The 57,671-nt window shown below is 45.5% G+C and carries 48 protein-coding genes (1 of these 48 running past the window's edge); 25 read left to right on the top strand and 23 right to left on the bottom strand.

Going from position 1 to position 57,671, the window contains the following annotated elements; translation table 11 throughout:
• From rfbB to LN893_RS00220, 5 genes are all read left to right on the top strand, one after another.
• Positions 1-422: the 3' end of a dTDP-glucose 4,6-dehydratase gene (rfbB, locus tag LN893_RS00240; protein WP_229967092.1), read on the top strand. It extends 628 nt beyond the left edge of the window; only the last 422 of its 1,050 coding nucleotides appear in the window; its start codon lies beyond the left edge, outside the window; it ends in the stop codon at positions 420-422.
• A gap of 103 nt (positions 423-525) precedes the next feature.
• The gene (rfbA, locus tag LN893_RS00235) at positions 526-1,386 is read left to right on the top strand and encodes a glucose-1-phosphate thymidylyltransferase RfbA (RefSeq protein ID WP_229967090.1); all 861 of its coding nucleotides are present in this window, start codon (positions 526-528) and stop codon (positions 1,384-1,386) included.
• Between the two features lie 124 nt (positions 1,387-1,510).
• The gene (locus tag LN893_RS00230) at positions 1,511-2,491 is read left to right on the top strand and encodes an alpha/beta hydrolase (RefSeq protein ID WP_229967087.1); all 981 of its coding nucleotides are present in this window, start codon (positions 1,511-1,513) and stop codon (positions 2,489-2,491) included.
• Positions 2,492-2,565: 74 nt separating this feature from the next.
• On the top strand, positions 2,566-3,249 hold the full coding sequence (locus tag LN893_RS00225) for a CPBP family intramembrane glutamic endopeptidase (protein WP_229967085.1): 684 nt from the start codon (positions 2,566-2,568) through the stop codon (positions 3,247-3,249).
• Between the two features lie 63 nt (positions 3,250-3,312).
• The gene (locus LN893_RS00220) at positions 3,313-4,134 is read left to right on the top strand and encodes a hypothetical protein (protein WP_229967082.1); all 822 of its coding nucleotides are present in this window, start codon (positions 3,313-3,315) and stop codon (positions 4,132-4,134) included.
• Positions 4,135-4,209: 75 nt separating this feature from the next.
• On the opposite strand, the gene chrA is transcribed toward LN893_RS00220, so the two are convergent.
• Together chrA and LN893_RS00210 are read right to left on the bottom strand one after the other, a co-directional pair.
• A complete protein-coding gene (chrA, locus tag LN893_RS00215) occupies positions 4,210-5,382 on the bottom strand; it encodes a chromate efflux transporter (RefSeq protein WP_229967080.1) in 1,173 nt (390 codons plus the stop codon).
• Positions 5,383-5,455: 73 nt separating this feature from the next.
• A complete protein-coding gene (locus tag LN893_RS00210; protein ID WP_229967078.1) occupies positions 5,456-6,439 on the bottom strand; it encodes an isopenicillin N synthase family dioxygenase in 984 nt (327 codons plus the stop codon).
• A 103-nt stretch (positions 6,440-6,542) separates the two neighbouring features.
• Between LN893_RS00210 and LN893_RS00205 the strand changes: the two genes are divergently transcribed.
• Positions 6,543-7,376, top strand: a complete 834-nt coding sequence (locus LN893_RS00205) for a hypothetical protein (RefSeq protein WP_229967076.1) — start codon at positions 6,543-6,545, stop codon at positions 7,374-7,376.
• Positions 7,377-7,819: 443 nt separating this feature from the next.
• Here the strand turns inward: LN893_RS00205 and floA are convergent, their stop codons facing one another.
• The 3 genes from floA to proS all read right to left on the bottom strand — a co-directional run bounded on the left by floA (position 7,820) and on the right by proS (position 11,059).
• On the bottom strand, positions 7,820-8,806 hold the full coding sequence (gene floA / locus LN893_RS00200; RefSeq protein ID WP_229967074.1) for a flotillin-like protein FloA: 987 nt from the start codon (positions 8,804-8,806) through the stop codon (positions 7,820-7,822).
• A gap of 15 nt (positions 8,807-8,821) precedes the next feature.
• A complete protein-coding gene (locus tag LN893_RS00195) occupies positions 8,822-9,295 on the bottom strand; it encodes an NfeD family protein (protein ID WP_229967073.1) in 474 nt (157 codons plus the stop codon).
• 285 nt (positions 9,296-9,580) lie between these two features.
• On the bottom strand, positions 9,581-11,059 hold the full coding sequence (gene proS / locus LN893_RS00190; RefSeq protein ID WP_229967072.1) for a proline--tRNA ligase: 1,479 nt from the start codon (positions 11,057-11,059) through the stop codon (positions 9,581-9,583).
• Between the two features lie 186 nt (positions 11,060-11,245).
• Here proS and LN893_RS00185 point away from each other — a divergent pair, with 186 nt between their 5' ends.
• From LN893_RS00185 to LN893_RS00175, 3 genes are all read left to right on the top strand, one after another.
• A complete protein-coding gene (locus LN893_RS00185) occupies positions 11,246-12,337 on the top strand; it encodes a hypothetical protein (protein ID WP_229967071.1) in 1,092 nt (363 codons plus the stop codon).
• Between the two features lie 24 nt (positions 12,338-12,361).
• The gene (locus LN893_RS00180; protein WP_229967070.1) at positions 12,362-13,939 is read left to right on the top strand and encodes an OmpP1/FadL family transporter; all 1,578 of its coding nucleotides are present in this window, start codon (positions 12,362-12,364) and stop codon (positions 13,937-13,939) included.
• Between the two features lie 169 nt (positions 13,940-14,108).
• Complete coding sequence (locus LN893_RS00175; RefSeq protein WP_229967069.1) at positions 14,109-16,343, top strand: S9 family peptidase; 2,235 nt, start codon at positions 14,109-14,111, stop codon at positions 16,341-16,343.
• 163 nt (positions 16,344-16,506) lie between these two features.
• Here the strand turns inward: LN893_RS00175 and LN893_RS00170 are convergent, their stop codons facing one another.
• Together LN893_RS00170 and LN893_RS00165 are read right to left on the bottom strand one after the other, a co-directional pair.
• On the bottom strand, positions 16,507-17,778 hold the full coding sequence (locus LN893_RS00170) for a chloride channel protein (RefSeq protein ID WP_229967522.1): 1,272 nt from the start codon (positions 17,776-17,778) through the stop codon (positions 16,507-16,509).
• Between the two features lie 149 nt (positions 17,779-17,927).
• A complete protein-coding gene (locus LN893_RS00165) occupies positions 17,928-18,716 on the bottom strand; it encodes an SDR family oxidoreductase (protein ID WP_229967068.1) in 789 nt (262 codons plus the stop codon).
• 113 nt (positions 18,717-18,829) lie between these two features.
• Between LN893_RS00165 and LN893_RS00160 the strand changes: the two genes are divergently transcribed.
• The 5 genes from LN893_RS00160 (at position 18,830) to LN893_RS00140 (ending at position 23,452) form a co-directional block, all read left to right on the top strand.
• Positions 18,830-19,354 carry a 3-hydroxyanthranilate 3,4-dioxygenase gene (locus tag LN893_RS00160; RefSeq protein WP_229967067.1) on the top strand — a complete coding sequence of 175 codons (525 nt, stop codon included), beginning with the start codon at positions 18,830-18,832 and terminating at the stop codon, positions 19,352-19,354.
• A gap of 186 nt (positions 19,355-19,540) precedes the next feature.
• On the top strand, positions 19,541-20,815 hold the full coding sequence (gene kynU / locus LN893_RS00155) for a kynureninase (protein WP_229967066.1): 1,275 nt from the start codon (positions 19,541-19,543) through the stop codon (positions 20,813-20,815).
• A 214-nt stretch (positions 20,816-21,029) separates the two neighbouring features.
• Complete coding sequence (locus tag LN893_RS00150) at positions 21,030-22,490, top strand: potassium/proton antiporter (RefSeq protein ID WP_229967064.1); 1,461 nt, start codon at positions 21,030-21,032, stop codon at positions 22,488-22,490.
• A 144-nt stretch (positions 22,491-22,634) separates the two neighbouring features.
• Positions 22,635-23,231, top strand: a complete 597-nt coding sequence (locus LN893_RS00145; protein WP_229967061.1) for a DUF2975 domain-containing protein — start codon at positions 22,635-22,637, stop codon at positions 23,229-23,231.
• Positions 23,231-23,452, top strand: coding sequence for a helix-turn-helix domain-containing protein (locus LN893_RS00140; protein WP_229967060.1), 222 nt, complete (start codon positions 23,231-23,233; stop codon positions 23,450-23,452). Before LN893_RS00145 ends, LN893_RS00140 begins: the two co-directional genes overlap by 1 nt.
• Before the next feature lie 26 nt (positions 23,453-23,478).
• Here LN893_RS00140 and LN893_RS00135 read toward each other — a convergent pair whose 3' ends face one another.
• Entirely contained in the window at positions 23,479-23,976 is a 498-nt protein-coding gene (locus LN893_RS00135) for a M23 family metallopeptidase (protein ID WP_229967059.1), read from the bottom strand.
• Positions 23,977-24,396: 420 nt separating this feature from the next.
• On the bottom strand, positions 24,397-25,782 hold the full coding sequence (locus LN893_RS00130; RefSeq protein ID WP_229967521.1) for an alanine/glycine:cation symporter family protein: 1,386 nt from the start codon (positions 25,780-25,782) through the stop codon (positions 24,397-24,399).
• 144 nt (positions 25,783-25,926) lie between these two features.
• Between LN893_RS00130 and LN893_RS00125 the strand changes: the two genes are divergently transcribed.
• From LN893_RS00125 to LN893_RS00115, 3 genes are all read left to right on the top strand, one after another.
• A complete protein-coding gene (locus LN893_RS00125; RefSeq protein ID WP_229967057.1) occupies positions 25,927-27,204 on the top strand; it encodes a cation:proton antiporter in 1,278 nt (425 codons plus the stop codon).
• A 10-nt stretch (positions 27,205-27,214) separates the two neighbouring features.
• A complete protein-coding gene (locus LN893_RS00120; RefSeq protein WP_229967055.1) occupies positions 27,215-27,805 on the top strand; it encodes an alpha-ketoglutarate-dependent dioxygenase AlkB family protein in 591 nt (196 codons plus the stop codon).
• Between the two features lie 88 nt (positions 27,806-27,893).
• Positions 27,894-29,270, top strand: coding sequence for an FAD-dependent oxidoreductase (locus tag LN893_RS00115; RefSeq protein WP_229967053.1), 1,377 nt, complete (start codon positions 27,894-27,896; stop codon positions 29,268-29,270).
• A gap of 71 nt (positions 29,271-29,341) precedes the next feature.
• Here the strand turns inward: LN893_RS00115 and LN893_RS00110 are convergent, their stop codons facing one another.
• The 5 genes from LN893_RS00110 to LN893_RS00090 form a co-directional block, all read right to left on the bottom strand.
• Positions 29,342-29,593, bottom strand: a complete 252-nt coding sequence (locus LN893_RS00110) for an endonuclease domain-containing protein (protein ID WP_439651153.1) — start codon at positions 29,591-29,593, stop codon at positions 29,342-29,344.
• A 307-nt stretch (positions 29,594-29,900) separates the two neighbouring features.
• The gene (locus tag LN893_RS00105; protein WP_229967051.1) at positions 29,901-30,668 is read right to left on the bottom strand and encodes a LytR/AlgR family response regulator transcription factor; all 768 of its coding nucleotides are present in this window, start codon (positions 30,666-30,668) and stop codon (positions 29,901-29,903) included.
• On the bottom strand, positions 30,668-31,768 hold the full coding sequence (locus tag LN893_RS00100) for a sensor histidine kinase (protein WP_229967049.1): 1,101 nt from the start codon (positions 31,766-31,768) through the stop codon (positions 30,668-30,670). Before LN893_RS00100 ends, LN893_RS00105 begins: the two co-directional genes overlap by 1 nt.
• Before the next feature lie 185 nt (positions 31,769-31,953).
• Complete coding sequence (locus LN893_RS00095) at positions 31,954-32,646, bottom strand: hypothetical protein (RefSeq protein ID WP_229967047.1); 693 nt, start codon at positions 32,644-32,646, stop codon at positions 31,954-31,956.
• Between the two features lie 131 nt (positions 32,647-32,777).
• Positions 32,778-33,875 carry a hypothetical protein gene (locus LN893_RS00090; RefSeq protein ID WP_229967045.1) on the bottom strand — a complete coding sequence of 366 codons (1,098 nt, stop codon included), beginning with the start codon at positions 33,873-33,875 and terminating at the stop codon, positions 32,778-32,780.
• A gap of 244 nt (positions 33,876-34,119) precedes the next feature.
• On the opposite strand from LN893_RS00090, the gene LN893_RS00085 reads away from it, so the two are divergent.
• Entirely contained in the window at positions 34,120-34,620 is a 501-nt protein-coding gene (locus LN893_RS00085; protein ID WP_229967043.1) for a DUF4168 domain-containing protein, read from the top strand.
• Between the two features lie 74 nt (positions 34,621-34,694).
• On the opposite strand, the gene LN893_RS00080 is transcribed toward LN893_RS00085, so the two are convergent.
• Positions 34,695-36,218, bottom strand: a complete 1,524-nt coding sequence (locus LN893_RS00080) for a hypothetical protein (protein ID WP_229967041.1) — start codon at positions 36,216-36,218, stop codon at positions 34,695-34,697.
• Positions 36,219-37,407: 1,189 nt separating this feature from the next.
• On the opposite strand from LN893_RS00080, the gene LN893_RS00075 reads away from it, so the two are divergent.
• Positions 37,408-40,638 carry a SusC/RagA family TonB-linked outer membrane protein gene (locus LN893_RS00075; RefSeq protein WP_229967039.1) on the top strand — a complete coding sequence of 1,077 codons (3,231 nt, stop codon included), beginning with the start codon at positions 37,408-37,410 and terminating at the stop codon, positions 40,636-40,638.
• A 21-nt stretch (positions 40,639-40,659) separates the two neighbouring features.
• Positions 40,660-42,093, top strand: coding sequence for a SusD/RagB family nutrient-binding outer membrane lipoprotein (locus LN893_RS00070; protein WP_229967036.1), 1,434 nt, complete (start codon positions 40,660-40,662; stop codon positions 42,091-42,093).
• Between the two features lie 261 nt (positions 42,094-42,354).
• On the opposite strand, the gene asnS is transcribed toward LN893_RS00070, so the two are convergent.
• Positions 42,355-43,794, bottom strand: a complete 1,440-nt coding sequence (asnS, locus tag LN893_RS00065) for an asparagine--tRNA ligase (protein ID WP_229967034.1) — start codon at positions 43,792-43,794, stop codon at positions 42,355-42,357.
• 280 nt (positions 43,795-44,074) lie between these two features.
• On the opposite strand from asnS, the gene rpoN reads away from it, so the two are divergent.
• The 3 genes from rpoN to LN893_RS00050 all read left to right on the top strand — a co-directional run bounded on the left by rpoN (position 44,075) and on the right by LN893_RS00050 (position 47,546).
• Positions 44,075-45,526: an RNA polymerase factor sigma-54 gene (rpoN, locus tag LN893_RS00060; RefSeq protein WP_229967032.1), complete on the top strand. Its 1,452-nt coding sequence runs from the start codon at positions 44,075-44,077 to the stop codon at positions 45,524-45,526.
• Positions 45,527-45,798: 272 nt separating this feature from the next.
• Positions 45,799-46,782: a 3-dehydro-L-gulonate 2-dehydrogenase gene (gene yiaK, locus LN893_RS00055; RefSeq protein ID WP_229967030.1), complete on the top strand. Its 984-nt coding sequence runs from the start codon at positions 45,799-45,801 to the stop codon at positions 46,780-46,782.
• Between the two features lie 146 nt (positions 46,783-46,928).
• Positions 46,929-47,546 (top strand): hypothetical protein, encoded by a 618-nt coding sequence (locus LN893_RS00050; RefSeq protein WP_229967028.1) that lies wholly within the window; start codon positions 46,929-46,931, stop codon positions 47,544-47,546.
• A 36-nt stretch (positions 47,547-47,582) separates the two neighbouring features.
• Here LN893_RS00050 and LN893_RS00045 read toward each other — a convergent pair whose 3' ends face one another.
• Positions 47,583-48,299, bottom strand: coding sequence for an ABC transporter ATP-binding protein (locus LN893_RS00045; protein ID WP_229967026.1), 717 nt, complete (start codon positions 48,297-48,299; stop codon positions 47,583-47,585).
• Between the two features lie 202 nt (positions 48,300-48,501).
• On the opposite strand from LN893_RS00045, the gene LN893_RS00040 reads away from it, so the two are divergent.
• Both LN893_RS00040 and LN893_RS00035 read left to right on the top strand, forming a co-directional pair.
• Positions 48,502-49,092, top strand: a complete 591-nt coding sequence (locus tag LN893_RS00040) for a DUF4142 domain-containing protein (protein ID WP_229967024.1) — start codon at positions 48,502-48,504, stop codon at positions 49,090-49,092.
• 76 nt (positions 49,093-49,168) lie between these two features.
• A complete protein-coding gene (locus tag LN893_RS00035) occupies positions 49,169-49,741 on the top strand; it encodes a DUF4142 domain-containing protein (RefSeq protein ID WP_229967022.1) in 573 nt (190 codons plus the stop codon).
• Between the two features lie 260 nt (positions 49,742-50,001).
• Here LN893_RS00035 and uvrA read toward each other — a convergent pair whose 3' ends face one another.
• The 6 genes from uvrA to LN893_RS00005 all read right to left on the bottom strand — a co-directional run bounded on the left by uvrA (position 50,002) and on the right by LN893_RS00005 (position 57,644).
• The gene (gene uvrA, locus LN893_RS00030) at positions 50,002-52,908 is read right to left on the bottom strand and encodes an excinuclease ABC subunit UvrA (RefSeq protein ID WP_229967020.1); all 2,907 of its coding nucleotides are present in this window, start codon (positions 52,906-52,908) and stop codon (positions 50,002-50,004) included.
• A gap of 129 nt (positions 52,909-53,037) precedes the next feature.
• On the bottom strand, positions 53,038-53,514 hold the full coding sequence (locus LN893_RS00025; protein ID WP_229967018.1) for a DUF202 domain-containing protein: 477 nt from the start codon (positions 53,512-53,514) through the stop codon (positions 53,038-53,040).
• 437 nt (positions 53,515-53,951) lie between these two features.
• Positions 53,952-54,815 (bottom strand): LOG family protein, encoded by an 864-nt coding sequence (locus tag LN893_RS00020; RefSeq protein WP_229967520.1) that lies wholly within the window; start codon positions 54,813-54,815, stop codon positions 53,952-53,954.
• Between the two features lie 132 nt (positions 54,816-54,947).
• Complete coding sequence (locus LN893_RS00015) at positions 54,948-56,195, bottom strand: ABC transporter permease (protein ID WP_229967016.1); 1,248 nt, start codon at positions 56,193-56,195, stop codon at positions 54,948-54,950.
• A gap of 330 nt (positions 56,196-56,525) precedes the next feature.
• The gene (locus tag LN893_RS00010) at positions 56,526-56,777 is read right to left on the bottom strand and encodes a hypothetical protein (protein ID WP_229967014.1); all 252 of its coding nucleotides are present in this window, start codon (positions 56,775-56,777) and stop codon (positions 56,526-56,528) included.
• Positions 56,778-57,353: 576 nt separating this feature from the next.
• Positions 57,354-57,644, bottom strand: coding sequence for a putative quinol monooxygenase (locus LN893_RS00005; RefSeq protein ID WP_369427645.1), 291 nt, complete (start codon positions 57,642-57,644; stop codon positions 57,354-57,356).
• Between the last annotated feature and the right edge of the window lie 27 nt (positions 57,645-57,671).

Genomic DNA, 57,671 nt, shown 5'->3' with positions numbered 1-57,671 from the left:
CAGTTTATGGCAAAGGCGAGAACATCCGCGACTGGCTATACGTGCTAGATCACGCCCGTGCCATTGATGATATCTTCCATCGGGGACAAGTTGGTGAAACCTACAACATCGGGGGCATTAACGAGTGGAAGAATATTGACCTGATCGAGTTGCTTTGCGATGTGATGGACGAAAAGCTTGGTCGTCCCGCTGGGCAATCGCGCAAGCTTATCACGTTTGTCAAAGACCGCGCTGGCCACGACATGCGCTACGCCATCGACTCATCTAAACTGATGGAGGAGCTGGGCTGGAAGCCGTCGGTAACCTTTGAGCAAGGCCTGAGCAAAACCGTAGATTGGTACCTCGAGAATGAGGAGTGGTTGGAGAACGTAACCTCTGGCAACTATAAATCCTACTACGAGCAGCAGTACGAGAACCGCTAGGCCGCAAAAGCGGCAGTTAAGAATTAGAAATCAAAATTAGGAATTGTTGTGCAGGGAAGGTAGCAGGGGCGGAAACGAGCAACAGGTAACGAACAACGAATAGATGAAAGGAATAATACTAGCTGGAGGATCTGGCACAAGGCTTCACCCACTCACATTGGCTGTAAGTAAGCAGCTAATGCCCGTGTACGATAAGCCGATGATTTACTACCCGCTGTCCACACTTATGCTGGCAGGTATCCGCGACATCCTGATCATCTCCACGCCGCACGATTTGCCCATGTTTGAGCGCCTGCTGGGCGACGGCAGCCGCATCGGTTGCAACTTCAGCTATGTAGTGCAGGAGGAGCCAAATGGTTTGGCGCAGGCTTTTGTGCTAGGGGCAGACTTTATAGGCGATGATAAAGTAGCACTCGTGCTGGGCGACAACATCTTTTATGGCTCAGGTATGAGCAAGCTGCTGCAGGCCAACAACGACCCTGACGGCGGCGTGGTGTACGCCTACCATGTGCACGACCCAGAGCGCTACGGCGTGGTGGAGTTCGATGAGAACAACGTGGCCATATCAATAGAAGAGAAGCCGAAGCAGCCGAAATCTAACTTTGCTGTGCCAGGCCTGTACTTCTACGACAATGACGTGGTGGAGATAGCCAAGAACCTGGAGCCAAGCGCCAGGGGCGAGTACGAGATCACGGATGTAAATAAGGAGTACCTACGCCAGGGCAAGCTGAAGGTGGGTATACTAGACCGCGGCACCGCCTGGCTCGACACGGGCACGATACAGTCGCTGATGCAGGCTGCCACCTTTGTGCAGGTAGTAGAAGAGCGCCAGGGGCTAAAGATAGGTGCCATAGAGGAAGTAGCCTACCGCATGGGCTTTATCAACGCAGAGCAACTGCAACGCATAGCAGAGCCCCTGCGCAAAAGCGGCTACGGCGATTATCTGCTAAGTGTGTTGAAGTAAGAATTTCGAAATTATAATGAAGAGGCTGCTCAATTTGAGTGGCCTTTTTTGTTGCTATATTTGGTATGCTATACGTGATAGTGACGTTTAGCTGGAAGTTAGCGGTTATTAATACAGATAAAAAATGAAAAAAGTATTACTGTTTTTGTTACTCCTTCCATATCTATTGCATGGGCAGAAACTTAATCAACAAGGGCTTAAAGAATATTTCATTATTGACAAAGGGGATACTGCCAACTTTTATATTTATAATCCAGAGAACATAGAAAAAACAAAGGTATTCCTGTTTCTTCAAGGTTCTAAGCCAGCCCCCATGATTAGCAGTACAGACAATGTGGAATGCTGTTTTAATAATTTCCCTAAGTCAGAAATGAAACGTATGCCAAAGGAGTATGCTTTTGTCTATATCCAGAAAGTAGGGGTTCCTTATTATGCAAACACAGACCATTTTACGACCAGTGCTAAATTCATAGAAAGAAACAATGTGCTTGACAGGGCTGATGTAGCTAACAAAGTATTGAACTATGTCACGAACAAAATTTATCCAAAAGCTACAGTCGTTGCTGTGATGGGACATTCGGAAGGTAGCGATGTGGCTGCACGACTGGCATTCATAAATAAAAAAGTAACCCATCTGTGCTTTGCATCAGGAAACGGAGCTCCACAAATGTTCAACGATGTTTTATTCATAAGGCGGAAAATGCATAAAGGGGAAATAAGCGCTGCAGAGGCGCAAGCCCAAATTGACAGTTACTTTACAGGAATGGATCGCGTTTTTAAAAAGCCTAATTCAGTTACCGATATTTTTCGTGGAAATACCTACCAATGGCACTATGCAATCAATAAACCACCAATAGAAAATCTTTTAAAATTAAAGATTCCGATATTCCTAACAATAGGGAGTGATGATGAAGCCGTACCTATCGAAGCCTCTGATTATATCAAATCTGAGTTTGTTCGACTACAAAAGAACAACCTCACTTACAAGGTATATCCTAATAGCAACCATAGCTATGTCGAAACCTTGCCTAATGGAGAATCAAAAGACCATTGGTCGGAATTATTCGATGACTTCGCAGAATTTATCAAAAATAACAACCGCTAACCAAAGCTATAGTGCATAAACGCACCATAGCAAAACCGTTTGGTGCGGTGATATTGAAAATATAGAATGGTAAAATGAATACAAGTTGGCAAGGTGTAAGATCATTAACCACATTAAGAAGAAAACCAATTCTTTGGGCAATCATCTCATTTGTAGTCTATTTTGCTTCAATTGTAGCAGGTTCAGTCATTCAGAAAGCATTAGGACTAGAGCTTGAAATGGGATGGGGACAACAGATAACAAGTATTATAGTTGCCTTAATTTTTGCAAGCTTTTTCAAAAAGCCTAAAGAGCTAATAGGATTGTCAATTCCAAAAAAAGGTAAATGGCTCATGATGTCTATGCTCACAGCATTATTCGTCATAACTGTTTCTGTTATTGCGAGAATGATTGGAAATGCACCTGCCGAACTGGGAAGCTTGGAATATTATGTGTATGAAGCGACCATGCCTGGATTAGGTGAAGAAATAGGGTTAAGAGGATTGGTCTTCGGGTTTATGTTATATTATGCAAAACAGCATAAACTATCAAGCAAAAGGATTTGGGTATTAATATTTTTACAAGCCTTGCCTTTTGGCATTCTGCATATTCTTCAAGCATCTGGAATAGAGGCAGTTTTAATCTTCGCATCTACCTCAATTGCAGCAATAGCCTTGGCATGGTTAAGGGCAAAAGCAGGCTCTATAGTTCCTTGTATTATTGCTCATAATATTGTTAATGCTTTTGGCAGTTTTATCTACTACATACTTGTGAAATAAAAAATCTACACCCAAAAAATATTAAAAAGCTTCTTCGATCAGCTATTGGGGGAGGTTATAACAATGACGAAACCAATCTACATATTAACGCTACTACTCTTATTAGTTGCTTGCCAAGGTCGGGAGAGAAAGCAAGAGGAAAGCTTTGACTCTAAATTTGTAGTGAGAAGCTATCACAGCAATTCCGATAATCCTGAAAACTTAAAATCAGTAAAATACTATGACTCATCCGACAGACTCCTTCGTGAGATTGGTAGGGAGGGCGATTGCATCAGGTACATCTATGATGAGAGGGGTAAGCTGCTAGAGAAGGTTTGGGGAAGAGGTTGCCAGCAAGTCATGGGGGTAAGGAACATTCTTATCTACGACTATTTAGGTAACCATGTAGGCGCTTATACAACAAGTGACACTCTGGTTAACATAGATACAGTTAGCTTTGAGCAGATTTACTTTTACGACAGTGAGAACAGGCTGGTAAAGGAGAAAATAGCTGAAAGGATTGAACCCCAAGGCGACACTATTAAGACGTGGAACTACTATACCTATGTCGGGAATAAAAAGGACTCTCTGCTTGTAAAAGAGAACAATGGCTTACTCTGGAAAGGAGTTTATAACTACGACACGACAGGTAGATTATTAGAACTTAGAAAGACCCGCAGGGATACTTATGAGAACGAGTATTTCCTCTATGATGACTTCGGCAAACTGGTTGAAAAACAAACGAAAACTAATTACAAAATTGCCACTCCCTTAGGTGTAGCCAAAGCGCCAAATTCAAGAACTACCTCTACCTATGACTCTGCTGGCTTTCAAACCAAGGAGATATTGTATCATAATGGGAAAGCTGTAGTACAAGTAGTTCACACCAAAGAATATAAAAATTAAGCCTCTTAACCCAGTGCAACCGCTACGCACCAGACCTCGGCTGCGCGACACAACTCAAAAGAAATTTGACTTTCCTTATAACACAAACCCCAACATCAAACCCGTAAGTATAATAACAGGTGCAGGAATGCGGGTGAACAGGAGCAGGCAAATAGTGGCTACGATGATGCCGAAGTTTAAGGGTGTGTTTTCGATGGGGCGGTAAAGCAAGATGGCTGCTGCTGCCACCATGCCTGCACTTACAGCGCTTATACCTTCCAAAGAGGCACGCACTACTCTATACTTTTTCAGTTCATCCCAAAACCTGATCACGAAGAAGATGAGGAAGGTGCCTGGCAAAAATATACCTACCGTAGCCACCAAAGAACCTATCAGCTGACCACCTATGCCGTAGTTGCGCATAGAAAGCGTGCCGATGTAGGAGCAAAAGGAGAATACGGGACCAGGCAGTGCCTGCACGACAGCGTAACCTGAGAGAAACTCTTCTCCTGATAAATATCCTTTAAAATCGACGAACTCGGTATACATGAGCGGGATAAGCACCTGCCCTCCGCCAAACACCAAGCTGCCGTTGCGGTAAAAGTTCTCGAAAAGCCTGACGGGTAAGCTATGGGTAGCCCTACCTATAACGGCAGCCGTCAGAAGCACCCCAACAAAGAGCAGAAAGTTCGCCCACTCAATCGTTAACTTCTTGTTTTCATAAAGTGGGTGCTGCTTAAACCGAAGTGCCGTAACAGCGCCTCCCGCTAGCAAGAGACCAGGAAATACCCACGGCGAATTAAAGAAGTAAGAAACTATTGCCGATACCACCATCAGAAAGGTGGCCGTTTTGGTATAGATTACTTTTAGGCCGATCATGTAAGCTGCAAAGGCGACAAAACCAACGGCTATAGGTTGTAAAAACTTCAGAAAATCGAGTGAGATGTTCTGGTCCTGCAGGTAAGAGATAAGCAATGCTGCCGTCGTCATAATAATAGCAGCAGGTAAAAGCCACACGATTAGCGTGAGGTAAGCCAGATTAGGGCCTCCAATCTTGAAGCCAATGGCAGTAATAGTTTGGGTAGAAGTGGGGCCTGGCAGAATCTGGCAAAGCGCATTCAGCTCAATTAGCTCCTGTTCGGTTACATAGCGTCGCTTTTGCACCAGTAGCTTAAACATCATGGCAATGTGCGCCTGCGGGCCACCAAAAGCAGTAAGAGCTAATAGCAGCACGTCTTTCAGAAAGATATAGTAGCGCAACGCCTTCATGATGGCATAAAAATAAAAAAAGAGAGACAGCTTTTTGCTATCTCTCTTTTTTATTCGCTTATACTGTTGATAATTAAGCCTTTTTCAAGCCTAATTCGATTAGTCGTTCATTCAGATACTCCCCAGCAGTAGCATTTGGGTAAGCCTTCGGGTCCTGCTCGCTTATGCAGCTCTCCAGGCAAGTCAGGTCCATTTCGGAGCGTGGGTGCATAAAGAACGGAATAGAGTAACGCGAAGTGTGCATCAGCTCACGCGGTGGGTTCACCACACGGTGAATCGTAGACTTCAGCTTGTTGTTTGTTAAACGCGCCAGCATATCGCCTACGTTTACTATCACTTGCTCTGGCAAGGCTGTAATCGGAATCCATTTGCCATCGCGGCGAAGCACTTGCAGGCCGTCGGCACTGGCTCCCATGAGTAGCGTAATCAGGTTAATGTCGCCATGCTCTGCGGCACGTACAGCATCGGCAGGCACGCTATCCGGATCCTCGATCGGGAAGTAGTGGATAGGGCGCAGAATGCTGTTGCCATATTTTACTTTCTCGTCGAAATAGTCCTCAGGCAACTCCAGGTGTATGGCAATGGCTTTTAATACCTGCTTGCCTGCTGCCTCTAGTTTACGGTAAGCTTCCAGCGTAACCTCTTCCAGCTCTGGTGCTTCTGCTGGCCAAATGTTGGCTGGGTATTCTGCTTTAATCGGATCTGAGTCTGGTATGTCGCTCAGTTCCTGGCCCACATGGTAAAACTCTTTTAAGTCGCCTGTGTTAAAGCCTTTTGCTTTTTCTCTTCCTTTGCCAACATAGCCGCGCTGGCCTGCCAGTTCAGGCACTTCGTACTTCTGCTTTACCTCGTCTGGCAAGGCAAAAAACTTTTTTGTAGCAGCATATAGTCTTTCGGTCAGGTCATCGCTTAGGCCGTGGTTGCGCAAAGCTATAAAACCGATGTTCTGGTAGGCATCACCTAATTTCTTTACAAATTGTGCTCTCTTTTCAGCATCTCCCGACGTAAAATCAGCTAGATCTAGAGAAGGCACTTCATCAAACAAAATTTCGCTCATATAGTAAATCCTGTATACTTTTTCGTTTTTGTAACGTAGTCCGCAATATACAAAAAATTAAAATCGCTAAATTAGCTACTTCGCATAACCAAACCACAGAAAGATGAAAAAAACATATTTGTTATTCGCATCGGCATTAACGCTCGGCTTTACTGCCTGCGATACTGCCCGCCAAACTCAAGATCCCGAATCTCAGGTTTCTTCCGGATCGACGGTGGCAGGGCCTACTCCTGTAGGTGCTGTTATGTCTAAAGATGGTCTACGCCTTTTTGCCTTCGATGATTCTCAGAAATATCCAGAGTCGCAGCTGCGCCTAAATACACCAGCTGCGGGTGGCGTGGTGGAGCCAGGGCCTGTTCAGTTTGACTATGACTTATCGAATTACCAGCTTACCCGCATGACGCCGCACTCTAATGCAGAGCACATGGCCAATTCACATCAAGGGCAGCATATCCATAATATAGTGGACAATGAGCCATACACGGCGCATTACGAAACTGAATTTACAAAGGAGTTAGAGGAAGGTGACCACGTGATACTTTCTTTCCTTTCAAGATCTTACCACGAAAGCCTGAAGCACCAAGGCGCTTACGATTTACGTGTTGTAACTGTGGGACGTCCGCAGGAGCGTATGGGTTTTGATACGAATGCGCCACATATGTTCTATAGCCGCCCGAAAGGAGAGTATACCGGACCAGACACAGAGCAGGTGATGCTGGACTTTTACTTGGTAAACACTGACTTGGCACCAGACGGAAATAAAGTGCGTGCCACTATAAACGGAACCGAGTTTATGCTAGACCGCTGGTTGCCTTACGTAATGGAGGGCCTACCAATGGGCGAGAACACAATAAAGCTGGAGCTGGTAGACAACAATGGCACCCTGATTCCAGGGCCATATAACAGCGTTACCCGTACCTTCACGCTTAGCCAGTAGAAAGACTACCCCTCAATTATAAAGCACACAGGCCAGCTACCCATAAAGTAGCTGGCCTGTGTGCTTTTAGTGCTTTGTATTAAGGACTGATGTGACACCAGATTGCTTTTACCTGCTTCCGTTTGGCTGAAGCTTGGGATTTCGTTATCATGCCTGAAGGATCATCTTGTTACACCATTTATGCAGTAAGAATGATACATTTTGTGGATAGCCAAGGCCTTTGTATCAAACCACTCCTACCCCTCCTTGTCTAAGGAGGGAAGCTTTCAGTGGCTACTCTTCACCATTGTTGTTGTAACATATCATTCTAATAATTCTTAGCAAAATAGAGAGGCTAAGCGACTGCTACAGGCATAGTATGTTGTTGTCTTACTTGGTGCCAAAACGCAAAACGGCCACACCTGTTTGGGTATGGCCGTTGCTTATGAAAGTATTTGTTTGCGTTACTCTTTAGGTGAGTTTGCGCCACCGCCTCCTGGTTTAGCAATAGAGCTGCGCATGTCGGTATCGGACTGGATGTTCTGCATTTTATAATAATCCATAATACCGAGGTTGCCGCTACGGAAAGCCGCGGCTATAGCTTGTGGTACTTCTACCTCTGCCTGAATAACATTGGCACGAGCCTCTTGTGCCTTGGCTTTCATCTCCTGCTCTACGGCTACGGCCATGGCCCGGCGTTCTTCTGCTTTTGCTTCTGCTACTTTTAAGTCGGCACCTGCCTGGTCTATTTGCAGCTTTGCACCAATGTTCTCGCCAACATCTATGTCGGCAATATCAATAGAGAGGATTTCGTAAGCTGTACCAGCATCAAGCCCTTTCTGTAATACCAGTTTAGAAATGATATCAGGGTTTTCCAACACGCTTTTATGCGAGGCAGAAGAACCGATTGAAGTTACAATGCCTTCTCCTACACGAGCCAGGATGGTTTCTTCGCCAGCACCACCCACTAACTGGTTGATGTTTGCCCTAACCGTTACCCGTGCTTTAGCAATGAGCTGAATGCCGTCTTGGGCAACAGCGGCCACGTTAGGTGTGTTAATCACTTTAGGGTTAACGGAAGTGGTTACCGCCTCAAAAACGTTACGGCCTGCCAGATCTATGGCAGTGGCTTGCTTAAAGGATAACGGTATGTTGGCTTTGTCGGCAGATATTAGTGCTTTGATAACGGTAGGCACGTTGCCACCAGCCAGGTAGTGCGTTTCCAGTTCTGTTGTGGTTAGGTCTATACCTGCTTTGGTAGCGTTAATCATAGAGTTCACAATCAGGCTTGGCGGCACTTTTCGGATACGCATAAAGATTAGCTCTGCCAAGCCCACGCGTACACCCGAGAAAAGGGCTGTGATCCAGAGGCTGACGGGCACAAAGTATAAAAAGATAAGCAGCAGGATAATGCCGCCTACAATTAAAAATATCAAGGATAAATTTTCCATCTTATTGGTAAAGGGTTAACTAACTTCTTCTACTAAAATCTTATTCTGGCTGAGTCTGACAATGCGTATGGTTGCGTTGGGAGAAACAAATTCTCCCTGGGTATGTACCTCGTGGTGCCGATCTCTGAAAACGGCAGTACCTGAAGGGCGCAGGGCCGATACGGTTTTACCTACTTCACCTTCTTCCAGGGTATGCGGGTTTTCTTCGTTTACGTGGCCACGGTTGCTGTTCTTAAGCGCATACTTAGACCAGGCGTCTGAGCGGAAACTATAAAACATAGCTACAGCGCCCACCAGCACCGATACGGCGAGTATAATGTGCCCTACCAAATCCCCTAAAGCCGCATACCCGATCCAAATGCCGATAACGGCTAAAACGAATCCTAAAATACCAACGATGGTTGTGCCTGGCACAAAGATTAACTCCACAATGATCAGGAGCAACCCTATACCTATTAGCAATATAACTGTTATCCAATCTAATAGCATATCTCTAGTGATTATTTAAACAAATATAGAAATATTTTTATAAATATGTGTGGAATGTTTATATTTTGCCTTTATATTATAACGTTGCCTTGTATAGATGGAGTATAAACTTTAACTCTTGTGTTGCTAAGTTATTATAAACTGAGGCATAAGCACAGGCTTCATAAACAGCAGAAGCCACTCTCTAAATTAGAAAGTGGCTTCTGCTGTTTATGAAGTACTATAAAAGAAGCTTAAATAATGTGCGCCTTTTACTGGTAAATGACCTGCAGCGAACAACAATAATTAATAAGCCTTGGCAAAATATACGCGTCGGCTGCTAGGCTTGCCCGTCAGCATATCAGTGCCTTCTTCTTCTGGCGAATCGATGGCTATGCAGCGTATGGTTGCTTTAGTTTCTTCTTTTATGCGCTCTTCTGTTTCTGGAGTGCCATCCCAGTGTGCCAATACAAAACCTCCTTTGCTTTCAAGCACCTGCTTAAACTCTTCGTAAGAATCTACTTTGGTTGTATGCTCTTCGCGGTAATTCAGGGCTTTGTTGTAAATGTTCTCCTGAATCTCGTCCAGCAAGGCAGGAATATAGTTTGCCAGGTTATCAAACTGCTGCGTGCTCTTTTCCTTGGTGTCGCGGCGTGCTACTTCGGCAGTGCCGTTTTCCAAATCACGGCCACCGATAGCGATGCGTACTGGCACTCCTTTCAGTTCCCACTCGGCAAACTTGAAGCCAGGGCGTTCTGTGTCGCGGTCATCGAATTTTACGCTGATGCCTTTTGCCTCTAGCTCTTTTTTCAGTTGCAGCACTTTCTCGCTGATCTGCGCTAACTGCTCTTCGCCTTTGTAGATTGGCACAATTACTACTTGAATAGGGGCTAATTTTGGAGGAAGTACTAAGCCTTCGTCATCGGAGTGCGCCATTACAAGTGCTCCCATCAGGCGCGTGCTTACGCCCCAAGATGTTCCCCATACGTGCTCCAGCCCACCATCTTTGGTGGCAAACTTTACATCAAAAGCCTTTGCAAAGTTCTGGCCCAAAAAGTGCGATGTACCAGCCTGCAAAGCTTTGCCATCCTGCATTAAGCCTTCGATGCAATAAGTATCCAGGGCACCGGCAAAACGCTCGCTCGGTGTTTTAACACCACGAACTACAGGCAGGGCAATGTACTGCTCCGCAAAGGTAGCGTACACTTCCATCATCTGCTTTGTTTCGGCAATGGCCTCCTCTGCGGTAGCGTGGGCGGTGTGCCCTTCCTGCCACAGGAATTCTGCTGTACGCAGGAATAGGCGTGTGCGCATTTCCCAACGCACCACGTTAGCCCACTGGTTTATAAGCAAAGGCAGATCGCGGTAGCTTTGAATCCAGTTTTTATAGGTGTTCCAGATAACAGCTTCTGAAGTTGGCCTTACAATCAACTCTTCTTCCAGTTTGGCGTTGGGGTCTACGCGCAGTTTGCCTTTGTTGTCGGGGTCGGTCTGCAAGCGGTAGTGCGTAACTACGGCACACTCTTTTGCAAAGCCCTCGGCGTTTTGCTCTTCAGCTTCAAACAAACTTTTCGGCACGAAAAGAGGGAAGTAGGCGTTGGAATGGCCTGTCGCTTTAAACATATCATCCAAAACACGCTGCATTTTCTCCCAGATGGCGTACCCGTACGGTTTGATGACCATACAACCACGCACAGCAGAGTTTTCAGCCAGCCCAGCTTTCTTTACCAGTTCGTTGTACCACAGGGAATAATCTTCGCTTCTTTTCGGTAAGCCTTTGCTCATTTTATTTGCTATACTTATGTTATCTTACTAATTTATAATGGTTTTGGAATGGATTTTGCTCTTTAATAATTATTATTAGCATATCATTCTACCCCAAAATTACGTTAATATATTATACATATCGATAAGGTTAAGCGCGAATGTGTTGTTACCTTTGATATAGATGAAGTTTAAACCGAGATGGACATGAAAAAGATATCACTAAATATTGCCCCCATGCTCGCGCTATTAGTAGCAGGCTGCAGTAGCCCTATTGCCATGCAGTCTACAGAGTACGACGATATGTACTATACTTCTACTGATAAAACGGAGTACGTGGAGCCTGAGACTCAGACTTATGAGCAGGCATATAATCCTAATACAACAAATAATAATAACAGACAGGAATTTGCAGACGGCGAAATATTAAATCCAGAATATTCTGAAAGCAACATTGCTCTTGGAAATGACTATTATGGAGATGAATATTACGATGGACGCAGCTACAATGCCAGAGATAATTGGTACAGACCTAATTACTCTTTTGTAGACCCTTATTGGGCTACGTCGCGTTCTCGTTTCTATAACTCAGCATTTTACGACCCATACTTCAACCCGTACTATACTTCTTATGCGGCGGTGTATGACCCGTTCTTTGATCCTTTTTTCCCAAGCCCATTCATGAGAAGTGGCTTTAACGTCAGCTTAAGTATGGGTTATGGCTGGGGAGGCATGTGGCCTAACCGTGGTTTTGGTAACGCATGGATGCCAGGTGGTGGCTTCTATAATGGCTATTACAATGGTTTCCATAACGGGTTCTATGCCAGAAATAACAACAACTGGTACTACGACAGAGTAGGTATCATCGGTGGTCAGCCTCGCCAGGTGCAATATGGCCCAAGAGGCGACAGAGCTACTGTACCAACACAGCGAGTGGACCGATCTGAAGGAAGGCCTCAACGCGGAGAACTATCTTCAGGTAATGAGCAGTTAATTGTAAGGCCAGGAAACTCTGGAAAAGAGGCTATACAAACAAGGCCAGCCAGACAAAGCAGAAGCACCAGGCAAGGACAATCTTCTCCTGTAATTGAGCAGCAGCAGCGTTCTAATTCTCCGGCACGCCAGAGCAGACCGCAGCGTAGCACTACTCCTGTCTACAGGCAGAACAACACAAGAAGTTCTGAACCTGCTCGTGTGTCGCCTCCTGCACAAAGAAGCACACCAGTAAGAACAAGCCCGCCGCCATCATCAGGTAGCAATAACAGGTCTGGTGGTCGTCCGACAAGAGGAGGAAATTAATCACTCTATCTATCAGCAAATCGAATGAAATCTTATAAAATAATTTCCGCCAGCTTAGCACTCTTGCTAGGCTGGAGCGGAACCGCTTTGGCCCAAACTGAGGTAGATGCTTTGCGCTACTCCCGTTATGGAGTGTCTGGTTCCGCTCGAATTCAAGGTATTGGAGGAGCACAGTCGGCATTAGGAGCCGATATCTCTACCATGGTTTCCAACCCTGCTGGTTTAGGCCTGTTTCGCAGATCGGAATTTAGCATAAGTGCTGGCACGCAACTAAACACAGTAAATGCCAGGGGAAGTGGTAGCACCATGACCAACGACCAAAATGCCCTTAGCATTCCGCAGGTAGGTTTTGTATTTACTGACAGGAAAGGCGATAGCGATAACAACGACTGGCGAGGCACCTCTATTGGTATTAGCTACAGCAGGCTGAATAATTTTAACCAGCGCCTGAGTTATAACAATACAGCAGAGCCGCCAAACACAATGGTGGATTACTTTGCTGACTTGGCAAATAGCAACAGACGAACAGAGAACAGCTTAATCAATGAGTTAAATAGCGGCATCACTACTTATGAAGGCTTGGCTTATGGCACTTATTTAACAGAGTTTTATGATGTAGCAACAGATCAATTTACAGAGAATGCGTTTCCGCTTTATACTGGTAATGTAAACCAGCGTGAAGAAATTCAACGTAAAGGTTCTCAGAACCAGCTTGATATTGGCGCAGGCGCAAGTTATAGGGATAAGCTGTACTTAGGTGCCTCTTTAGGGATTGTCAATACAAATTTTGAGCAGAATCGAATTTTTAGTGAGGAAGGCCCGTATGCGGCTTTACCTATGTATGACAATGATGGAAATATTTCAGAACCTCCACTTATTGATAATTATAGTTTTGAACTTCGTGACGGCTTTACGTCGCGTGGTACTGGACTTAACCTAAGAGTAGGTATTATTGCACGCCCTGTTGATGCACTACGTTTCGGTTTAAGTATACAAACACCCACAATTTATACTATCACAGAAACTTATAATACAAGCTTAAGTGCAACAACGCTTAACCCAGAGACAGAGACTTATAGAACTGTAACTGAATCAATGATGCCAGGCGAGTTTAGCTATAACTTAGTAACACCTTTTAGAGCAACAGGTGGTGTGGCCGTGTTTTTGAGCAAGTACGGTTTCTTAACTGCAGATTTGGAGTACGTAAACTATAGCGGTGCGCGCTTCTCCGAGAGCCAGAGCAACTTTGGTACATCAGGCGATTACTTTGATGAGGTGAACAGTAGAATATCTGACACTTATAAATCGGCAGTAAACTTTAAGGTTGGAGCAGAAGGCCGCTATGAAGTATTCAGGGTAAGAGCAGGATACGCTGTATCAGGAAGTCCTTACCAGAATGCTGATTTTAATGGTCAAATCAACTCTGTTACGTTAGGTGCAGGTATCAGGCTGCAAAACTTCTACTTAGATGCTGCTTACGTGAACTCTAAAGGAGTTAGCCGTTACTCGCCTTATACTTTTAGTGATGTTGTAGGCTCACCTGTTATAGACCTAGAACAAAGACAAAATACAGTGATGTTTACTTTCGGGTATAACTTCTAAAGAATTTTTCCTGTTTTTGATGAGACGGCAGCCCTTTCAGGGCTGCCGTTTTTTTTCTTTTGCCTATTATCTGAAGTGATGTAAAGCTACAGGTATGGTTTTGGCTATAAACTATGGCGGAACAATAATATTCTGATAAATTAGCCTATTGAACCTTAACACTAATCTAATGCATATCAAATTTAAATCTATTTTTTTGGCAGGCGCGCTGCTTTGTTTTGCCTTTGCAGGTCGGGCACAACAGAAGAAAGACGTAACGCTGGAAGATGTTTTCCGCAAAGGTACTTTTTCGGCCAAATCGGTTTACGGCGTGAACTGGATGAACGATGGCCGCTACTACAGCTCGCAGGTGGCCGACGAGCAAAACCGTGTAACAGACATTGTGCGCTACGATGTAACTACGGGCCAACCTGTAAACACCATCATCGAAGGCGAAGACCTGAAGCCAGCGGGCAGCAATACTCCCATCCGCTACAGCAGCTATACCTTTAGCTCTGACGAGAAGAAAGTGCTGTTTGCTACGGAGCGTGAGCAGATTTACCGTCGTTCTTCCAAAGCAGATTTCTATGTGTATGATATTGCTTCTAAAAAGCTGACCAAGCTGAGCGATGGCGGCAAGCAACTTTACGCTACTTTCTCGCCAGATGCGAAGCGTGTAGCTTTTGCCCGCGACAACAACATGTTCTTTGTGGATCTGGAGACAATGAAGGAGACGCAGATCACCAGCACAGGCAAGTTCAACTCCATCATCAACGGTTATGCCGATTGGGTGTACGAAGAGGAATTCAGCTTTGCGCAAGGCTTCCATTGGTCGCCTGACGGTTCTAAAATTGCTTTTTATACGTTTGATGAGACGGAAGTGCCAGAGTTCAATATGCAACTATGGGGAGAACTTTATCCGCAGGACTATAAGTTCAAGTACCCGAAAGCTGGCGAGGCAAACTCTACCGTAACCGTATCGGTGTACAACGTGAATAACGGCCAGACCGTGAAAATGGACACAGGCAACGAGGCTGACATTTACATTCCGCGCATCAAGTGGACAAACGATGCAAACCTGCTTTCTATCCAGAAGATGAACCGCCTGCAGAACACATTAGAGATTCTGCACGCCAACGCTACTACAGGCAAGGCTAATGTGGTGCTGAAAGAAACCGACAAAGCCTACATTGATATAACCAACGACCTGACATACCTGGAAGACGGCAAGAACTTTATCCATTCATCAGAGAAAGATGGTTTTAACCACTTATACCTGTACAACATGAACGGTAAGTTGGTGCGCCAAATCACGAATGGCAACTGGGAAGTGAGCAACTTCATCGGCTTCGACGAGAAAAGCGACCGTTTGTACTATATGTCTACAGAAGTATCGCCGCTTGACCGCCACCTGTACAGCATCAGCAGCAAAGGCAAAAACAAAAAGCGTTTGACTACGGAAGCAGGTACGCACAACGTTAACATGAGCTCCGACTTTAAGTACTATCTCGATTACCATTCTGCTGCCAATGTGCCGACTACGGTTAGCTTGCATACAGCTAAAGACGGTAAACTGATTAAAGTGCTGGAAGACAACCAGGCGCTGAAAAACAGGCTAGCGCAGTACAACATCGCGAAGCAGGAGTTTTTTACCATGAATACTTCTGACGGCACCAAGCTAAATGGCTGGATGATTAAGCCAACCGACTTCGACCCGAAAAAGAAGTACCCTGTGCTGATGTTTGTGTACGGTGGCCCAGGCTCGCAGACGGTAACCAACAGCTGGGGCGGCAGCAACTATCTGTGGTACCAGGTGCTGGCCGACAAAGGTGCTATTGTGGTAAGTGTAGATAACAGAGGTACAGGTGCCCGTGGTGCAGAGTTCAAAAAAGTAACTTATGCCGATTTGGGCAAGTACGAAATTGAAGATCAAATAGAAGCCGCTAAGTGGCTGGGTAAGCAGACTTACGTAGACAAAGACCGCATTGGTATTTGGGGCCATAGCTTCGGTGGTTACATGACACTTTTAGGTCTAACCAAAGGTGATGGTATTTTCCGTGCGGGTGTGTCAGTAGCACCAGTTACTAACTGGCGCTTTTACGACAGCATCTATACAGAACGCTACTTGAAAACACCTCAGGAGAACGAGAAAGGCTACGACGACAACTCTCCGTTGATGTTTGCTGATAAGCTGGAAGGCGATTTGCTATTGATTCACGGTACAGGCGACGACAACGTACACTTCCAAAATGCAGTGGCCATGCAGGATGCCCTGATCAGTGCCAACAAACAGTTTGAAAGTTTCTACTACCCGAACCGTAATCACGGCATCGGTGGCGGCATTACATCGCTACACCGCTTTAAAATGATGACAGACTTTTTGGAGCGTAAGCTGATAAACCCAGCTACAGAGAAGAACCAATAAGTATAAAGTATAGCTATCATTGCATAAGGGCTCTCCAGTTTCTGGAGAGCCCTTATGCATAGTAGAGAGTTGATTAATGCTACCAGAGCAGATGGTAGCATTGTAAAGCGGTAGGAGGCATACAAAAAGAAAGCCCTCCTTGTCATTTTATAAGGGCACAGCGTTACTCCTTTATACCTAGTTGTGCGTTGATCAGTGGAGTTTTAGGTGCCAGGAAAAAGCCTGTAAGGCTGGCAAACAAAATCGGGATGAAGTGGTGAAAACCTGTTAGGGTTGCCAGCAGCACAGTGGTGCTGATAGGCGTGCGGGTAACGCAGGCGTTAATGGCAGCCATACAGCTTACCATAATCAGAGGCAGGTTCTGCCCAGGAAAGGCTGCGTTCACAACCAAACCTACTGTAGCACCTACAAAGAAAAGCGGAATGATAAAGCCACCGCGCCAGCCAGAAGTAACGGTAAAGGCAATAGCCAGAATTTTAGCTCCTAAAAGGATGAGCAGGAACTTCAGCGTAAACTGCTGCTCGAGCAGTACATTTAACTCATCGTGGCTAAAATAGCGGGAGAGGGGCACGAAGTAAGCAATGGTCCCAATCAGCAAGCCGCCAATTGTCATCTTCACATAAATCGGCACACGCAGTTTCTTGAAAAGACTACGAGACTGGCGTACAGTAAGAATAAACAACCAGCCTGCTGCTGTGCCTGCCAAGGCATACAACATGGCATAAAAGAAATCATTTAGCTCAGGCGTAGAATATATCGGGAATACCCATGTAGGGCCGATGCCAATATGCGTGAGCAGGATAAAGACTACATACCCAGAGCAGCTGGCTACTAAGGCAGGCATTAGAGCCTGGTAGTACTCGCTGATGTGCTTGTGGTGCTGAATCTCCAGTGCAAAGAGGCTACCTCCCAGTGGAGCGCCAAACAGCGCTGTGAAGGCAGAGGCCATGCCAGCTATACTTAAAGAGCGAAGGTCTTCGCCTTTTATCCTGAGTTTTCGGGCAATCCAAGTGCCAGTAGAACCTACCACTTGCACCAGAGGAGCCTCAGGGCCTGCGCTGCCACCGCTGGCAATACAAATCCAAGACGACAGGATCATGGCAGGGTTGTTCTTTGGTTCCAGTCTGCCACCTTTAAAACGAATGTTATTTACGATCAAGTCCATCTCGCCTGGGTCGCCAAGGAAATGGATGATCAGGCCTGCCAGCAGACCAGCTACCGTCATCAGTGGAATCACAGCAAAACCCTGAAACTGCGACAGGTAATGTAGCAGGCTTTCCAACACTGTCCAGTAAAAGCTGGCTATCACACCACCCACAATACCAACAGCTACCCAAAGCAAAAATAGTTTACTGAATACAAACGGATTGAACTGCAACGGATAGTTTAACTGGTTTCGAAGCGTTACCGCCAGTCTTCTTCTCTTAAAGTCCATCGGGCAAAGGTACGGAAACTGTTTAGAATCCTCTTGGTGCAGCTTTTGGTCCACAAGAGGTGTTACAGGTGATACGGAGATCTTAACAGAGAGCACCCTCCCCTGTTTTGGGGTAGGGGCCCTCGATAAAAGGGGAGGCTAGGGAGGGGTTATATACTACCCGTTCTGCCACCATCTACCGCCAAACTCACCCCGTTAATATATGCAGCAGCAGGTGTAGCCAAAAAAGCGGCCGCTGCAGCAACTTCTTCAGGTTCGGCGAAACGACGTGCGGGTATAGCCTGCTCCATCTCTTGCTGTACTTCCTGCTTGTCACGTCCAGATTTCTCTGCCCGACTTTCGACAAGCGAATAAATACGGTCCGTTTTGGTGGAGCCTGGTAACACGTTATTCACGGTGATGCCAAACTGCCCCAGTTCGTTCGCCATGGTTTTGGCCCAGCTGGCTACAGCGCCACGTGTTGTGTTCGACACACCTAAACCTGCTATCGGCTCCTTAACAGATGTACTGATGATGTTAATAATACGTCCGTAGCCAGCTTTTTTCATAAGCGGCACCACCGCCTGCACTAGGTTATGGTTGTTGATCAGGTGGATGTTAAATGCTTTCAGAAACTCCTCTGGCTTTGCCTCAGTAATGGGCCCACCAGGAGGGCCTCCTGTGTTGTTCACCAAGATGTGTACCTCGTTGTGCTGTTGCACATAAGCCGCTATCTGTGCTTTTACCTCCTCTGTATCGGCAAAGTCGGCTACTATATAATCGTGCTGTTGGTCCTGCGATTGTGCAAGTTCCTGCACCGTTTCCTTTAGCTTCTCTGCATTTCGGGCTACCAGCGTAACACTGGCTCCGAGCTGCGCCAGCTCTACTGCCACAGCTTTCCCGATGCCCTGGGTGCTGCCGCAAACTATAGCGCGTTTGTTTTTCAAGTTTAAGTCCATAGTTTAAATGTACGTAAAAGAGCTTAAACTTGCACCGCTGAAGGTATGGCTGCCGTTACCATTTGTAGCGGCTTTTGCGTACCTTCCTTTTATCAACCCAACAAAAACGAACTATGGCTATAACAAGACCTTTCAATTTTAAACAATGGATAGAAGATAACCGTCATTTACTGAAGCCGCCTGTAGGAAACCAACAGGTGTTTAAGGGCAATGACGATTTTATAGTGATGGTAGTCGGTGGGCCGAACGCGCGCAAAGATTACCACTACGATGAGGGAGAGGAGTTCTTTTACCAGTTGGAAGGTGATATTGTGCTGAAGATAATAGAAGACGGAAAACCAGTAGATGTGCCGATAAAAGAAGGTGAAATTTTCCTGCTGCCTCCGCGCGTGCCGCACTCCCCACGCAGACCAGCCAATACGGTAGGCTTGGTGGTAGAGCGCTACCGCAAGCCAGGCGAAAAAGACGGTTTCTTGTGGTTCTGCGAGAACTGCGGCAACAAGCTTTACGAGGAGTATGCCGACGTAACCGATATTGTAGGGCAACTGCCTGTTATTATGAACAACTTCTGGGAAAGCAAAGAGCACCGTACCTGCAGTAACTGCGGTGAGGTGATGGAGCAGCCAGCCAAACTTTGATCAGGATTTTCAGGATTAAAGGATAAACAGGATGTGGCTCGCCGTAGCTCTTGTTCATCCTCAGTTTTATAGGCTAGTGCTCCTTCAGTTTAATTCTTAAAATCAGAGTTGATCAGATTGAATGGACACAGCACTGTTAGCCTTATTTTAAATTTTCGCTTTAGCGAAGCACTATCTGCACGAACAATGAACTACCAAAATACGCTTGCTTTTGCACAGGAGCAGGACCAACAAGACCCGTTAAAACATTTTAAAGACCGCTTTTATGCACCGCAGATAAACAGGCAGGACGCCATTTATTTCTGCGGCAACTCCCTAGGGCTACAACCAAAATCAGCGCAGATGTACATCGATAACGAGATGTATAAATGGGCTAACTTGGCGGTGGAAGGTCATTTTAAAGGTGAGGAACCGTGGTTTAACTACCACGAATTACTAAAGGCTGGCACTGCGCGCGTAGTGGGTGCTAAAGAGAGCGAAGTGGTGGTCATGAACCAGCTGACCGTGAACTTGCACCTAATGCTCGTATCGTTTTACAGGCCACAGGGCAAGCGCTACAAAATTATAGTAGAAGGCGGTGCTTTTCCTTCAGACCAATACGCGCTGGAGACACAGACGCGCTTTCATGGCTATGATCCTGATGAGGCTGTTGTCGAAATTTTTCCACGCGAAGGCGAACATACCTTGCGCACCGAAGACATCATTCAAACTATAAAAGATAATGCGGAGGAGCTGGCACTGGTAATGATGGGCGGCATTAACTACTACACGGGGCAGGTTTTCGATATGGAAGCCATTACCAAAGCAGGTCATGAAGTGGGAGCTATAGTTGGTTTCGATCTGGCACATGCGGCTGGTAACATTCAGATGGATCTACACAATTGGGATGTGGATTTTGCAGTGTGGTGTACTTATAAATACCTGAATTCAGGACCAGGCGGTACATCGGGGGTATTTGTGCACGAGCGCCACGGTAACAGCGCCGATTTACATCGTTTCGCTGGTTGGTGGGGCCACAATGCGGAAGAGCGTTTCCAGATGAAAAAAGGCTTTATGCCTATGGCAGGAGCCGAAGGCTGGCAGGTAAGCAATGGGCAGATTCTTCCTTTAGCTGTACACCGTGCTTCGCTCGAGATTTTTGATGAAGCAGGCATGGACAACCTACGAGCAAAAAGCGAGAAGCTGACAAGCTACTTGGAATATTTGATTGATGATCTAAAAGCTGATAAAAGTGTGTTGGAAGTGATCACGCCACGCGACCCGAAAGCCCGCGGATGCCAAATTTCGCTGCTCGTGAAGCAGAACGCACGCCAACTGTTCGATACACTGATGGCCGCAGGTATTATAGTTGACTACCGCGAGCCCAACGTAATTCGAGTAGCGCCTACGCCACTTTACAATAGTTTCGAAGAAGTATACCAGTTCTCGGATATACTGCGCGAATGCTTGAGAAAATGTTAGAATTTAAAAAGCTCTTACCGCTGTTGTGTGCTTTCACCAACAGCTAAGGTGGCTGAAGCTGGAGTAAGAACAATTGCGAGTACATAAGTATAAGAAAAAGGCGGAGGGAAAGTGTGAGCTGTATCTCCGACTTCTATTTTAAAGCGAAGGCTATACTTTCCAGCCAATAAGCAGTATAGAATGGCTAACACAATGTTAGGCGAAACTATTATACATGGGTTTTACAATTGAGGACATATTATTAGGCTCTTCCATTCTCCTTTTTCTGAGCATCCTGATCAGTAAAAGTTTGGGAAGGCTAGGCATACCTGCGCTAGCTCTTTTTTTGGGTGTTGGTGTGCTCGCTGGCTCAGAAGGTATAGGCGGTATTTATTTCGATGATGCCCTTACAGCCCAATCTTTAGGTACCATTGCGCTGGCCATTATACTTTTCTCGGGCGGTTTAGATACGCGTTGGGAACATACGAAACCAGTGCTTTGGCGGGGCATTACGCTCTCTACGCTAGGCGTCTTTATTACTGCGCTGTTGGTGGGGGTGTTTGCCTCTTATCTGCTCAATTTTAGTTTGATAGAAGGTTTACTATTAGGAGCCATTGTGTCCTCTACAGATGCGGCAGCGGTATTTACTATCCTTCGTTCCAGAAACATCGGCCTTAAAAATAACCTGCGGCCCACGCTTGAGCTTGAGTCGGGTAGTAACGACCCGATGGCTTATTTCCTGACCGTGAGCTTTACGTTTTTGCTTTCGAACGAAGGAGCCAGTATATGGCAACTCCTGCCGATGTTTTTCCTGCAGATGAGTATAGGAGCCGTAATGGGTTTGGTGATGGGGCGCGTTATGGTCTGGACCATAAACAAGATAAGACTGGAGCAGGAGGGGCTTTACCCAGCCCTTACGCTGGCGATGCTTGTCTTCACCTTTGCTTTCACAAACGAGTTGAACGGAAACGGCTTTTTGGCCGTGTATGTCTCGGCTGTTTTGCTGGGCAACAGGAGTTTTATTCATAAGCGTAGCCTTACAAAGTTTTACGATGGTTTGGCTTGGCTCATGCAAATACTTATGTTCTTAACGCTAGGGCTGCTGGTGTTTCCGTCGCAAATGATTCCTTTGGCAGGAATGGGTGTGCTGGTCTCGCTGTTCCTGATTTTTGTGGCTCGCCCTGTCAGTGTTTTCATCGGGATGTCCTTCTTTAAAACAACTTTCCACGACAAGCTTTATTTGTCATGGGTGGGCTTGCGTGGAGCGGTACCCATTGTTTTTGCTACTTATCCCTTGCTGGCGGGTGTAGAGAAATCTAACATCATTTTTAACATTGTATTTTTTGTTGTGCTAATCTCTGTTATGCTGCAAGGCTCCACGTTAAAACTTGTGGCAGATTGGCTTGGCCTGAGCGAGCAGGATAACTCCCCAAAGAGAATGCAGTTGGGCGAAGACATGGGCTACGATACCAAAAGCGCTATAGTGGAATTAAAACTCAAGAACAGCAGTCCTGCCGTTGGCAAATCTATTGTAGAGTTAGAGTTTCCTAAAACATCTTTAATCGTGCTGATAGACAGAGGCGGCAAGTTTGTGACCCCTAACGGTGCCACTGTGTTGGAAGGAGGCGACAAACTAATGGTGATGACTGACAACGATGAGGAAATGCAGAAGGTGCATCGGGTACTTGGCGTGTAGCGAAAGAAAACAAAGCATTAGCATTATAACCTTATGATGTTCTTGTTAAGCTGGTATCGATAATTAATTATTGATAATCGATAATAATTCATTGATTATTAAGAATGGTTTGCGTACTATTGTCTTAACCTAATAAGTTAAGCTATGAAGAAGAACATACTACTAAGCACCGCTCTCCAATGCTGTTATGTTGTCAGGGTACTGCTGATAGCTATAATTATAGCTATAACTTTTGCTGCAGTGCATAGTCAGGTTAATCCAGAAATGTATAGCCTAGTAAAGATAGAAGGGTTAGAGCATAAAACGAGTGTGCTAATATCCACTACCCGTTTTGAGTTGAAAGCTGGAGACTATGAGAAATCAAAAGGTGGAGCTGATGCCAGCAAAACAGTTATGCTTACGGATCTGAATATTACTTCCCTGGTGCTGTTATACTTGCAAACGGTGGCGATTTTAATCTTTTGGTGTCTTATTGTGCAGCAGATAATAGGTGTTGTGCTGTCTGTTAGGGAGCTACAAACCTTTAGAAACAGCAACAGCAAGTCGTTAAGGAAAATTGGCTGGTATTGCTTTGCTATTTTCTTTTTGATGGCCTTTCGGTGGGCTGATACAGAGAGCATCAGTTTCTTTGGGTTTTACCTCCACTATATGCCTATCGCCTTTATGCTGGTTTCCTTTATTCTGGCAGAGATTTTTGAAGAAGGAAGTAGGCTTTACGAGGAGGAGCAACTGACAATTTAATGGGTATAATTGTAAATTTAGACGTAATGTTGGCTCGCAGGAAAATGTCGCTAACGGAGCTATCGGAGCGGGTAGGTATAACTATGGCAAACCTTTCTGTGCTTAAAACAGGCAAAGCTAAGGCTATCCGTTTCTCTACCCTCGATGCCATCTGCAAAGAACTCAACTGTCAACCTGGAGACATTCTGGAATTCCAGACAACGAGTGCACAGGCTTCTTAGCAATAGTTAAGGCTTGGCGTAAGATTTTAATTCACACGGTCCTTTTTCTTTAAGTCTTTTCCCTTGATTCCGTTTTCAAATTCAATGTCAGTTGATATTAAGCCGTTTTTATCTGATGGGATTTTAACGTTAAAATGTAAATGCGGAGTAGTTGTAAAACCAGTCATGCCAGCAATACCAATAGGTTGACCTTTTAATACATAGTCTCCAAGTTTAACTAACGCTCCTTTATGATTTAGATGAACATACTGTGTGTATAATCCGCTGTTTGGGTGATAAATAGTAATGTAATTGCTTTTGTCATTATCACGCCATTTCTTACTTGTTCCATAATCCTTATAATCTTCAACTACTCCCACTACATAACCATTATCAGCGCTCGTAATGGTGTCGCCTATGTTCAGGTTAAAATCAATTGCGTATTGGCTGAAGATGGTGTTGTAAGTAAACTTCCCATTATACCCTTGAATAATGTTGTATTCTTTGCCTTTCGGAAATGGCAGGGCTATTTTATTTTTTTTCAATTTTACGGCTCAAATTTCCATATTTAACAATGTATCTGGTTCTGTTACTTCGGTCAAAATCTGGGTAATATATTTTAACAATTGTGTCTTGAAGTTCAGTTAAGGGTACTCGTCCAAATAATTTTTCTAAGCCTGGATTTATTGTGTCAGTTCTTAATTCAACATATACAGGACACATAAGAGGATTCTTCAATTGGAACGAAATCGTGTTGTTTTCATAGGCCCTATCAAAACTGTACAAAAATTCATAATAGTGGCCTTTGGGTAACTTGCGTAGGCTTGCACAAGAAGCAAGAAAAAGCAGTGTAAAAAAGAATAGAGTTCTTCTCACAAATTCTTCTTTGAGATTAGATTACACACAACTGACAAACCAGATTATAGCAGCTTAGCATACTGCGAATGAGCTTAAAGCATCACAAGCTACGCTTTAAACTCATTATGTTCTTCCTTAAATGTGCGCATCCTTCTAAAATAATCCTTGGCTGCTGCCATTACCTTAGGTGATAAAAGCAGGGCCGATACCATCGTCGGAATAGCCATCATCGCATACATGCCGTCTATCAAACTGATAACAGCAGTGATGGAGGCGGTAGCTCCTAGCACAATAGTAAGCACGTAAAAGTAGTTGTAGTAGTGTTTGTACTTAGCTCCGAAAAGATAACCGAAGCATTTGGTGCCGTAGTAGGAGTAGGAGAACAGAGAAGTGAAGGCGAAGATGAGCACGCAAAGCACCAAAATATAACTCCCGAAGCCAGGCATAGCATCGTCGAAAGCAGCAGCTGTTACCGAAACGCCGTTACTCTGGGAGTCGTCCCAGGTGCCTGTCACAATAATGGCTACACCCGTTAATGTGCAAACCACCAGCGTATCGATGAGCGGGCCAAGCATGGCCACCAAACCTTCGCGTATCGGTTCGTCAGTTTTAGCGGCACCGTGCATCATGGAGGCCGTGCCTATACCTGCCTCGTTGGAGAAAGCAGCTCTGCGTGCACCTGCTATAATAATGGCTCCTACGGCACCACCCAACATAGCTTCCGCTGTAAAGGCATCCTCAAAAATCTGAGCAAAAGCGCCTGGTATACTTTCGTAGTTGGCAAACATGATGTAGAAAACTGCCAGCATATATAACACTACCATGCTCGGCACCATTTTGCCTGCTACCTGGCCTATGCGCTTAATGCCTCCAAAAATCACCATCGATGTGATCAGTACCAGCATGAGTCCTGTAATCAAATCAGAATAGAAAGTGTCAGCATCGGAGGTCATGCCACTTGGTACCAGCACCACCTCCCGTATTACCTGCGTAAGCTGGTTTGCCTGGAAAATAGGCAAGGCACCAAACAAGCCTGCTACGCAGAAGAACACCGCCAGCGGCTTCCATTTCTTGCCAAGTCCTTCCTCTACTACGTACATCGGGCCACCTTCCACACGGCCCTGGCTGTCTTTGCCACGGTACATTACCGAAAGGGAGCAGGTGAAAAACTTGGTAGCCATACCTACAAAGGCACTTACCCACATCCAAAACAAAACGCCTGGGCCACCTGTTGTAATGGCTACTGCCACGCCACTAATATTACCCATACCCACCGTAGCAGCCAGCGCACTCGACAGTGCCTGAAAGTGGTTGATGTCACCTGGATCGTCGGGATCGTCGTACTTGCCACGAAGCACATTAACGGAGTGGCCCAGGTAACGGAACGGCAGGAAACGGGAGTACAGCATAAAAAATGCACCTCCGCCCATTAGCAGAAAGAGCAAAGGCAGGCCCCAGGCAGCATTGCTGAAGGCAACCAATAAGTTTTCTATTGCTTCCAAAAATTATAGTTTAGAGAGGTTCAAAGGATACAAAAATAGGCAACACTTCCGAAGCTACGTATGTATGCCTACTACCGGCTCGGCAAAGTATAACATTTCTTTTATCGAGCTCTAACCTTAAAGATAGTTCTTTTAATGGATAATTATATAGTAGCCATGACGATAATAGGGCTAGCGGCACTTTCCATGGCTTGGATTCCAGACCTGATGGAAAGGACCATTGTCTCTTATCCGATAGTCTATTTACTGCTGGGTATGCTTATATACCTGTTGCCGCTGGGGTTGCCTACACCCGATCCCATCTGGCGCGAAGATTACGTAGTGCGCCTTACAGAGCTGAGTGTTATTATCTCGTTAATGGGTACAGGGCTTAAGATCAGGCGAAAGTTCAGTTTAAAAGACTGGCGAATTCCGCTTCGGCTGGTAAGTATAACCATGCTGCTGTGTATTGGAGCCGTTGCCTTACTTGGTTGGAGCATGCTAGGGTTTTCTGTAGCGGGCGCTATTTTGCTGGGTGCATCGCTGGCTCCTACAGACCCTGTGTTGGCAGAGCAGGTGCAGGTAGGCCCTCCCGACGATAAGGAGGAGGATGTGGTTAGATTCTCTCTTACCTCGGAGGCGGGGCTTAACGATGGTTCTGCTTTTCCTTTTACCTGGCTGGCGGTGGTGCTGGCCGTATCGGCAGGCACTAACGGCAATTGGTTTAGAGATTGGGTGTTGCTAAACCTGCTATACAGAATTATAGTTGGAGTGGGTGTTGGTTACCTAATTGGGCGCGGATTGGCGTATGTTATTTTCAAGCTTCCCAGAAAGACAAACTTCCCGAAGGTACAGCACGGCTTTTTGTCGCTTTCTGCCACTTTGGTTACCTATGGCATAACAGAACTGCTGCACGGCTACGGCTTTATTGCGGTGTTTGTGGCAGGGCTTACAGTAAGCAGTATAGAAGAGGAGAACGAATACAACATAGAGATGCACGACTTCGTGAACCAGGTAGAGCGTATTATCATGGTAATCCTGTTGGTGCTATTTGGCGGTAGCCTTGTAACAGGCATTTTGGATTACCTGACTTGGAAGGGCGCTTTAGTCGGCTTAGCTCTTTTATTTATCATCAGGCCAATTGCTGCTTTCCCTAGTATGCTGGGTACATACTCTACTACAAAAGAGAAATTGGCTGTCAGCTTCTTTGGTATTCGAGGCATCGGCTCGTTTTTCTACCTTTCTTTTGCTCTCGACCAAGCCAGTTTTCCTGAAGAGGAAGAGCTGTGGTCTATTATAGCGTTTATCGTTATGGTGTCTATCATACTACATGGTTTAACAGCCACAAAAGCTATCGACATACTAGATCGGGAGCGTATTAAAAGTGGGCGCCCTGTATTGGAAGCAGACCAGACGCCCGATGAAATACAGTGATAGGGTAAACATGCTGAAAAATTTTGAACGCCTGCCCTTACCCGATGCCGAAGTATACTATTGCCCTCGTTTCTTCAGCTTGGAAGAAAGTAACCGTTATTTGCAAGAGCTGCTGCAAACTATAAACTGGAAGCAGGAAAGCATAAAGTTGTTTGGAAAGGAGCAGCCGATGCCGCGCCTCACCGCTTGGTACGGCGAAAAGGGTTATACTTACTCAGGCCTGCACAATGCGCCGCAGCCGTGGCTGCCTGTGCTGCAGGAACTGAAAGAGCGAGTGGAGGAGGCAAGTGGCCAAACCTACAACAGCGTTTTGCTGAACCTGTACCGCACTGGGCAGGATAGTATGGGCTGGCATTCAGATGACGAAGTATCGCTGGGGCAAGAGCCAGATATCGTGAGTTTGAGCTTCGGAGGGGAACGTCGTTTCAGTTTTAAGCACCGCACTCGAAAAGATCTGAAACCACAAAGTATAACTTTAGTGCATGGTAGCCTTTTGCTGATGAAGGGGCCTACCCAGCACCACTGGCTTCATAGCTTGCCTAAAACAAGTAAGCCCGTGGCGCAGCGTATCAACCTCACTTTCCGTACTATAAAAAGCTGAGTAGATAGCCGCAGGTGTGGCAAATTGCTTAGCCCGAAAGAAAGCCGTTACTTTGCGCCCTCATCAGGCGTTGCCGACACTGTAGTAAATGACCGAAAAGAAGAATATTGCCATTATGGGAGCTGGCCTGGTTGGCTCTTTATTATCGCTGTACCTGGCCAAACGAGGCCACAAAGTAGACCTGTACGAACGTAGACCAGACCCGCGCATCAACCTGATAGACAAAGGCCGCTCTATAAACCTTGCCCTAAGCGACCGTGGCTGGCGCGCCCTAAAAGGCATAGGTGTAGAAGAGGAAATACGAAAGGTGGCAGTGCCCATGTATGGCCGCATGATGCACAACGAGCAGGGCCAGTTAGCGTACCTGCCCTACAACAAAGAAGGAAAAGGTATTTACTCTGTTTCCAGAAGCGGCCTGAATATGTCGCTGATGAATATCTCGGAACCCAACCCAGATGTTAACTACCATTTTGGCAAAAAGGCTACGGATGTAGATATACGTACCAACGAGGTGCAGCTACGCGATATAGAAACTGGCAAGACAGAAACCATAAAACCTGAGTTGCTTTTTGGTGCCGATGGTGCTTACTCAGCAGTACGCGGATCAATGCAGAAAACCGAGCGTTTCGATTTTGAGCAACGCTACCTGGAGTACGGCTACAAAGAACTGACCATACCTGCTACGGCAGAAGGCGACTGGGCGCTGGAGAAAAATGCCTTGCACATATGGCCGCGCGGCAAGTACATGATGATTGCCTTGCCCAACATAGACGGCAGCTTTACCTGCACGCTTTTCTTCCCCTACGAAGGCCCTCGTTCCTTTGCCTCCATCAAAACTGATACAGATCTGCTGAACTTTTTTTTGGAGATTTTCCCTGATGCCGTGCCTCTCATGCCCAACTTGGCGGAGGAGTATTTTGCTAACCCGATAGGCGCTTTGGTAACTATAAAATGCTTCCCGTGGAGCTACGATGGTAAGGCTTTACTATTAGGTGATGCCAGCCACGCAGTAGTACCATTCTACGGACAAGGCATGAATGCTGGCTTCGAAGACATTACTGTGCTGGACCAAATGCTGGATACGTTTGACGGTGACTGGAATGCACTTTTCAAGAAGTTTGAGCGCAGCCGCAAACCCAACGCCGATGCTATCGCTGATCTGGCCGTACTTAATTTCGTGGAAATGCGCGACAAAGTAGCTGACCCACGTTTCCTGCTCCGCAAGAAAATTGAAAACAAAATCAGCGAGCAATATCCTGATAAATGGGTTCCGCTCTACTCTATGGTTACCTTCACTGATCTGCCTTACTCTTATGCCTTGGAAACTGGCAAGCAGCAGGACAAGATCATGAAGAAAGTGATGAAGCACATTGAATCAGTAGAAGATTACGATAAAGCTGAAGTACAGAAGCTGCTGGAAGAACAACTGGTGAAAGAAGAGAAGCTGAAGCCGTATAGAGGGTAAGGAGCTTGGCTTTGTAGTTGAGGCATATGTGGTCCAACCACCCCTGCCCCTCCTTTTCTAAGGAGGGGAGCTTACTTACTGAAGCAGCCGCTTATTTCATGTAGCACGGCTTGTAGATTATTGAAGACCTCTTTGTTTTCGAAACGGATGACCTTGATGCCTAGCTCCTGTAGAGCCTGATCCCGCTCTATATCTGCCTGTTCTGCTGCAGCGTGTTGATGCACTTGCCCATCCAACTCAATTGCGAGGTGCTCCGAGGGGCAATAGAAATCAAGTATAAAGTTTCCGACACTATGCTGCCTCCTAAATTTACGGTTAGCCAACTGAGAGCCTTTTAGATACTACCAAAGCTCAGCCTCTGCAGGAGTTAAACTACTCCGTAATTCCTTACGGTTCTCCTTTAGATATTTCCTGTTGTGCAAATTCATATTCTTGTCTCAAATACACTATAGTAAACGAGAGTAAGCCGAATTAGTAAAAGCAGACTCCCCTCCTTAGGCAAGGAGGGGCAGGGGTGGTTAGAAGACGCTTGCTTTAGAACTTATCTGCTACTATAAAAAAGCAATATAGCTTTAGCATCCTCACCTGTCTCTAAAGTAAGAATTCTCAATAAAGGGCTGAGGAGAGGTCCTACCGATCCAGCCAAGCCTTAAACGCCTGCACCTTCTCCCGGCTTACTACTACATCCTCCTTAGCCGCCTGCCGCAACTCTAGCTTCAGTCGGCTGTTGGACCAAGCTACAATGTCTTTAATTGCTTTCAGACTAATCAAGTAGCCACGGTTCACGCGGAAGAAATGTTGCGGGTCTACCAGTTGCTCTAGCTGTTCCATGATATAGTCGATGGCGAAGCGCTTTCCTGAGCTGCATTGCAGGAAGGTGGCTTTCTCGAAACTGTAGAAGTAATCTACGTCCTCAATCGGGATCGTGTGCAGGTGGTCACCAACTTTTACTATAAAGCGGCTTTTATAGTTCTTGCTGTCGTTTAGCAGCTGCATGGCCTGCTCCAGTGCTCCCAACTGTGGTGTAGCAGCAGTGCTTTGCCTGTTCAGCTTTCTAAATTTCTCCAGCGCAGCCGCCAGTTCATCCTCATCAATCGGCTTGAGCAGATAATCGATGCTGTTTACTTTGAAAGCTTTGATGGCGTAGGCGTCGTAAGCAGTGGTAAAGACTATGGGCACCTCTACGGGCACCTGTTCAAATATCTCGAAGCTGAGTCCGTCGGCCAGTTGGATATCCATGAAGATGAGGTCGAGTTGGGGCTTTAGCTTGAGTAGTTCCACAGCCTTGCGTACCGAAGGGGCTGTGGCTACTACCTCAGCTGTGCTCTCGAGTTGGAGCAGCATTTTTGCTAAGCGATCAGCAGCCAGTTTTTCGTCTTCTACAATGAATATCCGCATTATCCTTTAAAGTATAAAAGAGGCAGTCTAACTATAAATTCCTGTGCAGAGGCTTGTATCTGCACTTTTTTGCTGGTGAGGTAAGTATAGCGCGACTGGATATTAGGCAAACCCATACCTGTAGATTCTTCTCGGATACGCTTTTCCTGCAGGTTATTCTGCACTACAAGGTAGTTATCTTCTAAATATAAATGCACCCGCAGCGGCTCCTCTTCCAGCGCCATGTTGTGCTTAATGGCGTTCTCCAGCAGCATTTGCAGGGCCAGCGGCGCTACCATCAGGTTTGGGTCCAGCGGTAAATTGTTCTGCACCTGCAGCGCCTCGCCGTGCCGAATCTTCTGGAGGTAAGTATAGGAATTCAGAAAGTGTAATTCCTCCAGCAAGGGTACCACTTCCTTCTGGCGACTGTCGAGCACATAGCGGTATACTTCCGATAGTTTACGAATAAACTTTACTGCCTGCTTCTGGTCCGCCTCTACCAGGCTGGTGAGTACGTTCAGGCTATTAAACAAAAAGTGCGGATTTACCTGTGCCTTCAACGACTCATACTGCGAAGTGATACTTGCTTTCTCCAGCCGCTCCGCATTAATGGCCGTTTGCCGCCAGCTTTGCAAAAAGTGCCAGCTATGGAAGCACAGCGATATAACAAAGGTAACAATGATAGGAGGCGCTAAGGCATAAAACCAGTTCTGGCTGATTAAATCTTGAAGGGTATAGCCCTTGTAGGTAAGAAACACGATGTGCACAAACACAACAATAACCACCGTAAGCAGCACCGTAGCTACAATGCTAATCACAAAGCGTTTGGTTGGGTTCTCGAGCCAGGGATAATGCTTCGTCAGGTAAGGCACCAGCATGCTGGTGTTCCCTTTCCAGATTAGTATGAAGATAGAATAGGAGAATAGAAACTTGTAAATCGCCTCTGGAGCAGATAGCTGCAGACAATCTTGGCAGCCAAGTAAAAAGGCTCCAACAGCCGATAACACCCAGCCCATCAGCTCACGAAAAACTACCTTTAATTTATTTGAGGAAGTTTTCTGTACTGGTGCTGCAGCTTGCGCCAATTTTACGTTTACTGGCTTTTCTTTCAATAATGTCATCCTAAAGTATAAAAGCGAATATAAGTAAAAGGTGAGTTAGATAGTAGATGTTAGACTCTAGATGCTAGATTATAGAAAACATTTGATACCGCCAGTTTGAGCATAGCGGAAACTGGTGGGCATGCCAAGCCACAAGTTACGCTGTCGCTAAACTTGCGGCATAAATAGTGGAAGTCTAACATCTATCAAATAGCTGTTGCCAACTCCTCTGCACCTTTCCTTGCTTTCAGTTTATACTTCGTGATAAAGAAGCTGATGACAGCAGAACCGATAACAGTTGGGCCCAGCCAGGCTACTACAGGCGGAAGTGGGGTGTTATTTACTACCAGGAAAGCCGTGAAAGCCGCAATGTTGCCTGCCACCATGCGGGCGATGTGGTCGTAGAGCCAGAAGTTTTTGTCGGCAGGGGCTTTGGTGTACTTTCGGATGTCTTTTGCTACCAACAACATAGCTATACTTCCAAAGACCACCGAAACAATGTTACTGCTGTTGCCAAAGCTGCTGCTCATGCCTCCTATTAATCCTGAGAGAACAAAATATGCGGCAAAGGCAGCCATGACAAACGAAATGGCCCAGTCCAATAGCTGCGGCTTTTGCCCCTTTACCAACCCTTTCAGGTACAGCACACGGTAGCCAGAGCTAACAAGATAAGCGCTAAACACCCCGATGATAAGCAGGAAAGGGCTGTGATGGTTAGGCAGTGAAGCCATTGCAACAGCCGTTACAGCCACCAGCATCATGGCATAAAAGAATGTTTTACCAGTAAGGCGGTGCTGTTTGCCGCCCTTCCTGTTTACCATAGAAACAGGTCCAGATATTAAACCAATAGTGCCTGCTGCAATGTGTAGGATAAGAAGTGCTGTAAATAAAGTTTCCATGGTTTTATGTTTTCTGTTTGCTATAGACCAAAGGTGCAAAAGCCTTATGCCTTCCTAAACTAGAAGTGGATGAGCTGTAGAATAAGGTAGATGAGTTGTAAGGAGAACTGTTTTTAAAGGCTGCTGGGCTGTTAGTTCGGTTCAAGGCTTGTAAGAGCCTTGGAGTTTCTAACTAGTATAGCATACTGAAAGAAACCTGTAGTTTTCTGTTCTGTATTGCTGGGAAGGATGTCGTTGCCCACTAAATTTACTTTTATACCTGCTAGGTTTTGATTGCGCTTGTAGGGAGAGTTAGCACTGTTCAGGCTAAACAAAGTGATTGTGTTTTGATGCGTAACTGCTCTTAAATCTTTGATGCCTTTTACTATTGTAACAGGTCCATCTGAGTTTATCAGCGATGTTTTTTCGTCGGGAGGCGATGGGAACTGGTGGTTCTTCGGCAGGGACATCTCGCTATCTAGTGTCAGGCAAACTATGCTCTGAACCTTGTTGGCAAAAGGTAGATCTGATCTTTTTATTTTAGCCGCGAACGGATAGATGTTCTCCTCGCCATAGCTACTTTGCAGCACATGCGTGTAGCCAAAGAAACCGTAGAACTTTTCGTTTTCCAAGCCTTGCCTTTCCACCGCTCTTTTGAAGTTAACCAGCATCATAGAGTCTCTTTCTATAGCTCTGGAAGTGTCTTCAAAGTCCTTGTCAACTCCGATAACCGTAATTTTTAAAGAGTCTGGCAAGGTTTTATTGTAGTCATAAATATCCAGCCACTTTTGATACAGTTCTTTGCTGGACTGCTGAGGAATGCGCATTCTAATGTCTCTTACCACCTGCTTTAATAACAGGCTGTCTTTCGTATCCTGTTCTAAAAACAGGTTTAGCCTGTACGCCCTGATGCTGTCCATTTCAGCTATGTAGTGCCTTACTCCAAGTTCCCTGTTCAGGTGCATCAGCATGTATTTGTCTACTAACTGTACGTCGGCATATCCATGGCTTTCGCCTAAAAAAAACACCTGACTGTTGTAGAAAGTATCATCAAAAAGCCTTGTATCGAGTTCATCTCTTTTAAACCTTAGGGTAATGTCTTGCTTGTTATGGGTTAGATATTCAATTGCCTCGTCGTCTGTTTTTCCTATAAAGTTGATGTTCTTTATCCAAAAGTAAAAATATACCACCAGCGGAAGCAGCACCAATACAAGCACAACCTTTGCGAAAACCTTCAATGTCTTTTTCATGTGTTTTTGTTCTTGTTCATTTCAAAGGTGCAAAAGCTCTTTGCTTTTCTAAACTATAAGTGGATGAAGTGCCGAAACAGAGGGATAAACTGTAAGAGCATATCACAGAAAGTAATGTATTGGCTCGGACAGGTAAATTCTAAGAAGAAAACTATTTAGAAGCGAATGAAGTATACCTAAGATACACTCAGGTTTTTGAGTACAATTTTTTCACCTCTTAACTTAGATTAGAAATCCTATGAACATGCTAAATAACTTCAAGAAGGCAGCTGCCGCTGCTGCGGTGATAGCTTTTTCTTTTTCGGGACAGGCAGTATTTGCTCAGAATTCTACACAATTGCCGCAACAACAGCAGCAGCAAGTACAAACAGACTATTCTGATAAAGAAATTAAGCAATTTGTAGATGCCAACACGCGCCTGATGGATGTGCAGGCAGAAAGCGAAAAAGTAATGATGACTATACTGCAGGAAGAAAAACTGGAGGTGAACAAGTTTAATGAGTTGGCACAGGCACACCAACAGCAGCAGCTTCAGGAAGCGGAGGCTACACCAGAAGAAATGGCTGCTTTTAACAAGGCCGCACAACGCATGATAGAAATGCAGCCTGAAGTGCAGCAAAAAGTTGAAAAAGCTATTGTGAAAGATGGTCTTACTATGGAGAAATACGAACAGATGCTTCTTGCTTACCAGCAAAGCCCTGCCGTACAAGCCAAAGTGAACCAAATGATGCAACAAGGCCAGTAAAGAGCAACAATGTTCTAAAATAGAAAAGCCCAACTCCGTAGAGTTGGGCTTTTCTATTTTAGAAGTTTTGAATACTACTGCTGTGCAAACTCTACTATTTTGAAGGCTTTCTCTTTTCTGTCGAAGTAGCCATAGTGAAGTCTATTGCCATAGCGGTAGAGCGTCTTATAATCTGGAGTAGGCTTTAGCTCCTGCTCGTACTGCTCTAGTTTGTGTTGTAAAATGGCTGATGCAGCAGAAGTGTCCTGAGCAGCCAGCGTTTTACTGTCCAGCACAGCTCGGAAATAGGTACTCACGCCTGGTCCTTGGTCTGCGCCTCCCATTTGCCCGTACGGATCGTAGAAGTATCGGCTATAGAAAGGAGAATTAAGATATTGGCTCGGAACCATATAGGCTGGTGTCCAACGGCCAGGTACCATCATCAGTCCCCTCGAGGTCTGTACATAACGATCTGGTGTGCGTACCATACGAGAGTCGTTGTTGTTACGGTTACTCGTAAATGGCGGCAGAAACGAACCAATGGTTAATTGTATCGTGCTGTCGTTAAAGGCATCTACTGTTACGGCAGGTATTCCATCGGCCAGGTTCTTCATTACCTTATTGCCTTCTATAGTCTTCGCATCAGAAGAGAGAAAAGACTGGTTGCCATGTTTTACGACAGGGGTTGCCTTCAAAGTAATGTCGTCTTCGCTTCCGAAACTATACTCTTTAATTGGTTTAAGCGAAGCAAAGTCATAAGCCGTTAAATTTAAGCTGTCTCTGTCCAGTTGCAAGCGGAAAAGCGTATTATCGTGCAGGAAAGAGTTAAACTTAGGCTCCGACTTTTGTTCTATAGCAGGCAGTGTGCGGTAATTTGTTTTACCTGAATTCCAATCAAGTGTCAGAATTTCAGTTGTCGCATTTTTGCTATTGCCTTTCGTCTGAAAACCATCGAAAACCATGTGTATTTTATCGCCACGCGAGTAAATCTTGCTGCGATGGTGGCCAGCAAATACAGTGCGCTCCATATCTGGATTAATAAAGATCAACTCTCGCTCTCGCTCCTGACGATCGCGGGTGCGTGGCATTTCTTCTGTTGTGAAGGTTTTTTTCTCCATCTGCACATCATCAGCATCGCGGTAAAGGTGCAGATTAGCATCTTTATCAGAATACAGCATATAAAAGTGTTCCGTGTCTGCAAAAGCGCCTACAAAGTACTCGCCTCTTCCTAACCTCAGTTCAATATCCTGATGGCTTTTGAACGTGCCTTGGGTACGATGTATAGAAAACGGGCGCACATACTCCCGACGGCCACTAATGTAGCGGCTATAGAAGATAAACGAGTTGGCGGAAACACGGGTGCCTAGTATCTGCGGCTCCTGGTTCATACGAAAAGGAATTTCCTGTGCTGCTATCTGCTCTCCCGAAGGAGAAAGTAGGTTAAAGTATATCTTGCCATTCTGGAAGAAGTACACACAAACATTACCATCATCGTCGGCAACCGTTACTAGCTCCTGCGCACGCCGAATAGGTAAGTCTATGCTGGCAAACTCTTTCTGGGCACTTGCCAGTGAGGCAAAAAGTCCCACAAAGAGAAGGGTCAAAATTGATTTACGCATATTATAAAAAGCTTAAATTTATATGGAAGTAACGTGCAAAATCCTAGCCAAAGTATACCGAAAATTAGCCATCAACACAATAAATTACCTGTTCAGGTATATTGTAAATGTCTATATTCAAACAGTTTAAGTTGGTACAGATAAGGATAACTTTGTCTCTGCCATAAATGCCTTATGTTTTCATTCCTGAATGATTTATGTTATTCAAAGACAGGCTTAATTTATCATCTTTTTCAACACTTTATATTGTCTCATTAGAAGGAGTTTAAAGCTTAGATAAAAGGGAGTAGTTATTTCGCTATTCAGTTAGAAGGCATAGCCTATTTTGGCTTATTTATAAATAGAAATATTCAAGATTGTTTTCTTTTTAGCAATAATTTTGCACCTGCCTATCCTTATTTGGACTTAGCGAATATCTTATTTGGTGTAGAAAAGACTATGAAACTAGGATATTCCTGTTTAAACACTAATTATGCTTGGACAAGAGTAAAGTGCTGTAAGCTTATGAGTAGAAAAGTAGTTTTCTTGGTCTAACGTGCTCGCCTGTACCAATTTGTAAAGGACAGAAAGTTTACAGCCTAGCCTGCTTCTATGCTCTTGCGGGTGCTTATTGTTTTCCCTGCTCCACAAGTGCCTGTCTTGCAAAAACACTTATTTAGAATAATAGCAATCAGCTCTATTTTTTATTGTCAAAAATCAATTAATTTTAACTTATGCTTGCTAAGAATAAAGTTTTAGAATAGATTTGGTTTTACATGCTGCGAAATATAGCTGTTTCTAAAGCATAGTGCTTAGTTCTTAAATGCTCCTTTTTTAGTATCTAACTATTCTTCATGTGTTGGTGTAGGCATTGCCTTCTTTGGTTCCGGTTACTTCGTTTTAGAAGTGCCTTAGCAGAAAGCGGATGCTTCTAAAAAAATAAATTGACTTTACTAGTCCTTTAAAGTTCAAGAAGTGCACCAATATAAGGTGCTGAATATATATTTAATTTATTGGTGTTTTATATGCTTTCTTATGTGGCGCTTTACTTAAAGGGGAGAGACGCATATGTAGGCGTTGTGCAAAATAAACATGTGTTTCGCAAGCAGGTGCTTTACTACAGCATACGCGTGCGCTAAAATTGCTTTACAGTAGTACATTTTATATTCAATCTTCATCATTTCTAACTTAACTAAACCAATCTAACAACATGAAGAAATCATTACTCTTTTGCTTTTTGTTGATGTCCGTCCTGCTGCAGCAGGCGATGGCGCAAGTCAGGACAATCAGCGGAAAAGTGGTAGACGCAGCGTCGGGCGAGCCTATTCCAGGTGTCCTGGTGCTTGCAGAAGGCACGACTACCGCAGTATCTACAGGCGTAGAAGGCAATTACAGTATCAATGTGCCTGAGGGTGCTACCTCACTTGCCTTTCGTTTTATAGGTTATCAGGAAGTAACCCGACCTATTGGCACCAACACCACCATAAATGTGAGCATGCCAGTTGATTCGAAGCAACTGGATGAGGTGGTGGTAACAGCGCTCGGCTACCAACGCGAGAAAGAAACACTGCCTTATTCGGTTGGTGTGGTTGATAGCGAGAACCTGACCTACGCCAAATCTAACGACGTGACTACTTCGCTGGTGGGTAAAGTATCAGGTGTGCAGATTCAGGGTTCTCCGAGTTCATCTTTTGATAACGCTGACATTGTTATTCGTGGTGCGAATGGCCTGAATACTTCAAACCCTCCACTATACATCGTGGATGGTACTGTAACTGATCAGAATAGCGTAATTATGGACAACGTGGCAAGTATCTCTGTGCTGAAAGGTGCAGCTGCTACGGCACTTTACGGTATTCGTGCTGCCAATGGCGTGGTAATTATCACTAGTAAGAAAGGTGCAAAAGGTGCTCCAACAGTAGACCTTAACTTGTCTGCATCGTTCGAGAACCCTTCTGTTATGATGCCTTACCAGAATGAATATGCTGGTGGCTATACCTCAAACTCTAACAGCCCAGGTACAAACTTCGACGACGAAGGATTCTATATTTTCCGCTACAAGCCAGCCGTACACCCAGAGAGTTGGGCAGGCTTCGATGGGCAGCGTATACTGCAGTATGGTGCCGACGAAAGCTGGGGGCCTAAAATGAACGGGCAGTTGTATCGCCCTTACTATTCCTGGTACCCTGGCGAAGAGTTTGGACAGTTGTCGCCACTGGTACCACAGCCTGATAACATAAGAAACTTCTATCGCACAGGCACTTACCTGAACAATAGTATTGCCGTAAGCGGTGGCGCTGATAATTATACCTATCGTATGACGTACGCCAACCAGAACCGTACGCTGATCGTGCCAAATGCGAAGCGTGATCAGCACCAGGTTGGGCTTAACACAACATTTGATATCTCTAAAAAACTATCTGTTTCAACAGACCTTACCTTTACTTACAATGACACCAAAGGCCAGCCAGGAGAAGGCTACAGCCTGAACGGATTGAACGTGACGCAGAACTTTAACCAGTGGTTCCAGCGCCAGCTAGACTTCGAAAGGTTAAAGAGCTACCGCAATCCAGATGGCTCGCTACAGTCCTGGAACATCGGAAACCCAAATGCTACAGGCAACCCAAACATTTACTTAGCCCCAGCTTACTGGGATTCGCCTTACTTTATTGTAAACGAAAGCTTCTCAACAGCTGAGTCTAACAGGCTAGTAGGTAACCTCGGTTTTAACTACAAAATTAACAACAACTTCGCATGGAGCTCTTATGCCCGCATGAGCTACAGAGGCAGAAGCGGAGATGCTCGTATGGCCACAGGCGGCATCAATACAGATGAATATTCTATTTATGAGGATGTAACGAAGGAGATGAACTATGAAACGAACCTTACGTTCAACCGTACCTTCGGCGATATATCTGTAGATGCCTTAGTGGGTGGTAACATTCGTCGCAATACCTACAACAGGTTAGATGAAACTACCCAAGGCGGCTTAAGTGCACCAAACTATTTCGATATTGGCAACGGCTCTATCTCACGCCCGTTAATTGAGCGTGGTTTCTACGAGCGAGAAGTAAGAAGTATTTATGGTAGAGCATCTTTTGGATACAAAAACTTCTTGTTTGTGGATGTTACCGGCCGAAACGACTGGTCTTCAACACTTCCTATAGACAACAACTCCTTCTTCTATCCATCTGTAGGCGGTAGCTTTGTATTTACAGAACTACTGGGTGGCACAGGAGTAACCGACGTGTTAAGCTTAGGTAAACTGCGTGGTTCATGGGCACAGGTAGGCGACGATTTAGATCCTTATTCAGTATACACAAGTATAATCAGCCGCCCTCTTTACAGCGGCACCCCATCTACTGATATCGGAAACCAGTTCCGTACAGGTGCCATCAATCCTGCTCTTACAACTTCATGGGAAATAGGTACTGACTTACGCCTGTTCAACCGTGTTGGGTTAGAGTTTACATACTATGTAGATGATAACAGAGACAGAATTCTTGCACTTGATGTAGACCCGGCAACTGGTTTCAGTACTTACCAAATTAATGCTGGTAAAATTGAACGTAAAGGTTTTGAGGCAAGCTTATCAGCTACACCGGTTCAATCGCAGGATTTTGCTTGGGATGTAACCTTTAACTTTGGCCGTAACAGATCTAAAGTGGTAGAACTGGCTGATGGTTTAAGTAACTACCTGGCTAGCACGCAGCGTAACGATACCCGTCTGGAGCACAGAGTTGGCGGAGATTGGGGCATGCTGGTAGGCCGTATGTGGAACAGAGACGAAAACGGCAATGTGCTGGTTCAGTCGAATGGTATTCCAACCTACTCCATTAACCAGGAGAGAGGTAGCATTCAGCCAGATTATACTGGAGGCTTGTTTAACAACCTGCACTACAAAAACTTTAACCTTTCCTTCTCTTTAGATTTCCAAAAAGGAGGTTTATTCCACTCGCTCACCAAAATGTATGGTGTAGGTGCTGGCCTGCATGAAAGTACTGTAGGCGTAAATGACAAAGGCAACGACTGGAGAGATTTCCCAAGTGCTGGTGGTGGTATCCTGATTCCAGGTGTATATGCTCCAGGCACTACTATTGGTGGTGTAGACGTAAGCGGACAGCCAAACACAACCTATATCAATGCCAGAAGCTACTTCTATACTGCTATGCAGCGCGATAACATCAACTCTAATGTGCTCGACAAATCTTACCTGAAGCTGCGTGAAGTGCGCTTAGGGTATGAGCTGCCAAAGTCAGTTTTCGGACGCCTTGGAGTGAGAAGTGCCAACATAGGTTTGATAGTAAACAACGCCTGGCTTATCTACGCGCCTGCACAGGAGTATGGCATCGATCCGTCAGAGTTGGAGAACACCTGGTATGAAGGAGGGCAGTTGCCAGCTACACGCACAGTTGGTGCTAACCTAAGAGTAAGAATATAATCCTTAAAGAATTATACAATCATGAGAAATAAATTAGTCTTATTTTTTGGAGTTCTGTTTTCGCTCGTAGCCTGCGATCCCAGTGATTTCGGCGATATGAACGTTGACCCTAGGCAGGTGTCAGAAGCTCCTACTCGTACACTGCTTACGTATGCGTTGCAGCAGTTGCCTTACACTGTCTGGAACTCTCCAGAGTCTGGTAACACCTACAACTTTTATGTGCAGTATTTGTCTGAGGGGCCTTACCCAGCAGCATCACTTTATTCTACCAGAAACGCTTCCTGGACGTCTACTTACACAGGACCGCTGTATAACCTACAAGCCATAATCAACTTTAACAACCAAGACAGCCCCGAAGCAGACCCAGGCAGCAATGGAGCTAAGGCTAACCAAGTTGCGGTTGCCAGAATTCTGAAGGCTTACTACTTCTGGTACCTAACAGATATTTTTGGCGATATTCCTTACTTTGGTGCCCTAAAAGGAAACGAAGTACTGCAACCTGCTTTCGATCCACAGCAGGAAATCTACTACGACCTTTTCAAGGAATTGAAAGAAGCGCATGACATGATAGATGAAAGCGCAGCAGGCGTTGCAGGCGATATATTGTTGGGCGGAGATATGGCAGCCTGGAAAAAGTTTGCGAATACCGCTCGTTTGTTCATGGCCATGCGACTCATTAAAAATGATAGAGCAAAAGCAGAAGCGGAAATTGCATCTGCTCTAAGCGATGGCGTACTGGAGGAAGGAGAGAATATTACTTACTCCTTTATAGGAGGCGACCCAAATAATTGGGACCCTTGGTACGAAAACTATTCTAACGACAACCGTAATGACTATGCCCTTAGCGCTACATTAGGTGATTACATGATCGAGAATGACGATCCGCGCGTGTTTGTATATGGTGAGAACCTGAGCGGAGAAGTACGACCTTTGCCTTACGGAATTGGTTCTGCCAGAGAAATACCAGGAGCCTATAGCCGAGTAGGCGATGCGCTAAGAAACGGTGCTGCTGAGGTGCCAATCTTTACGTATGCTCAAGTGCAGTTTGTTAAGGCTGAGGCTGCACAGCGGAACCTTATCAGTGGAGACGCAGAGCAACTGTACGAAGATGCAATTAAAGCCTCTTGGCAGTTCTGGGGCGTGTACGATGAAGCAGCTTACAACGCTTTTATTTCTGACCCAGATATTGCTTACAGTGCCGATAACGCGCTGGAACTGATCATTACGCAGAAGTGGGTACACCAATACCTGAATGGCTTTGAGTCTTGGACTGACTGGAGAAGAACTGGTTATCCTGAGTTAAGTCCTGCGGTTGCTGCCACTCAGACTGGAGGAATTCCACGTCGTTTGGGTTATCCGTCTAACGCAGCTGCCCTTAATAAAGCAAGCTATGATGCAGCCGTGGCTCGTCAGGGAGCGGATAATAACTTCACCAGAGTATGGTGGGACAGATAAAAGGTTAGTACAAATAGTTGAATATAAACCATTCCGAAGCTTAGCTTAGGGATTTAGTAAAAGAAGCCTTCTGCTTTAGTGGTAAGTTTGCCACCTGAAGTAGAAGGCTTTTTGTTTCTTATAGGAGCGGCACAGTATAAAACCAGCTGAGGATGCTACAAACAACAAAGCGGTGCAAGATTTCTCCTACACCGCTTTATTTTGAATGAAATTTACAATCTGCGTTATCTACAGCATGATGTTTATTTATATCGGTTGTTTCTAAAACTCAGCGCTTTTTGGTGTACGAGGGAATGGAATTACGTCACGGATGTTGCCCATACCTGTTACAAATTGCACCACACGCTCAAAGCCAAGGCCAAAACCCGCGTGCGGACAGCCACCGAAGCGGCGCGTATCCAGGAACCACCACATTTCTTCTGGCTCAATGCCGAAAGCTTTCATGCGCTCCACCAGCACATCCATACGCTCCTCACGCTGCGAACCACCTACAATCTCGCCGATACCTGGGGCTAGAATGTCCATCGCTGCTACGGTTTTGCCGTCGTCGTTCATGCGCATGTAAAAGGCTTTGATGTCCTTCGGATAGTCTGTTACAATTACAGGCTTCTTAAAGTGCTTTTCCACCAGGTAACGCTCGTGCTCACTCTGCAGATCGATGCCCCACTTCACATCGTACTGGAACTTCTTCTTCTTGTAATGGTTGGAATTCAGTAGAATGTCAATAGCCTCAGTATAAGTTATGCGTTCAAACTGATTGCTAATCACAAACTCCAGTTTCTCAATCAGGCTCATTTCCTGGCGCTCGTTCTGCGGCTTCTGCTTATCCTCTTCAGCCTGGCGCTGTGCCAGGAATTCCAGGTCTTCGCGATTATTCTCAACAGCGTAACGGATTATGTAACGGATAAACTCCTCCGCCAGGTCAGCGTTCATCTTCAGGTCGTAGAAAGCCATCTCTGGCTCAATCATCCAGAATTCTGCCAAATGGCGCGTGGTGTTCGAGTTTTCGGCACGGAACGTCGGTCCGAAAGTATAGATGTCGCTGAAAGCCATGGCGGCCACTTCGCCTTCCATCTGCCCCGAAACCGTCAGGTTGGTAGCGCGGCCGAAGAAATCCTCTTCAAAGTTAATCTGGCCATCCTCGGTGCGCGGCAGGTTATCTAAATCCAGCGTGGTTACACGGAACATCTCACCGGCACCCTCTGCATCAGAAGCCGTAACGATAGGCGTGTGCATGTACACAAAGCCTTTCTCGTTAAAGAATTTATGCACCGCAAACGCCAGTGTGTTACGCACCCTGAAAACAGCGCCAAAAGTATTCGTGCGGAAACGCAGGTGCGCAATCTCACGCAAAAACTCCAGTGAGTGCGCCTTCTTCTGCAACGGATACGTTTCAGGATCGGCTTTGCCCAGTACCTCTATTTTTTTAGCATGTACTTCGTAAGCCTGGCCTTTGCCCTGCGATGCCACCAACTCACCAGTAACAGCCACGCTGGCACCTGTGGTTACATCCTTTAGAACCTCTTCGCTGAACTTCTCAGCATCGGCTACAACCTGCAGGTTATTTATGGTGGAGCCGTCGTTTACGGCTATAAAGTTTACAAACTTATTGCCGCGCTTGGTGCGCACCCAGCCTTTTAAAAGTACCTCTTTGCCTTCCTCGGCACCCGTTAGTAAATCCTTTACTTTTGTGCGTTGCATGTTTTGTGTCTGAATATTTTGCTGTACAGAGCTTTAGCTCTCAGTACAAAGCTATAAACTATACGTTCAATTTTAAACTTTAGCAGTGGCTTTTACTCTTTCCGCTTTCATCAACAAAAACAGTAAGAGCAGGCTCCGATGCTAAGTATTTAATTACGATTAAAATATCACTTTTAAAACCCCTCAAAGTAACGATATTTTAACCTTTTTTTGATAATGCGAGTAAAAATATCCTAAATTTGGATGTGCAGAACATGCCACTTTAACCTGTTTTGGAATTATGCAGCGACTCGATTTAAGGCAACTCTTATCACAGAAGTTATCGCCGCAGCAGATACAATTTATCAAGCTGCTGCAGATACCTACTGTTGAATTGGAGGCGCGCATAAAAGAAGAAATGGAGATAAATCCTGCGTTGGAAGAAGGCCGTGAAGAAGCCGATAGCGACTACGACTCAGACTCTGATAGTGATGACTTCGATTCAAACGATGACTACGGCAACGACGACATCGACCTGAACGAGTACATGCACGATGATGAGATAAGTGGCTACAAAATGCAAGGCGACCGTGGCGGCAGCGATGAGGAAGACCGTGAAATGCCCATTGCCATGACATCCTCGCTTACAGATGCGCTGCTGGACCAACTTGGCTTCCTGAACCTCGACGACAAGCAGTACAGCATCGGTATGCAGCTTATTGGCAGTATAGACAGCGATGGCTACATACGCCGCGACCTGAGTTCTATTGCCAACGACCTGGCTTTTTCACAGAACATCATGACGACGGAGGAGGAGATTGAGCAGGTGCTACACCTGGTACAAACCTTCGATCCTGCTGGTATTGCGGCCCGTGATTTGCCTGAGTGCTTATTGCTGCAGTTGCAGCGCCGTGAGCAGGATGACATTATCATGCTGGCTGAGCGTATTATTACTGATGCCTTCGATGAATTTACGAAGAAACATTACCAGAAAATACAGTCCAAGTTTGGAATATCAGAAGATGAGCTGAAGAAAGCCATTGACTTGATCATTAAGCTTAACCCGAAGCCAGGCGGTGCGGGTGCTGGGTCTACACGTATCCAGTACATTATTCCTGATTTTATACTTACCAACAATAATGGAGAACTGGAGCTGTCGCTTAACTCGCGCAATGCCCCAGATCTGCGCATCAGCCGCTCTTATTCCGAAATGTTCGATGCTTATGATAAATCGGACAAAAAAGATAAGAAGCTAAAAGAAACGGTAACTTTCGTGAAGCAAAAGCTGGATGCGGCCAAGTGGTTTATAGATGCCATTCGCCAGCGCCAGAACACGCTGCTGCGCACTATGGAAGCCATCATAAAATACCAGCATGACTTCTTTTTAGAAGGAGACGAAAGCGAATTGCGCCCGATGATCTTGAAAGACATTGCCGAAGAAATAGGCATGGACATTAGTACCGTGAGCCGCGTGGCCAATAGCAAAGCCGTACAAACCGAGTTCGGTATCTATCCGCTCAAGTACTTCTTCTCCGAAGGTATAGCCACTGACTCTGGCGAAGATGCCAGCAGCCGTGAAGTAAAGCACATCCTGAAAGAGATCATCGACAAAGAGAGCAAGCGCAAGCCACTGTCCGACGAGAAGATCGAGAAGATGCTGAACGAGAAAGGCTACAACATTGCTCGCCGAACTGTTGCTAAATACCGTGAGCAACTAAACATTCCTGTAGCCCGCCTTCGTAAAGAGCTATAGCCCCTTTGGGGAATTATGACTTATGAATGCTGAATTATGAATTCAGGAGAGAACATTTGTCGTCTTCAACCCTTCTTTAAGAGTATATAAAGATAGCTTTGTAACAGCAGAGAATATTGTCATCAGTAACGTCGTGAGAACTCTGGGATATTTCGTTACTTATGATGTCCCAAATTTCTCCCTTTGGTCGGAATGACAATACAACTTAAACAATGCTTATTTAACTAAGGCACTGTTTTCAAACAATTACTATTCCCATAAACCCCACTACTATGAAAATCTCTTTTGAAGAACTTAAAGCCCAATTTAAAAAAGTACTGCTGAAGCTAGACTTCAGTGAAGAAAAAGCCGAACGCTGTGCTACTATTTTTGCGGAGAACAGCCGCGATGGTGTATACTCACATGGCTTAAATCGCTTTCCAGCTTTTGTAAAACTGATAAAAGAGGGGCAAATAAACATAGAGGCCGAACCTGAGAAAGTGGGGCAGCAGGGTATGGTAGAGCAATGGGACGGTAATCTGGCACCAGGTATGTACACGGCACAGGTAGCTACTAAAAGAGCCATAGCTTTAGCCAAAGAAAACGGCATGGGCTTGGTAGCTGTAAAAAACACGAACCACTGGATGCGTGGCGGTACCTACGGCTGGCAAGCTGCCGAGGCTGGTTGTATAGCTATCTGTGCTACAAACTCTATTGCCAACATGCCGCCTTTTGGTGGCACAGAGGCAAGGCTAGGCAACAACCCAATAGTGATAGCGGTGCCAAGGCAGGAGGGGCACCTGGTACTAGATATGGCCATATCGCAATTCTCGTACGGTAAGCTGCAGGAGTATGAACTGAAGGGGGAGGAGTTACCTGTGACAGGTGGCTACGACGAAGACGGTAATCTAACAAAAGATCCTGCTAAAATCAGAGTTTCGGAAAGGCCGTTGCCCATTGGTTTCTGGAAAGGCTCTGGTTTATCGCTGATGCTGGATGTGCTGGTGGCCTCGCTGAGCGGTGGCAGAACCGTGGCCGAGATTACAGCTGACACGGTGGAGGCTGGCGTATCGCAGTTCTTCATATGCATAAATGCGCAGAACCTGGATCAAAGCATAAGCAACCGCATTATAGAATTTGCCAAGAGTAGCGATTCGATGGAAGAAGGCGGAAGTATACGATACCCTGGCGAAAGCTCTCTGGCTACACGCCGTAAGAATGAGGAAGAGGGTATACCTGTAAATGAAGAGATATGGCAGCAGGTTCTGGCTCTGTAGCAAAAATGGTTTCGGCAGCAGCTGGTCACTTAAATAACTGCTGCCGAACAAAATTTACTTGCCCCAAGTATAGCGCAGTGTAAAGGCTTTATCCTTACCTTGAACCTCGTTTATCATTTTCAATTCTTTAATCCTTGTTTTTTTAAGTGAATCGTTCTCTCGCTAAGCTGTTGTCGGTCGTATTTCACCCGCTGCTGATGCCGACTTACTTATTTGCCTTCATACTTTTTTACTTGCCAACCTATGTGGTGTCTTTGCCACCTACTAACCGTTGGATGATGTTAGGACTCATCGTCTTCTCCACATTTGTTATTCCTGGTTTAGGTGCTTACGCCATGATGCGGGCAGGGCAAATAGACTCGCTGGAGATGAACAGGCGGGAGCAGCGCCGTATGCCTTTGTTTTTTACCTGCCTCTGTTATTCTGTTACAACTTACCTGCTGCACCGAGAACCTGTTTTTGATGCTATTTTCTATTTTGTGATGGGCACCATTGCGGCCTCTGTTTTTTTTGCCTTTCTGGTGTCCTTATTCTGGAAAGTAAGTGCACATAGTATAGGTGTAGGTGGTAGCTTAGGTTTGCTGCTGGTGCTGAACATGATTATACCCGAGGCACTTTTGCTAATTCCTATTATGCTGATGATAACTATTGCTGGTGCTGTTCTGTCGGCTAGGCTAGCGCTACAAGCACACACACCAGCGCAGGTATACTCAGGATTTGGCGGAGGTTTATTACTAGCTGGTGTAGTGGCCGTATTTATGTAAATAGCTCCTGTGAGTAGAAAGGTGCTATCTTAAGTTCTAAAAAGAATACCCAACCGATAGCTTAAGCTGAGGCGAAGGAACTACAGTTGCTACAGAGTGCTCGTCGTGTCTTAGCACATGACCGATAACTTTATCGCGCAGGTACGTGTCAGCATTTCTTGCCCTTGCATATTTTAGCCTTGCGCCAAGCATGCCAGCTACCTCCATGGTAAAGTGGCGGCCCAACTGAAACTGGCCGCCTATCTGATAATTTAGCTCCAGTGAGTTCTGGTATAGCCTGCCAATAGGAGTTGTAGGTGCATTAGGGGCTTGTGTTACTCCAAGGGCGTCTTCCTCAAACAACAAGAACTTGTAGCCAAACATGGCACCATGAAAAAAGCCAAAGGGCGGTGTTTTTCTCTTGGAGGTATAGTGGCGCTGCGACATTCTGATAGCTACGCCAGTTGTGCTCTTGATAGAATTTTGCCAGTCGCTGCGTTCTTCAAGGCCGCTGGCGTACACATAGCCTATGCCTGTTTCGTTGCTTACGCGCGATGTGCGCATTTTCTCATAAGACAAATAAATCTCTCCCAACTGAAAGGGATGTATCTTTATGACTTTATCATGCGCCAGGTCTATGTCCTGCACGTCCTCCTTATTTGATAGGTATTCCTCTTCATCCTCTCGTGATTGGGCATGGGCGAAGGTTAAGGGCAGGTACAAAAATAATATCAATGCTAATCCCCACACTGTTCTTTTCTCTCTCTTCAACATTGTTAATTTTAAAAAGCTAAAATAAGGTTGTTCAAATAAAGGCAAGGAAGCTCCAACCGCAGAAGCAACCTGCGATTAATGAAATGCAATATCTAAAAAAAGGGCATAATCTGGTAGTAAAGATAGGTTTTATAACTCCATGATACTTAAGGCGTATACCTAGTAGTTCTATAGAACGAAGGAAACATACAAATCTTAAACTATGAAAAAATTAACATCAACAGGTTTATTGATGGGTGCCCTCCTGTTTGGAGCGGTTTCCTGTAACCAAAATAGCGGAGCTGTAGACGAAGTTCAAACTACAAACGAAGAGCAGGCAGAAGGTACTGCCAACGAAGATCAGATGCAGAGGCAGTCTGATTTCATGACCAAGGCTGCGAGCAGCAACATGCTGGAAATTCAGGCTGGGCAACTGGCACAGCAGAAAGGTCAGTCCCAGCAAGTAAAAGACTATGGGCAGATGATGGTTACAGACCATACCAGTGCTACTGATAAGCTGAAAACGCTTGCGCAGCAGAAGAACATTACGCTGCCCGATAGCATGGGGCAGGATCACATGAGCCAGTATGAGGAGCTTCAGGGCAAGTCAGGGCAGGAGTTTGATCAAGCTTATATGGACTTGATGGTTAGCTCGCATGAAGAATCTGTCAATCTTTTTGAGGATGCGGCCAATAACATGGAAGATCCAGATGTGAAAAGCTTTGCTTCGAGTACATTGCCTACTTTGCAGCAGCACCTAGATCGTGCCAAGACTATACAAGAAAACACGAATAACAGTACAGCCCGTAACTAGTAAGTATTGACTGTAAAACATAAATAAGCATCTGCAGGTTGTATACCTGTAGATGCTTTGTACTTTAGATTTAATTATGAAGAAGACATTACTTTACGTTGGCATTATGCTGAGCGTCCTGTTGCTGAGCACATCCTGTAGCCCCGACGACAGTATTTCGCAGGCTACAGAACAGAGTGTGCAGCAGTTTGAAGCAGCAGGAATAGAGAACATGGACAACGATGCCTTATTTGTAGCAGAGGCTACCAGTGCCAGTATGTTACAAATGCGACTCGGTGCATTAGCTTCTGTAGAGGCTGTAAGCCCTGAAGTAAAACAAATGGCTCAGCAACTGGCACAGGACCATGAGCGGATACAGAATGACTTAAGAGAAACAGCAGCTCAAAGCAATTTTGTAGTGCCCGAAGAATTGGGGAGTAACCACCAGAGCATCTACGATGATGTAGAATCAACTTCAGGCATTACGTTTGACCTGACGTACATTAAACGGGCAGTGGAGGAGCACAAACAGCTGGTAAGGCGTTACGGTGATATGGCCGAAAACGGCGCAACGATGGAAGTGAAACAATTTGCATCGAAGCAGCTACCATTGTTAAAACAGCACTTGCAGGAAGCCGAAGCGCTGGAAGACCAAGTGAAGGGTGTCTAATTAGATTCCCTTTAGCTACAGGACTAAAGGTAAGAGACTTGCATAGGTGAGAATTTTATATAGTTAAAAGCCCATGCCCTTGTTATTTGTTTTCACCAACAAGAATAACAGCCGTATTAATATAAGTACAAGGCCAGACCTAATTACACCTTACGTTAAAGCACAACAGCCAATGCTACTGCACTGGCTGTTTCTGTTCTTGATTGATTGCAAGGCTTTACTTATCTGTCAGATTTGTGAGCCTAACGCAGATGCTATACTTACACTTCCGGCGTCTCACCGTTTTCGCGGTAGTGGCTGGTGCGTAACTCTTCAGCCAGGAAGCGAGCAGTATAACCTTTGCCTGCTGCAGTCACTTCTTCTGGCGTGCCTGCGGCCACAATTGTGCCTCCGCCTTCACCACCCTCAGGCCCAATGTCGATAATATGGTCGGCTATTTTAATCAGGTCGAGGTTGTGCTCGATGATCAGAACCGTGTTCCCTTTATTGGTAAGCTTGTGCAGTACCTCAGCCAGGTGTTCAATATCCTGGAAGTGCAGGCCTGTGGTTGGCTCATCCAAAATATACAATGTCTGGCCCGTATCTTTCTTAGAAAGTTCTGTTGCTAACTTTACACGCTGGGCTTCACCACCCGATAGGGTGGTAGCTTGCTGCCCAAGTGTAATGTAGTTCAAGCCCACCTCGTGCAGCGTCTGAGTTTTGCGCAGGATGCGTGGCTGGCTATCGAAAAACTCTACCGCCTGCTCTACCGTCATATCCAGCACATCGGTTATACTTTTCCCTTTGAAGCGTACCTCCAAGGTTTCGCGGTTGTAGCGTTTGCCTTTGCATACTTCGCAAGGCACGTACACGTCTGGCAGAAAGTTCATTTCTATAGTGCGCATACCAGCTCCCTGACAGGCCTCACAACGGCCGCCTTTCACGTTAAACGAGAAGCGGCCAGGTGTATAACCTCTGATTTTCGCCTCAGGCAGCTGCGCAAACAAAGTACGAATGTCGGTGAATACGCCTGTGTACGTAGCAGGGTTAGAGCGCGGCGTACGGCCAATCGGCGACTGGTCTACCTCAATCACTTTGTCAATTTTCTCCAGCCCTTCGATGCTCTTGTAAGGCAGCGGCTCACGTTTAGCTCGGAAGAAGTGCGTGTTCAGAATTGGGTACAGCGTGTCGTGGATCAGCGATGATTTACCACTTCCTGATACACCTGTAACGCAAATCATCTTGCCCAGCGGTAACTCCAGCGTTACGTTTTTCAGGTTATGGCCAGTAGCTCCAATCAATCTCAGCACTTCGCCAGTGCCTGGGCGTTTTACGCGTGGCACTTCTATGCCACGGCGGTTGCTCAGGAAATCGGCGGTGGTAGTGCCAGCCTGTATCATTTCATCAGGAGTGCCTGCGGTTACTACTTGCCCACCGTGTATACCTGCGCCAGGGCCAATATCCACCACGTAGTCCGCCTGCAGAATCATGTCTTTGTCGTGCTCTACCACAATAATGGAATTGCCTAGGTCGCGGAGGTCTTTCAGGGCGTTGATCAAGCGTTCGTTGTCGCGTTGGTGCAGGCCTATACTTGGCTCATCCATAATGTAAAGCACTCCTACCAACTGCGTCCCTATCTGCGTAGCCAAACGGATACGCTGACTCTCGCCACCCGATAGTGTGCGCACAGGGCGGTGCAAACTCAGGTAGTCCAAGCCCACATCCAGCAAAAAGCCAATGCGCTTGCGAATCTCCTTCAGCAGCTCCCGCGCAATTACATTCTGCCGCTCGCTTAGTCTGTCTTCCAGGTTTTCGAACCAGGCAGCCAGTTTAGTTATGTCTAAAACTGATACTTCACCTATGTTTTTTTCCGCCAGCTTAAAGTGCAGCGATTCCTTTTTTAAGCGATAGCCGTTGCACTCGGGGCAAGTGGTAGTTTGGGTAAAATCCTCAACCCAGGAACGTATATTTTCTGAGTCCGACACCATCTGATTTTTCAGGAAGTTGATGATTCCTTCAAACTCGATGATATAGTCTCCCTTCTTTGTTTTTACTTCCAGATCTTCCTCCAAACCATACAGCAGCACCTTCAGCAGGTCTTCTGGCAAGTCTTTAATGGGTGTAGCCACAGAAGCTTTAAAGTGCTTGAACAGTGCCTCAATTTGTTTAAAAATCCAGATGTCACGGTACTCTCCCAGCGGTGCTATACCGCCACGGCGTATACTTAAATCTTTGTCAGGTATAACCGATTCTTCTGTAATTTCCTGTATCTCTCCAAGGCCGTTGCACACAGGGCAGGCACCGTATGGGGAGTTAAAGGAAAAGGAGTTCGGTGCAGGATCGTCGTAGGCTATACCTGTGGCAGGGTCCATGAGGTGACGCGAGAAGAAGTGCGTCTGGTTCGTGTCCGCATCCATGATCAACACCATGCCTTTGCCGTGCGTCAGCGCATTTTGTATAGAGCTTGATAGGCGGAAGCGGTCATCGGCCTTCGGGACAATCTTATCAATTATGATTTCGATGTCGTGAATCTTGTAGCGGTCTACCTGCATCTTCGGCGTAATTTCCACCAACTCACCATCTACACGAGCACGTATAAAGCCCATTTTACGGATCTGCTGGAACAGCTCACGATAATGCCCTTTACGGCCTTTCACCACGGGGGCCAGCACCACAATGCGCTTGCCGTCGAAATTCTCCAGGATGTGATTCACAATCTGGTCATCGCTCTGGCGCACCATTTTTTCGCCTGTTACATAACTGTAGGCATCGGCGGTACGCGCCCACAGCAGACGCATAAAGTCGTAAATCTCGGTAATGGTACCCACCGTAGAGCGAGGGTTACGGCTGGTGGTTTTCTGCTCGATAGAGATTACAGGCGAAAGCCCTTCAATCTTATCCACGTCAGGACGTTCCAGGCCGCCCATAAAGCTGCGGGCGTAGGCCGAGAAGGTTTCCATGTAACGGCGCTGCCCTTCGGCGTAAATAGTGTCGAATGCTAACGACGACTTGCCCGAGCCGCTGATGCCCGTGAAAACCACCAGCTTATAGCGCGGTATCGTGATGGAAATGTTTTTCAGGTTATGCTCACGGGCTCCGTATACTTCTATCTGCTGCGCCTCACCGTTCTGGTGCTTTGCCGCCGAAGCTGTGCCCGTTTTAGTAGATTGCTCTTGGTCTAAAGCCATGCAGGTGCGTTGATTTTAAATAGCAAAGGTACAAAAATGCCAGCGTTTTGCAGCCGCAAAACCCCAACCCTTTTTAACATAAATCGGCGGCATTTGGTTTAGCTTTGGCTTCTTTTGTAGCTGTAAGTTTTACTTTGGTGGTTTAGTTCTAGTTGATGTGTCTGTGCTAGTATCTATGCTTTTTTCATTATCTTCATCTTGGGCTACTGCCTCTGCCAGCACAGGACTAGTGGGTGCATAAATCTGAGTGTAGCCCGATACCTGTTTCTTTTTCTTTGAGAACCTATAGTAGCCGAAGCAGGCAATAGCCAGCCCTATGGGGACAAAAACAAGCCCTACCCCCGTATAAAAAGGATCGTTGTTGAAGACTTTAATGAAGGTAAGGCCTGCCAATACCATGGCTGTAGCGGTGCGCCCATAGGCCAGCAGCGTACGCTCATTAGCCATTTTGGTGCGCTCCATTGCCAGGCTGTCCCGAATCTCCAGGTTTAGCCTCTCCTGTACTTTAAGCCGTTCTTTTAGCTTTTTTCTTGCTCTGTTCTTTAATATTTCCCGAATGCCCATAGCAGAAGTATACGGTTGCGGGTGCAGGAGGGATAGGTGCATTTTCTTAAGACTTCGAAGAGTATGGGCTGGCGGAGCTACAAAACCCAAACCCACAGCCTTATATTCTGGAGCCGTGGGTTTAAGAGCAAAGAAGCTTCGGGGCGGCTACTGCAATATGATACCGTCTATGTCATTGTAATGAGGCTTGGTGCCAAACCACAACCCGTGGCATCGAGGTGAAACATACCGCTGCTCACCAGCATAATCTCGTGGTTTCTCATGGACTGTAGTTATTGTTCTGTCTTCGGTGCTAATATAGGTTGTTAGGTTTTAAAGCAAGAGCCAGGATATATAAGACGACACTCGTTTAAACAAAGGAGTTACTTCATCTAAAATTTTAGTGTAGTGCGTGCAACTGATTTCTCAACTACTAAAGTTGGTAGCACAAAAAAAAGCAGGCGTTGTGGCCTGCTTTTCTGTTTTTAAGTAAAACCTTGTTAGAAGTTCGGAGACAGCACATACTTGCTGTAGAAATCGTCAATGATTTTTACGGCTTCAGAGGCGTCGTCCACAATATGTACCAGGTCCAGATCTTCGGGGCTGATGTTGCTTTCCATCTTCAGCATCACATCTTCAACCCACTTAAATAGGCCTTCCCAGTAAGAACGGCCTACTAGCACAATTGGGAAAGCGCCTATCTTTTTCGTCTGGATAAGCGTGATTGCCTCGAATAATTCGTCTAAGGTGCCGAAGCCGCCAGGCATCACGATAAAGCCCTGTGCATATTTCACAAACATTACTTTGCGCACAAAGAAGTAGTCGAAGTTGATAAGCTTATCAGAATCTATATAGATATTATTGAATTGCTCGAAAGGCAAGTGAATATTTAGGCCAACAGATTTACCTCCTTCGGAGTGGGCTCCTTTATTTCCTGCTTCCATAATGCCAGGGCCACCGCCTGTAATTACACCATAGCCGTGGCGCACCAACTTGGCGGCAATTTCTTCGGCCATTATGTAGTATTTATGGGTGTTTTTTGTTCTGGCCGATCCGAAAATAGAAACACACGGACCTATTTTCGCCAACTTCTCAAAACCCTCCACAAACTCTGACATCACTTTAAATATTTGCCAGGAGTCTGCTATCTTAATTTCATTCCAGTCTTTATCTACAAAGGCTTGTCTTATCCTAATTTCCTCTTCAGAGGCAGGAGGGGCTGTAGATTGCCCTGTTTCGCGCAGGTCAGTAATAGACTTTGCTTTGTTGTTGTTTACATCGGGGTTTACGATGGTTTGCCCACTGCCAGTGTTTACATTCTCCTCTTGTAAACCTGTTTTACTTGTTTTTCTAAGTTTCGTCATAATCTTTTCTTCATCTTCTTCAGGAGAAAATTCTCCTGAAGTGCCGTTTGTTCGGGCACGCGACATCACATACATAAGCAGCCTTATTTGCTTGAGGTGCGCTATAAGGGGCTACATTGCTAATTTAATAAATTATTTGGAGCGGATAGCGATTACAGGATCTAAGTTTGATGCCAGCACTGCTGGTATTATACCTGAAAGGATGCCTATCACAGCCGATACGCTGAGCCCTAATATTATGTTTCCTATAGATAAGCTAATAGCCATCATATCCTGTGGAATTAGCGTGAGTAAAAACACAAGTAAAAGCCCTAGTCCTCCACCTATCAGACTGAGAAACACAGACTCGAATAAGAACTGGAACAGAATGAAATAGTTCTTGGCTCCTAATGACTTCTGAATGCCAATAATGTTGGTACGCTCTTTTACAGACACAAACATGATGTTGGCAATACCAAAGCCGCCTACCAGTATGGCAAACCCACCAATCACCCAACCTGCCAAACCAACCACCTGAAACAAGCCTGAAACAGCTTCTGCCGCCATCTCTGGGCGATTTACTGCAAAATTGTCTTCATCACGGGGCCTTAAGCCTCTGATGTTTCGCATCATGCCTCTTACTTCATACTCTAGCTCCAGTAGTCCTGGGTCGTCGTCTCGCCCTTTTACAGCAATGGTAGAGCCAACCCCGTAGGGGCCCGTGGCGAAAAGCTTTGTGAAAGTGAAGTAAGGAATAATGCCCATCTGGTCGAAGTTCGGAGCACCAAACAGGCTTTCTCCCTGTTTCTCCATAACCCCGATAATATTAAAGCGCTGTCCTGCCACTTTTACCTGCTGCCCCAGCGGACTTTGGTTAGGGAAAAGTGTTTGGGCTACCTCTTGGCCTATGATTAAAACATTGCGGGCGGCATCTATTTCCTGCAGGGTAAAGTACCTGCCGTCTTCTACGGGTATTTCGTTAACCTTAGTGTAGTCATACGAAATGCCCATGAGACTAGCATTAGAGTAGCTGCTGTTCTTATACTTAAAAGTGTTGTTGCCTCTGTCTGCCATAATTGCCACACCTGCATCGTTGTTCAGGTTGCGCTCCAACAGTCTAAACTCACGCACTGTTGGTTGCGGCCACTGAAAATATTTCCACCAAGGGTGGTTGCCTCCAAACGACCAGGGCCACTTTTCTACATATAGCACCTTCTCACCAATAAAACTCATGCTATCGCGCACGTTACGCTCTAAGGAGTCTACTAGCGTAAATACTGAGATGATAGCAAAAATGCCTATTGTTACCCCTAATAAAGACAGAATAGTCCGAAGTAGGTTAGCCCGTAGGGCCTGCCATGCAAAGCGGAAACTTTCCATTATTAAGCGCAAGTATATCATAGTAAGCTATATCAAAGGAGGAATTTGCTTAAAAGTAAGAATATTTCGGGCAAAATATATAAAATAAGGAGTGCATTTTTGTTTTTGAATAGCTTGGAAGCAGTAGAGTAGGAACAAGGTTGTGTTGCTTGTGTGATGCGCGGAGTATGAATGTCTTGCCTGTGGTTTAGGAGGGGTAAGCAATTTAAAGTTAGCGTGGTTGCTGATGATTCTTATCGTAAGTATTTAATAGCTTACATCGAAAGTGTGTTTCTGATGAGGAGTATGTGCTGTAACACATAATAGCAGTTGGGAAGCCCATTGTAAAGAGAAGACAAGCAGAGGTGCGGGCTATTGATTTACTAACTCAGAAACGTCGATCATCTCGAGGTAAGGCTCCAATAAAATTCTGCCCTCAAAACCTCTAATCAAGATAGCTTCGTTGTTCTCTGGGTCGTACCAGGCTTCTGCAAAAAAGTCTCTCATGTAAAAAAGGCAAACGCTACAGTCGCATTCTGTGCGTACAGCCAGGAAGGTTCCAAGCGCCTCTATAGCCTCCGCTCTTTCCTCTATACTGTAGTTGTTGAATTCCTGTAGTTTCATGAGTGTCTTATACGAAGGCGCAGCGGCAGAGATTAAGCAATTTGCCAGTTAGTTTAAGGATAAATAGCTGTTCTTTTGCTGTGTCTCCTAAGCGTAAAAGGGCCAAACTTCACATAAAGCGAAATCAAAGGGGGTCTGTGTTGTCCAAAGCCAGTTTTTACCATGAAAATAAACAAAGGAAATGTCTTTAGTTTATTTGTCGAGCAATCGATATGTCATTCATCCAACTGCCGATTACTTCCAAAGCTTTTCTTAACTTGTTGTTGAGGTACTCGCTAAAAGTGGGCTTAAACACTAAAAGTGGGCTTAAACAAGAAAAATATATTCACTAAATTTTGGGTTAATTATGTGAATATTAATCGGTTAATATCTTCGAGTGGGAAAGGGGAGTATATGAAAAGATAATTTTTTCATCATCTGGAGCAACATCCTATATAGTTATTCGTATATAAAGATGTCCTTAAGCTACTCAATTGCCATTTAACGAGAAGTCCTTTGTCTGTGAACGAGCGAAGGGCTTCTCGTTTTGGTTTTCACACCTAAATTAAGCAAATCAAAATCTGTGTAGGTAAGTGGTTAGCTTATACCTGCTCCGCCTAAAACCTCCAGTTCCTGTCCTTTTTCAGGCCGCCCGTCAAGCAGCGGCATAGCCTGCGAAATTAATTCTCTTACCCCTTCCACATTTAAGGAGTTATTGTGATCGTCCTTGCTGTCCCAGACCTCTGTAACCCAAACAGCATTTTCCTCGCTGTTGTCTTTACTAACGATGTATAGTCGGCACCCCTTTGCCGTTGCCACTAACGCTGATGCTTTTAATAAAATGGAAGCAAGTTTATCGCTGTTTCCTGCGGTTGCTTTTAGCCTTATCTTGTTTCATAACTTTCGTAGAAATAG

This window comes from Pontibacter harenae (assembly GCF_020907245.1).
GTDB classification, from domain to species: Bacteria; Bacteroidota; Bacteroidia; order Cytophagales; family Hymenobacteraceae; genus Pontibacter; species Pontibacter harenae.
This window is presented reverse-complemented; position numbering and strand designations above follow the sequence as displayed.

What these genes read in the sequence shown, in the direction of transcription:
- rfbA (WP_229967090.1), top strand. Translation starts at nt 526, where the DNA reads ATGAAAGGAATAATACTAGCTGGAGGATCTGGCACAAGGCTTCACCCA.
- LN893_RS00230 (WP_229967087.1), top strand. Translation starts at nt 1,511, where the DNA reads ATGAAAAAAGTATTACTGTTTTTGTTACTCCTTCCATATCTATTGCAT.
- LN893_RS00225 (WP_229967085.1), top strand. Translation starts at nt 2,566, where the DNA reads ATGAATACAAGTTGGCAAGGTGTAAGATCATTAACCACATTAAGAAGA.
- LN893_RS00220 (WP_229967082.1), top strand. Translation starts at nt 3,313, where the DNA reads ATGACGAAACCAATCTACATATTAACGCTACTACTCTTATTAGTTGCT.
- chrA (WP_229967080.1), bottom strand. Translation starts at nt 5,382, where the DNA reads ATGAAGGCGTTGCGCTACTATATCTTTCTGAAAGACGTGCTGCTATTA.
- LN893_RS00210 (WP_229967078.1), bottom strand. Translation starts at nt 6,439, where the DNA reads ATGAGCGAAATTTTGTTTGATGAAGTGCCTTCTCTAGATCTAGCTGAT.
- LN893_RS00205 (WP_229967076.1), top strand. Translation starts at nt 6,543, where the DNA reads ATGAAAAAAACATATTTGTTATTCGCATCGGCATTAACGCTCGGCTTT.
- floA (WP_229967074.1), bottom strand. Translation starts at nt 8,806, where the DNA reads ATGGAAAATTTATCCTTGATATTTTTAATTGTAGGCGGCATTATCCTG.
- LN893_RS00195 (WP_229967073.1), bottom strand. Translation starts at nt 9,295, where the DNA reads ATGCTATTAGATTGGATAACAGTTATATTGCTAATAGGTATAGGGTTG.
- proS (WP_229967072.1), bottom strand. Translation starts at nt 11,059, where the DNA reads ATGAGCAAAGGCTTACCGAAAAGAAGCGAAGATTATTCCCTGTGGTAC.
- LN893_RS00185 (WP_229967071.1), top strand. Translation starts at nt 11,246, where the DNA reads ATGAAAAAGATATCACTAAATATTGCCCCCATGCTCGCGCTATTAGTA.
- LN893_RS00180 (WP_229967070.1), top strand. Translation starts at nt 12,362, where the DNA reads ATGAAATCTTATAAAATAATTTCCGCCAGCTTAGCACTCTTGCTAGGC.
- LN893_RS00175 (WP_229967069.1), top strand. Translation starts at nt 14,109, where the DNA reads ATGCATATCAAATTTAAATCTATTTTTTTGGCAGGCGCGCTGCTTTGT.
- LN893_RS00170 (WP_229967522.1), bottom strand. Translation starts at nt 17,778, where the DNA reads ATGGACTTTAAGAGAAGAAGACTGGCGGTAACGCTTCGAAACCAGTTA.
- LN893_RS00165 (WP_229967068.1), bottom strand. Translation starts at nt 18,716, where the DNA reads ATGGACTTAAACTTGAAAAACAAACGCGCTATAGTTTGCGGCAGCACC.
- LN893_RS00160 (WP_229967067.1), top strand. Translation starts at nt 18,830, where the DNA reads ATGGCTATAACAAGACCTTTCAATTTTAAACAATGGATAGAAGATAAC.
- kynU (WP_229967066.1), top strand. Translation starts at nt 19,541, where the DNA reads ATGAACTACCAAAATACGCTTGCTTTTGCACAGGAGCAGGACCAACAA.
- LN893_RS00150 (WP_229967064.1), top strand. Translation starts at nt 21,030, where the DNA reads ATGGGTTTTACAATTGAGGACATATTATTAGGCTCTTCCATTCTCCTT.
- LN893_RS00145 (WP_229967061.1), top strand. Translation starts at nt 22,635, where the DNA reads ATGAAGAAGAACATACTACTAAGCACCGCTCTCCAATGCTGTTATGTT.
- LN893_RS00140 (WP_229967060.1), top strand. Translation starts at nt 23,231, where the DNA reads ATGGGTATAATTGTAAATTTAGACGTAATGTTGGCTCGCAGGAAAATG.
- LN893_RS00125 (WP_229967057.1), top strand. Translation starts at nt 25,927, where the DNA reads ATGGATAATTATATAGTAGCCATGACGATAATAGGGCTAGCGGCACTT.
- LN893_RS00120 (WP_229967055.1), top strand. Translation starts at nt 27,215, where the DNA reads ATGCTGAAAAATTTTGAACGCCTGCCCTTACCCGATGCCGAAGTATAC.
- LN893_RS00115 (WP_229967053.1), top strand. Translation starts at nt 27,894, where the DNA reads ATGACCGAAAAGAAGAATATTGCCATTATGGGAGCTGGCCTGGTTGGC.
- LN893_RS00105 (WP_229967051.1), bottom strand. Translation starts at nt 30,668, where the DNA reads ATGCGGATATTCATTGTAGAAGACGAAAAACTGGCTGCTGATCGCTTA.
- LN893_RS00100 (WP_229967049.1), bottom strand. Translation starts at nt 31,768, where the DNA reads ATGACATTATTGAAAGAAAAGCCAGTAAACGTAAAATTGGCGCAAGCT.
- LN893_RS00095 (WP_229967047.1), bottom strand. Translation starts at nt 32,646, where the DNA reads ATGGAAACTTTATTTACAGCACTTCTTATCCTACACATTGCAGCAGGC.
- LN893_RS00090 (WP_229967045.1), bottom strand. Translation starts at nt 33,875, where the DNA reads ATGAAAAAGACATTGAAGGTTTTCGCAAAGGTTGTGCTTGTATTGGTG.
- LN893_RS00085 (WP_229967043.1), top strand. Translation starts at nt 34,120, where the DNA reads ATGCTAAATAACTTCAAGAAGGCAGCTGCCGCTGCTGCGGTGATAGCT.
- LN893_RS00080 (WP_229967041.1), bottom strand. Translation starts at nt 36,218, where the DNA reads ATGCGTAAATCAATTTTGACCCTTCTCTTTGTGGGACTTTTTGCCTCA.
- LN893_RS00075 (WP_229967039.1), top strand. Translation starts at nt 37,408, where the DNA reads ATGAAGAAATCATTACTCTTTTGCTTTTTGTTGATGTCCGTCCTGCTG.
- LN893_RS00070 (WP_229967036.1), top strand. Translation starts at nt 40,660, where the DNA reads ATGAGAAATAAATTAGTCTTATTTTTTGGAGTTCTGTTTTCGCTCGTA.
- asnS (WP_229967034.1), bottom strand. Translation starts at nt 43,794, where the DNA reads ATGCAACGCACAAAAGTAAAGGATTTACTAACGGGTGCCGAGGAAGGC.
- rpoN (WP_229967032.1), top strand. Translation starts at nt 44,075, where the DNA reads ATGCAGCGACTCGATTTAAGGCAACTCTTATCACAGAAGTTATCGCCG.
- yiaK (WP_229967030.1), top strand. Translation starts at nt 45,799, where the DNA reads ATGAAAATCTCTTTTGAAGAACTTAAAGCCCAATTTAAAAAAGTACTG.
- LN893_RS00045 (WP_229967026.1), bottom strand. Translation starts at nt 48,299, where the DNA reads ATGTTGAAGAGAGAGAAAAGAACAGTGTGGGGATTAGCATTGATATTA.
- LN893_RS00040 (WP_229967024.1), top strand. Translation starts at nt 48,502, where the DNA reads ATGAAAAAATTAACATCAACAGGTTTATTGATGGGTGCCCTCCTGTTT.
- LN893_RS00035 (WP_229967022.1), top strand. Translation starts at nt 49,169, where the DNA reads ATGAAGAAGACATTACTTTACGTTGGCATTATGCTGAGCGTCCTGTTG.
- uvrA (WP_229967020.1), bottom strand. Translation starts at nt 52,908, where the DNA reads ATGGCTTTAGACCAAGAGCAATCTACTAAAACGGGCACAGCTTCGGCG.
- LN893_RS00025 (WP_229967018.1), bottom strand. Translation starts at nt 53,514, where the DNA reads ATGCACCTATCCCTCCTGCACCCGCAACCGTATACTTCTGCTATGGGC.
- LN893_RS00020 (WP_229967520.1), bottom strand. Translation starts at nt 54,815, where the DNA reads ATGACGAAACTTAGAAAAACAAGTAAAACAGGTTTACAAGAGGAGAAT.
- LN893_RS00015 (WP_229967016.1), bottom strand. Translation starts at nt 56,195, where the DNA reads ATGATATACTTGCGCTTAATAATGGAAAGTTTCCGCTTTGCATGGCAG.
- LN893_RS00010 (WP_229967014.1), bottom strand. Translation starts at nt 56,777, where the DNA reads ATGAAACTACAGGAATTCAACAACTACAGTATAGAGGAAAGAGCGGAG.